The organism is Parasutterella muris, assembly GCF_009767915.1.
GTDB classification, from domain to species: Bacteria; Pseudomonadota; Gammaproteobacteria; order Burkholderiales; family Burkholderiaceae_F; genus Parasutterella; species Parasutterella muris.
On the sequence record NZ_WSRP01000008.1, the window covers coordinates 1 to 57,671 of the forward strand.

Consider the following 57,671-nt stretch of genomic DNA (forward strand, 5'->3'; position numbering starts at 1 on the left):
GAAAAAATTTCGAATTTATCGTTGAATATTCAGAAGGTTAAAGAAGCTTATTGATACATTTTTCTGGAAAAGTCGGGGGCGATGGTCATGGGCGGCACGATTGTCGCGACAGTTATGGGCGTACCGCTGGGTACCAGACTCGGACAAATTGTCGGGTGGCAGGGCGCGTTCTTTATCATCGGTCTGGCTGCGGCTGTGATCTGGCTTGTGATTTACTTTGTGCTGCCCGTTTGCGAAAGCAACCGGGCCGGTTCTCTCAAGAGCCTTCCGGATCTTCTCCGCAGGCCTGCTCTGGTACAGCTGTATCTGCTGACACTGGTGGTCATTCTCGGTCAGTTTACGGTTTACTCCTATATCAGCCCGATTCTCACGACGGTCACCGGTATGGCTGAATCTGAGACGGTTACGGTCCTTTTCGTATTCGGTATTTCGGGGATTATCGGGACGATTTTGAGCACCCGGTCGCTGGATAAGCATTACTCTATGGCGCTTCTTGTGCCGCTGATCCTCTTGACGCTGTGTCTGGGGTTCTTTGTCCTTTCGATGCGGCAGACATGGACGATGTATGTATTGGTTGTCGTTTGGGGCGCCTGTATCAGTGCGGTGGGCATGGCCTTTCAGACGCTGCTTCTGAACACCGCGCGAGACGCGGCTGACGTTGCTACATCCATGTTTTCAGGGATCTTCAATATTGGCATTGGCGGCGGCGCGTTTATCGGAAGCAAGGTTTCCGTGGCTTTGGGTTTTGCAGCGGTTCCTTATGTGGGTGCGGGTCTCGTCGGAGTCTGCGCACTTGCATGCAGCCTGATTTTCTGTTTTACCGGTTCAGCGGTATTGGGCGTAAAACATCGTTCATAAAAATAGAAAACCGCCCCAAAAGCGGCGGTTTTCTCAAAGTTAAGCAGGCGGGAGCAGAGCTCCCGCTTTTGTTTACTACTCGTGCTTGTGTTCGTTGCGCAAGCGGATGTGCAGTTCGCGCAGCTGTTTTTCGTCCACAGGAGACGGGGCCTGTGTCAGCAGGCACTGTGCTCTCTGAGTCTTCGGGAACGCGATTACGTCACGGATCGAGTCTGCTCCGGTCATCATCGTTACGATACGATCGAGACCGAATGCGATACCGCCGTGCGGAGGCGCACCAAACTGGAGGACGTCAAGCAGGAAGCCGAACTTCTGACGAGCTTCTTCTGGACCGATCTTGAGCGCGGAGAAGACCTTGCTCTGAACGTCGGCCTTGTGAATACGGATAGAGCCGCCGCCGATTTCCCAGCCGTTCAGCACCATGTCGTAGGCTTTGGCGTAGCAGTTTTCGGGATCGCTTTCGAGTTTGTCCTCGTCGCCGTCCTTCGGACTGGTGAAGGGGTGGTGGCAGGCGACCCAGCGTTCTTCCTCTTCGTCATATTCGAACATCGGGAATTCAACAACCCAGAGAGGCTTCCAGCCTTCTTCGAACAGGCCGTGTGACTTGCCGAATTCGCTGTGGCCGACTTTCAGGCGAAGTGCGCCGAGAGAGTCGAAAACAATCTTCTTGCGGTCAGCGCCGAAGAAGATAACGTCGCCGTCCTGAGCGCTGGTTCTTTCGATGATGGCCTGGAGGATTTCGTCGGAAATATTCTTGACGATCGGGCTCTGAAGACCTTCACGTCCGGCTTTAACGTCATTGACTTTGATATAGGCGAGGCCTTTGGCACCGTAGATCTTGACAAACTCGGTGTAGCTGTCGATTTCGCTGCGGGGCATGGAAGCGCCGTGCGGAACGCGAAGGGCTATGACACGGCCGTCACGAAGTTCTGTAGCGGACTTAAAGACCTTGAAGTCAACATTGGTCATCAGGTCGGTCAGTTCGGTCAGCTTCATCTTGACGCGAAGGTCGGGCTTGTCCGAACCGTAGTTGTTCATTGCGTCGTTATAAAGCATGACGGGGAACGGATTGACCAGGTCAACATTAATCGTTTCCTTGAACACGTGACGGATCAGGTTTTCCATGATGTCACGGATTTCGAGTTCGTTAAGGAAGCTGGTTTCGATATCGACCTGTGTGAATTCAGGCTGACGGTCTGCTCTGAGGTCTTCGTCGCGGAAGCATTTAACGATCTGATAGTAGCGATCGAAGCCGGCGCACATCAGCATCTGTTTAAAGAGCTGAGGAGACTGCGGAAGAGCATAGAACTGGCCGTCATGAACACGGGAAGGGACGAGGTAGTCTCGAGCGCCTTCCGGAGTGCTCTTTGTCAGCATCGGAGTTTCGATATCGATGAAGCCGAGTTCGTCAAGGTGACGACGGAAGGCCATAGCGGCCTTGTAGCGAAGCTTCATGTTGCGCTGCATCGGCAGGCGGCGAAGGTCGAGAACTCGGTATGTGAGACGAGTGGTTTCCGAAAGATTTTCATCGTCAAGCAGGAAGGGCGGAGGAGCGGAAGGATTGAGAATCTTCAGATCCTGAGCCAGAACTTCAACGGCGCCGGAAATGAGGTTTTCATTTCTGGTTCCTTCGGGGCGTGCGCGGACCAAACCGGTCACTTCAAGAACAAATTCGTTGCGGACTTTGTCGGCTGTTTCAAAAACTTCGGGTCGATCAGGGTCGCAAACGATCTGAACGAGACCTTCGCGGTCACGGAGGTCGATAAAGATAACTCCGCCGTGATCGCGGCGTCGGTGCGCCCAGCCGTAGAGGGTAACAGTCTGACCGATATATTTGTCGTCAATCAGACCGGAATATTGTGTACGCATTCAAAAACTCCGATAACTCAGGCATCACAGAGATGCCTAAAATGGTGATTGGTTAATTTTAAACAATGTGATTAGGAATATACGAAACCGGTGCAGGAAGATTCTTAAAGTGCCGAAGGCGGGGCCTTAGGAAGATTTCTTTCCGCTGCTGTCGTCGCGTGCGTGCGAGGCTGGAAGTGCGGCAGAGGAGCCCCCTTTAAAGTCGGTTGCATACCAGCCTTTGCCTCTGAGCTCAAAGCCCGGAGCGGAGAGCTGTTTGACCAGGGTTTCTTTTCCGCAGTTAGGGCAGTGGGTCAGAGGAGCGTCAGAGTATTTCTGAAGAGCGTCCTTTGTGTAACCGCAATTAGAACATTTATATGAATAAATAGGCATTTTTTGCTCGAACTGTCTCGTTACTAATTCGAATCGATCATTATGGCACATTCCGAGTAAAAGACGGTTTTGTATGACATAAAAACGGCCGGAACTCCTGTTCCGGCCGTTGCTGTCAGATTAGAAGCAGAAGCCGAGGTTATTCATCGTCATCTTTACGCTGATAGTTCGCGGCGAGCTCCATTTGGCGCTGCATCGGAACAGGAGCGTAGCCCGCGAGTTCCATAGAGTAGCTTCCCGCGCCCTGAGTAATGGCGTTCAGACGCGCAGCGTAGCCGTCGAGCTCGGAGAGAGGAGCGGTACCGGAGATAAGCATCATGCCGCCCGCTAGGTTGGCTGTGCCGGTCACCTGACCGCGTCTGCTGGAGAGGTCGCCGGTGATATCGCCCATGCAGGTGTCGGGCGCGACGATTTCGATTTCAACGATCGGTTCAAGCACAGTCGGTTTTGCCTTGGAGAGCGCATCGAGCATGGCTTTTCTGCCTGCTGAAACGAACGCGACTTCCTTAGAGTCAACCGGATGGCTCTTACCGTCATAAACAACGACGCGAACGTCATGGATCGGGTAGCCTGCGACGAAGCCGGTTGAAAGCGCATCTCTGACGCCCTTTTCCACAGCCGGGATAAAGTTGTAGGGGATAGCGCCGCCTTTAACTTCGTCGACAAACTCGAATCCTGTGCCTCTTTCTTTCGGTTCGATGCGCAGATAAACTTCACCGAACTGGCCGGCACCGCCGGTCTGTTTCTTATGTCTGGCGTGACCTTCCGCATTGGCAGAAATCGTTTCGCGATACGGAATTCTCGGAGTGCGTGTGTTGACTTCGAGTTTGAACTGAGCAGCCACTCTTTCAAGAACGCTGCGCAGATGCTGAGCGCTTAAACCGCGAAGCACGGTTTCGTTCAGCGTCGTATCGTGTTCAAGTTCAAGTGTCGGATCTTCGGACAGGAGCTTATTCAGGATGTCGGACAAGCGGCCTTCGTCTCCGCGGCGTGCCGGAGAGATCGCCAGACCGAACATGGGTTTCGGGAAGCTCAGCGGCTTCATGCGAATGTTGTCGTGTTCATGAGAGGCGTGCAGAACGCTGTCAAACACCAGTTCTTCAATCTTTGAAACGACGCCGATATCACCCGGTACCAATTCACGGACTTCGGTTGTTTCTTTGCCCTGAAGAATCATAGGATGACTGATCTTGATCGCTTTTTTGTTGTCGTTGACAAACAGCTGGTCATCGCGGTGCAGGGTACCCTGATGAATGCGGAAGACGCCGACCTTGCCGATGTACGGGTCATTAACGACTTTGAAGATATGAGCGACAAGCGGCAGTTCCGGATCAGCGGTAATGTTGACGTCGTTGCCTTCTTCGTCGGTAAAGAGCGGAGCGTTGGATTCAGAGGGGTTCGGCAGATGGCGGACCATCACATTGATCAGATCGTCGACGCCGGCGCCGGTTTTGCCGGAAACGAAGCAGATCGGGATGATGTGGCCTTCACGCAGGGCCTGAGTGAGCGGACCGTGCAGCGTGGAAGGATCGGCAGAGCCCTCTTCGAGGTAGCGCTCCATCGCTTCGTCGTCCACTTCAACGACCTGTTCTACGAAAGCGCGGTGAACTTCTTCGACGCTCAGAAAATCGGCTTCACCGTGATCTTTAGCAAAGCAGTCGATGACTCGGGAGCCGTTGTTTGCGGGAAGGTTAATCGGCATTACTTCATTACCGAAAGCCTCTTTGAGCTCTTCGATCAGTTTTGGCAGGTCCAGATGTTCGGCGTCGATCTTGTTGACAATGATCATGCGGTTTAACTTGCGTTCTTTAGCCCAGTCCATCATTCGGCGTGTCATCAGCTGAATTCCGGCGGTCGCGTCGACAACGACAGCCGCGGTCTTAACCGCGTCAAGTGCGCCGAGAGCCTGTCCGACAAAGTCCGGGTATCCCGGGGTATCGATCATGTGCACGCGAACTTCGGTGCCGTCAACATTGTCCCATTCAAAATGCGTACAGGCAGCGCGCAGAGAGTGCTGCACAGCCTTTTCAAGCGGATCAGAGTCGCAGACGGTGGTGCCGCGTTCGACAGAACCGCAGGTGATGATCATGCCAGCTTTAGCAAGAATCCCTTCAGCGAGAGTGGTCTTGCCGCACCCTCCATGTCCAACTAACGCAACGGTTCGGAGATTTTCTGTTTTAAAAATAGGCATGATGCTCTAATCCTTTCCTCGTGATTGATAAAGTATTTCTGATTGTGAAACATTCATCCCGCTTTGTCGAGATGCTTTTATGGTAAAAAAACAAATTATTTAATTGTTTCTGCCTGACGGACGCCGGGCGTATACCCTGTGAGGAATGGACATGGAATTTCAGTCATATTGTTCCGAGTGCACCAAAGAAGAATTTGAACTCTTTGAACCGGCGATCGAGCACTTAATTTCGCTCGCAAACTCAGAGATCCTTCCGAGATTTCTCTCCGGAACGCGAGTCTTTGACAAAAAAGACCATACGCCGGTGACCGAAGCGGATAAAGGGGCAGAGCGCATCATGCGCGAGTGGATTGAAAAAGAGTTCCCCGAGCACGGCATTTTCGGAGAGGAATACGGCATTAGAGAGGCGAGAGCTCTGCAGTATCCCAAATACCGCTGGATTCTTGATCCGATTGACGGAACGCGCGCGTTTATCACCAACGCATTTCATTTCGGTACCTTGATCGCCGTCGAGAAGGACAGCGGCGAAGGGTTCCGCCCGATGATCGGAGTGATTTCGCACCCGCACGTCGGCGTTTGGCTGATGGGAGACGGAAAGAAGACAGAGCTTCATCTTCGCGACGGATCCGTGCGTGAGGAGCACGTTCGCGACACAGAGCGGTTCGAAGACGCGACGCTTCTTGTGACTTCTCACTGGACAACTCCGGAACAGAAAGGCGGCCATCAGCTTCAGGAACTGGTTGATAAAGCCAAGCTTTACCGCACCTGGGGCGACTGCTTCGGATATTTCTCTGTAGCGACGGGAGGAGCCGACATCATGATCGACCCGGATCTCAACTATTGGGATGTGGCAGCGCTTGTACCGGTTATTGAAGGTGCGGGCGGAGCGCTGGTCAGCACAAATGGCGGAAACCCGCTGAAAGAGTTATCCGCGGTCGCTTCTAATAAACATCTGCTGCCTAAGGTTCTGCAGGTCCTGGAAAAAGATCGCTAGCTACTTAATTTATTGAAAGTTGTTTCGAGATTAGAGCGCAGGAAACACTCGTTTTCAAATATAAATATTTTGTAATTTGCAAATAATTCTTTTCTGAGAAACTAACTTACAGGACATCTCTGAAAAGAAAAATATGAAATCCACCGCCTCTATTCTCGCAACAGCCGTGGTCCTGACGACGCTGACGGGCTGCGTCACGACACCGGACTTTCAGATGACGGAAGAGCAGAAAAATGTGATTCCGCAGCGCTGGCTGGGACCTAGTGTTCAATGTCAGGAATCAATCAACAACTTAGCCGAGTGGTGGGCCACCTGGTCCGATCCCGAGATCGCTCTTTTAGTGGAGAAATCCCAGAGCGCCAATACGGATATTCGAGTCGCCCGGGAGAATCTCAGACAGGCCGATGCCGCGATGACGATCGCTAACGCCGGGATGTTTCCTCAGGCCGACGGTGAATTTCGCGGCGGAAGAAGCCATTTTGGCGGAACCGGCTCGAACTCTTTTCAGATAGGGCTGAATCTCAGCTTAACGCTTGACGCCGGCGGCCGCTATGCCGCTGCGCAGGCCGCTTTCTCCGATTATCTCTACAGTAAGGCTTCCTTAGGTCAGGTGCAGACTGCGATTGCCGCCCGTGTGGCTCAGGCTTATATCAGCCTGCGTCTGGCTCAAAGAAGAGTATCCGTTGCCGAGCAGAACCTGAAAACCCAGCAGGAAGCATACGATTTGGCAAATTGGCGCTACAAAGCGGGACTGGTTTCCTCCACGGACGTCGATCAGGCGATCACTTCGCTTGAGCAGACAAAAGCGTCGATTCCCGTATACGCGGCTCAGGTTCATCAATACCGCAATCTTCTTGCGGTGCTCACCAGCAGCCGTCCCGATGAAGTCGGGCTGCATCAGGTAAAAGAGATTCCTCAGCCGCCGAAAAATCTTGCGCTGTCGATTCCCGGAGAAGTGCTTCGCAATCGTCCGGATGTGAGGGCGTCGGAAGCTCAGGTGATGTCGGCGATGGCGCGCGTGACACAGGCTCGCTCGGCACTTTTCCCGAGCCTTACGATCAGCGGTTCATTCGGCTTTTCCGCTTCGACCTTTGGCGCCTTGGGGGACGCCGGAACACAGTCCTCTTCAGGTTTCGGCACGCTGAACATTCCGATCTTCCATGCCGGCTCACTTCTCGCTCAGCTCGAGCAGCGCAATTCTCAGCTTGAATCGGCTCGTATTAACTACGAGGCGAGCCTTTTAAAGGGCGTTCAGGAAGTGGAAGACGCGCTCAATACCATTTGGGCGCAGCAGCTCAGAGAGAAATCACTTCGGGAAGCGGAACGCTCGGCAAGAAGCGCGGCGATTTCCGCTCAGCAGGATTACAACGCCGGGCTGCAGGACTTCACAGTGGTTCTAACGACTCAGCGCACCCTGCTGACGGTTCAGGAAGCGCTTGCGAGCGTGGAAGCAGAAATTTCAAACGGTTATGTCGCTCTATACAAAGCAGTTGGCGGCGGTTGGCCTGTTCCTCAGGAGTTCAAAGAAAATGACAAATAAAACTGACAGCAAAAAGACGTTGGACGCGGATACACAGGCTCTTCTCGGAGAGAAACAGCCTCGTCCTTTCTATAAACGGGCATCTTTTTGGACCGCGGCGGCTGTGATAGGCATCTGCTGCTATGGCGGCTACTATCTTTACGGCTCGCGTTCCGATTCGAAGGTCTCTTTTGTGACCGCGCCGATGGGAAAGGGCGGTCTGCGTGTGGACGTCACGGCAAATGGAACACTGAATCCGATCAGAACGGTTTCCCTTGGCAGCGAACTCTCCGGCATCGTCCGTAAAGTTAACGTGGATGTGAATGATCCGGTCAAAAAAGGGCAGATTCTTATTGAGCTTGACGACACTAAGCTGTCTGCTTCTGTCGAGCGCGCCAAGGCGACGCTGCAGCTCTCTAAAGCGAGCTTGGCTGAAGCCGAGGCGACTTTGAAGGAAGCAAAGGCGAAACTTGCCAGACTTCAGGAAGTGCGTCGTCTGTCGGGAGGCAAGAGCCCGAGTAAGACGGAACTTGACGCTCAGGAGGCTTTAGTGGCAAAGAGCGCGGCCTCAGTGGACAGCGCTAAAGCGAAAATCACGGACAGCGAAGAGGCACTCAAATCCGCTGAGTCCGACTTATCGAAAACGAAGATCGTTTCTCCGATCGACGGAGTCGTGCTCGCGCGTTCCGTGGAACCCGGTTATGCCGTTGCGGCGACTTTGCAGGCGGTTGAACTGCTGAAATTGGCCACAGACCTAAAGAGTTTGGAGCTGCGCATTAACGTGGACGAAGCGGATGTCGGTGCGGTCAAACCCGGACAGAAATCCAGTTTCACGGTGAGCGCGTATCCGGATCGAAAGTTTCCGGCTGAACTGAAGAAGGTTGCGTACGGTTCGACGCAAACGGACAACGTCATCACATATGTCACGTATTTGGAAGTGAACAATCCCGACATGCTTCTGCTGCCGGGAATGACAGCGACAGCGAGCATTCGGACTGTGTCTTTGAAAGACGCTACATTAGTGCCCAATACCGCGCTTCGCTTCCAGCCCTCCGAAGCGACTGAAAAGAAAGAAAGCGCAATGGGGATGTTCGGCCCTCCGATGCGCCGCTCGTCAGCACAGAAGAGTTCCGGAACCGTGCTGAGTCCGAGCGCAGGTCAGAAAAAAGCGACGGTATACGTACTGCGTGAGGGCAAAGCCGCGCCTGTGGAGATTACGGTTGGTTATTCAGACGGCAAGAGAACACAGGTGGTTGACGGCCCTCTGAAAGCCGGAGACGAGGTCATAGTAGATCAAAGACGCGGAGCCAAATAATGTCTGAAGAACGCCCCTTAGTTGAGCTGATCGGTATCGGTAAGCGCTACGGAAGCGGGGAAACAGCTTTTGACGCGCTGCATGATATTAATCTCAAGATTTCTCACGGCGAGTTTCTCGCCATTATGGGTCCGAGCGGGAGCGGGAAATCGACCTGCATGAATCTGATCGGCGCATTGGATACCCCGACGCGCGGCCAGTATCTCTTTGAAGGACATCACGTCGAACATTTCACAAGGGATCAGCGGGCGCTGCTTCGCAGAAAGTATCTCGGGTTTGTCTTCCAAGGATTCAATCTTTTGGCAAGAACGAGCGCGCTTGAAAATGTGGAACTTCCCCTGCTGTACCGCGGAGAGAATAAAAAAGTCCGACGCGATTTGGCGCTCGCAGCGCTCGATAAGGTCGGGCTCTGCAAATGGAAGGATCACACGCCCGCAGAACTTTCCGGCGGTCAGCAACAGCGTGTGGCCATCGCGCGAGCGATTGTGACGCATCCGAAGCTGCTTCTTGCGGACGAACCGACCGGAAGCTTGGATTCGCATCGCTCTGTGGAGATCATGGAACTGCTCCAGAAACTCAATGAAGACGAAGGCATTACGGTCGCATTAGTGACGCACGAACCGGATATGGCGGCATACGCGCGCAGAACGGTCCGTTTCGTGGATGGGAATGTAGAGTCTGACTCGCAGGAGGTGAAAGTATGATCGGCAACGCTTTGCTTTTGGCGCTCCGCCAGATTTTCAGAAATCCGATGCGTTCCATTCTTACGGTTCTCGGTATTGTTATCGGCGTGGCCGCGGTGATCACGATGGTGACGATCGGCAACGGCGCGACGCAGCAGGTTAGAGATCAGATTGCGTCCTTGGGTTCTGACAGTCTTATGATTCGTCCGGGTCAGAGGCTCGGGCCCGGTCAGTCAGTCGGCGCCCCTTCCTTTAAAGAGTCGGATGCGGAAGCGCTTGCGACGCAGATCGCCGGTATTAAAGCAGTGGCCCCTTCCCGCACATCAACTCAGGTGGTCGTTGCCAACGGTAAGAACTGGTCTACGTCGGTAATCGGCTCAACCAATGAATACTTTCCCATCAGCAGTCTAACGGTTCAGGAAGGACGAGAGTTTGAGCCTTCCGAACTTCGCGCGGGCAGCGCTGTCTGCGTGATCGGTCAAACGGTACGCAAAGAGCTGTTTGGCGACGTGGATCCTCTCGGTCAGCTTTTGCGTATTAAAGGTTTTTCCTGTCAGATCATCGGCCTGCTTGAACCGAAAGGACAGTCGGGCATGGGGATGGACAAGGACGACGTTGTGATTATTCCGCTCAACACGTTTCAGCGCAGGCTGAGCGGCAATGTCCGAGTTCCTCTGATTACGGTCGCGGTGGAAGCGGGCAGTGATATCGAACGTGTCAAGGAGAGCGCAAGGCTGCTTCTGCGCGAAAGACGGTCTCTTTCCAAAGGAGAAATGGACAATTTCAATATTTTGGATACGTCTGAGCTGATTGAGACGATTTCCAAGACCAGTCAGGTTATGACTATGCTCTTGGGTGCCGTGGCGGCGGTCAGTCTGCTTGTCGGCGGCATCGGCATTATGAACATCATGCTCGTGAGCGTCACGGAGCGTACCCGCGAGATCGGCGTTCGCCTGGCAATCGGGGCGCTTGAGCGTGAAGTGCTGCTGCAGTTTTTGATCGAATCGGTCATGCTGGCCTGTTTCGGCGGTCTGCTTGGGGTCGCGTTGGCGCTTGGCGCCTCGCTTCTTCTGACACACATCATGAACGTGCCCTTTATTTTCAGTCCGTCCATCAACATTCTTGCCTTCGGGTTTGCCGCGTGCATTGGTATTGTTTTCGGCTACTTCCCGGCCAGACGGGCGGCCAAGCTTGATCCGATTGAGGCGGTACGCCACGAATAACAAAACGTCGGGCATTGAGCCCGACGCCTGAGAAAAAATCTGAACCGCCTTGGAAAATAAGCGACGCTTATTCGAGGCGGTTTTATTCTTATTAGAACGGAACGTCGTCGTCCAGATCGTCCATTTCCGCCGGTCTGCCGATAGGTGCGGCGGGCGCGGAGGGGGCAGAAGGAGCAGAGGGTGCGCTCTGACGGGGCGTGCGCGGGCTTTCGAATTCATCAGCGGAAGAGGGACGGCCTCTCGAGTAAGAAGAATCGGAACTGGCAGGGGCGCCTTTGTAGGCGGAGACGCTTTCGAATTCTCCGGAAGGTTCACTCTGAGCATTTCTGGAGCCAAGAAGCTGAAGAGAATCAGCAATGATTTCCGTCGAATAATGCGTCTGACCTTCTTTCTCCCAGCGGCGGGTACGCAGTCTTCCTTCGATGTAGGCCTGAGAGCCTTTGCGCAGGTACTGCTGTGCGATTTCAGCCTGACGGCCGAATAAAACAACGCGGTGCCATTCAACTTCTTCGTTTCTTCCGCCGTCCTGAGAACGTCTGTAGGTCGTCGTTGCCAACGCAAGCGTTGTAATTTGGAGCGAGTTGTCTGTGGTGTAGCGGGTTTCCGGATCTCTTCCGAGGTTCCCGATCAATATGACTTTGTTGACTGATGCCATTTCGTTTCCTTAGCGCATTAATTTTTTCATTCTACCGAAGTACAAACCGATACGCTGAAATTGCTTTGTGCTCGCTTCCGTACTGTTTCTGAAGGATTTTCAAAAGATATGTAATATGTCGGTACAAATATTGGGGTCGCGTATGTCTGATATTCGAATTCGCGGTGCAAGGACTCATAATCTGAAAAATATCGATCTTGATCTGCCCCGCGGGAAACTGATTGTGCTGACCGGAGTGTCCGGCTCCGGAAAGAGTTCCCTTGCGTTTGACACTTTATACGCAGAGGGTCAGAGAAGCTATGTTCAGAGTTTGTCGTCCTACGCGCGTCAGTTCCTTGAACTGATGGAAAAACCCGATGTTGATCTGATTGAAGGTCTTTCTCCGGCGATCGCTATTGAGCAAAAAGGGACGAACAGCAACCCGCGCTCTACCGTCGGCACCAACACGGAAATCTATGACTATCTGCGGCTGCTCTTTGCTCGGATCGGCACTCCGTACTGTCCTCATCATCATATCGCGCTCAAGGCACTGACCGTCTCCGAAATCGCGGACAAAATTCTGCTTCGAGGTCAGGATAAGCGCATGATGATCATTGCACCGATCGATCGGAGCACCAAACGGCCCTCGGTCGAAATTCTGGAAGATCTGCAGGCTCGGGGTTTTACGCGTTTTCGTATCGGCGGAGAAATTTATACGATTGATGAGCTTCCGGAGCTCTCGGAAAATCATTCGGATATTGACGTTGTGATGGATCGTCTCAGAGTGCGTTCTGACTCGAGGCAGCGAATTGCCGAAGCGGCGGAAAGCGCGCTGAAGCTTTCCGGCGGGAAAGTTATTGCGCTTGATATGGAAGAGGCGAGCGAAGAGATCTACTCGGATCGGTTCGCCTGCCCCTACTGCGGCTACTCTGTTCCGGTGATGGAGCCCAAGCTCTTCTCGTTCAACAGCCCGAACGGAAGCTGTCCGACCTGCTCCGGTCTCGGAGAGATCGAAGACTGGGACCCAGCGAAAGTTGTTTCCTCGGATGATCTTTCTCTTGCGGCCGGAGCGATTGAAGATTGGGACCCGGTTCATCGCTATAACTACGAAATGCTGGAAGATGTTTCCCGCGCGCTCGGTTTTTCTTTGTCGACGCCTTGGAAGGATCTTGATCAATTGATACAGCGTCAGATTCTTTGGGGTACGCATGCCCCGGTGAAACTCAGATTCATCAGCGGGAAAGGGGAAGTTTTTGAAAGCAGTGATCGTCCCTTTGAAGGCATTATTCCGCTGACCGCCCGCCGCTACGAGCAGACGGATGTCCCTGCGGTTAAGAGTGAGCTCGGAAAATGGCGTTCCATGTGTGTATGTCCCGCCTGTAAGGGTGCGCGCCTCTGCGAAGCCGCAAGAAACACCTATATCGGAGAAGACGGGCAGAAGAAGACGGTGCAGGACGTCTCGTCAATGCCCTTGAACAAAGCGAAAGAGTATTTTGAGCATTTGAGTCTGAGCGGAGCGAAACAGGAAATCGGTACAAAGCTCATTGAAGAAATCGTGCTGAGGCTTAAGTTTCTCGAAGATGTCGGTCTCTCATACCTTACGCTCGGTCGCAGAGCCGATACGCTCTCCGGCGGAGAGGCGCAGAGGATTCGACTGGCGGGCCAGATCGGATCGAGACTGACCGGCGTGATGTATGTTCTCGATGAGCCCTCGATCGGCCTTCATCAGTGTGATAACGAGAAGCTGATACGAACGCTGCATGCGCTCAGAGATCTCGGAAATACAGTTATTGTCGTCGAGCATGACGAAGATACGATTCGCCAAGCCGATTATGTTGTCGATATGGGACCGGGTGCGGGCGTTGGCGGAGGCCGAGTTATTTCTCAGGGGACTCCTGAGGAGATTACGGCCGATCCGGCTTCTCTGACGGGGCAGTATCTAAGCGGTCGGCTTAAGGTTGGGATTCCGGAAAAACGGCTGGAGCCGGACGGTCGTTTCCTAAAGTTCTGCGGCTGCAGCGGACACAATCTGAAGAATATTGATGTGTCGATTCCGGTCGGGCTGATGACGGTCGTGACAGGCGTCTCCGGTTCGGGCAAATCCACCTTGGTGAATGAAACGATATATGCGGCGGCCGCAAAAAAACTGAATCGGGCTAACACGACGCCTGAGCCGTATCAGTCAGTGCAGGGGCTGGAATTTTTTGACAAGGTCATCGCGGTGGACCAAAGCCCGATAGGGAAAACTCCGCGTTCGAACTCTGCGACCTATGCCGGACTTTTCACTGCGATTCGTGAATTATTCGCGGAAACGCCTCTGGCCAAGGAACGGGGATACGGTCCCGGGCGCTTCTCTTTCAATGTGAAGGGCGGCCGCTGTGAGGCCTGCGAGGGGGACGGACTGGTTCGCGTGGAGATGAATTTCCTCCCGGATATGTATGTTCCATGTGACGTTTGCGGCGGCAGCCGCTACAATCGAGAAACATTAGAAATTGAATACAAAGGTCTGAGCATCTCCGACGTGCTGGAACTGACGGTGGATGAGGCTTTGAATGTGTTTGAAAATATTCCTGCGGTCGCTAAGAAGCTTCAGGTGCTTTCCGATGTGGGGCTGGGATACATCAAACTCGGTCAGAGTGCCGTTACTCTTTCGGGAGGCGAAGCGCAGCGGGTCAAGCTTGCGCATGAGCTTTCGAAGAAGGGGACGGGGCGAACTTTGTACGTTTTAGATGAACCGACGACGGGGCTTCATTTTCATGATGTCTCGATGCTTTTATCGGTTCTTGAGCGAATTAAAGACGCAGGGAACACGCTTCTGATTATTGAACATAATCTTGACGTGATTCGTGCGGCTGATTGGATTATAGATATCGGCCCGGAAGGCGGAGATGCCGGAGGGATGATTGTTGCGGAGGGCACGCCGGAGCATATAAGAGGAATCCCCTCTAGTAAAACCGGTACATATTTAGGAAACTTAAAGAAAAATTAGAGGTTCCCTTGAAACGAGAAAAAGACAAGTTTGAGCAGCTCCTCATGGAGTCCTTCTACGCGGCGATAGACGCGGCAGATCCTCATAAGGTGGTTGCGCCTCATATTCCAACAACGTTCGCCGGCGATGTCATTGTGGTCGGGGCGGGAAAAGCGGCTGCCAGCATGGCTGCGGCTGTAGAGGAGGCGTGGCCGGAAAAAGAACTGTCCGGCGTTGTCATTACCCGTCACGGACATTCGGAAAAAACCAAGAAGATCACAGTGCTTGAGGCATCTCATCCGATTCCGGATCAATCCAATCTGGATGCGACAAAGCGCATGATGGATCAGCTTGATCGGCTGAAAGAAGGCAGCATGTTGCTGGCGCTTCTTTCCGGAGGAGGCTCCAGCCTTCTTTCGCTTCCGGTGGAGGGTGTCACGATTGAAGACATTCGCAAAGTGACGGAAGATTTGCTGAAGTCCGGAACAAGCATCGATCATATTAATGCGGTACGCAAGCATGTGTCCCAAGTTAAAGGCGGACAGCTTGCGCTGGCGGCTCGAGCCAAGGGTGCCGAGGTTCTCTCACTGATCATTTCCGATACCGTCGGAGATAATCCGTCAGATATTGCTTCCGGCCCGTGTGCGGAAGATTTTTCCACTTATGCGGATGCGCTTTGGTATCTCAGTCAGGCTAAAGTTGAGGCGCCGGAATCCATTCTCAAGCACTTGCGCAACGGTGCCCGCGGCGCCATCCCCGAGACGCCGAAGATTGGCGACGTCCGTATGCGCGGCGTGAAAAACAAGATTATCGCCAATTCCTTTAAGGGACTGCAGGCAGCTGCGGCGTTCTTTAAGGAAAAAGGAATGCGTCCGGTTATTGTCGGAGACGGAATCTCGGGAGAAGCGAAAAAAGTCGCTCAGCAGGTTTCCCGCAAAATCCGTCTTGAACTCTCCAAGCCGAGACGCAAGCCGGTGGTTCTGCTTTCCGGCGGTGAGTGCACTGTGACGCTGACGGGACGACGCATTGGCAAGGGAGGTCCCTGCTCGGAATTTCTGCTTGCGCTCGCGCTCGAGCTTGAAGGCAATCCGATATACGCCATTGCGGCTGATACGGACGGCGTTGACGGCAACGGAGAGGCCGCAGGCGCAATTCTCAGACCGGACACGATGGAAAAAGCCAAGGAACTCGGACTTGATCCGCAGAAGTATCTTGAAGAGCATAACGCTCAGGAGTTTTTTGAAAAACTGGGCGATCTCTTTGATACCGGTCCTACGAGAACCAACATTAATGATTATCGTGTGGTTCTTATCCCGTAGAGGAAAAATTTTCAGGCACCCGAGAGCGCAGTCTCCCGGGTGTTTTGCTTATTGCGGAAGGTTCGATGCCTGAGCACGCAAGAGTTCGGGAAATTCGCGCACTTCAATTTAGAATAGACGAAATTACTTTAACCTCAACTAACCTAACTTCGGAGGAAGCTGCATTGCAGCCCTGATGACTGCGGCAGCATAAAAAAATGAGTCAGACGTCCATGTTTCGCTTAGACGCATCCAGAGCCCTGTCGGATTTTCGTACTGAAAGACTTCTTGAGAAAATTCGCCGTATCGCGCCTGACGCGGTCACACTGAACACTCGGTTCATCCATTTTGTAAAAACGGACGGCACCCTGTCGGCTTCTCAGTTCGAAACCATGCAGTCCATTCTCACTTACGGGGAAGAGGCGATTCTTACTTCCGCAAAAGAGAAATTCATGGTGATTCCCCGTCTCGGAACAATCTCTCCCTGGGCATCCAAAGCGACCGATATTGTCCGCAACTGCGGCCTGACAAATGTGCTTCGCGTGGAAAGAGGCACCTGCTTTGAGCTGATCATGAAGGACGATAAGCGCCTGAGCGAAGAGCAGAGAGAAAAAATCGCAGCCGTGATTCACGACCGCATGACTGAAAGCGTGGTGGCTCCGGACGTGGCTCCGGAAGTGGTTTTTGCTGAGGCTGAAGGACAGCCAATGCGCAGCGTTGACATTCTTACGGAAGGCAGAACTGCGCTGCAGAAGGCCAATGTTGAGCTGGGTCTTGCGCTCAATGATGACGAAATTGATTACCTCATCGACGCATTTACGAAATTGAAACGCAACCCGACGGACGTCGAGCTGATGATGTTCGCTCAGGCGAACTCCGAACACTGCCGACACAAGATTTTCAATGCGAAGTGGACGATTGACGGCAAAGACGAAGACAAGAGTCTTTTCGGCATGATTCGCGAGACGCACAAGAATCATCCGCAGGGCACGATTGTCGCTTACTCTGACAATGCCGCGGTTTTCGAAGGCGAAGAAGTTCCCCGCATGTATCCCCGCGGAAACGAAAACTCCGAGGGCGGCCGCGAGTACATTACGCAAAACGAGCGCACTCATTCCGTTTTCAAGGTTGAAACGCACAATCACCCGACGGCGATCTCTCCCTTCCCGGGCGCCTCTACAGGTTCGGGCGGAGAGATTAGAGATGAAGGCGCGACCGGCCGAGGCGCTCGTCCGAAAGCGGGTCTGACAGGATTTACCGTCTCTTCTCTGAGAATTCCCGGCGCGGTGCAGGGTTGGGAAAATGACAAAGACGTCAGCGGCCCCTCGAAGGACGCACCCTATTACGGCGCTCCCAAACGCATGGCTTCGGCTCTGGATATCATGGTCGAAGCGCCTCTCGGCGGAGCTTCCTTTAACAACGAATTCGGCCGTCCGAATATTCTCGGTTACTTCCGCGCATTTGAAGCCAATGTCGGCGGACGCCGTTACGGCTATCACAAACCGATCATGCTTGCGGGCGGTATCGGCAACATTCGAGACGATCAGACACACAAGCTGGCGCTTCCTCCGGGAACGCTTCTTGTGGTTCTGGGCGGCCCGGGAATGCGTATCGGCATCGGCGGCGGAGCAGCCTCTTCGATGGGCGCCGGGGCCAACAGTGAATCTCTGGATTTTGCCAGTGTGCAGCGCGGCAACCCCGAAATGGAGCGAAGAGCTCAGGAAGTGATCGATCGCTGCTGGGAAGCGGGTCTTGAGAATCCGATTCTTGCGATTCATGATATTGGCGCAGGCGGCTTATCCAATGCGATGCCTGAGCTTGCCGATCTTTCCGGTAAGGGCGCGAAGCTGGATCTGAATAAGGTGCCGATCGAAGAAAGCGGCATGAGCCCGCTGGAGATTTGGTGCAACGAGTCGCAGGAGCGTTATGCGCTTGCGATTGATCCGAGCCGTCTGAAAGCTTTTGAAGAGTACTGCAGGCGTGAGCGCTGCCCCTATGCGATTCTCGGCGAGATCTCCGAAGATGATGAACTTGTTGTGACGCGCTCGGAAGGAGAGGAGCCCGCGGTCGATATGCCGATGAGCGTGCTTTTAGGCAAGACACCCAAGATGCACCGAGTCGCAGAGCATGAAAAAGTTCAGTCGATGAAGGCGTTGAAAGACGCGGATACGAAAAAAGCCCTTTACGAAGTGCTGGAGCACCCGACCGTAGCCAGTAAGAAATTCCTGATTACTATCGGCGACAGAACCGTCGGCGGTCTTGTTGTCAGAGACCAGATGGTCGGGCCTTGGCAGGTTCCTGTATCCGACGCCGCAGTGACCGCAGTTTCCTATGAAAGCTTACGCGGTGAAGCGATGGCCATGGGCGAGAAAACGCCTCTGGCGGTATCCAACGCGGCAGCGGCGAGCCGTATGGCAATCGGCGAAGCGATGACCAATATCGTCAGCGCGGATGTGGATCTTGACCGTATTATTCTTTCTGCCAACTGGATGGGCGCCTGCGGCGTTCCCGGTCAGGACGCGGCATTGTTTGACGCGGTTAAGGCGGCAAGCGAATTCAGCCAGAAACTTGGAGTCAGTATTCCCGTCGGTAAGGATTCTCTCTCGATGAAGACTGCCTGGAAGGACGAAAGCGGAGAAAATAAGAATGTGATCTCTCCGGTTTCCCTGGTGGTTTCGGCAGCGGCTCCGGTGTATGACGTGCGTGACAATCTGCTTCCGATGTTTGCCGAGAATGTTCTTGACAGCTCGCTTCTGCTGATTGACCTCGGACGCGGTCAGGATCGACTTGGCGGTTCGGTTTACTCGCAGGTGACACAGAGATTTGATTCCGTTACGCCGGATCTGGACGATGCGGAAGACTTAAAGAAATTTATGCGTGTCATTCGCTCTCTTGCGGAAAAAGGCGCGATTCTTGCCTATCACGACCGCAGCGACGGCGGCTTAGCGGCGACGCTGTGCGAAATGATGTTCGCAAGCCATGTCGGTGTCGAAGTGGTTGCCGACGGTCTTGTGAAAGACGGCAAGACGCTCAATGAAGCGCTCTTTAATGAAGAGCTCGGCGCGGTGATTCAGGTGACCCGCGGGCGTTCTTCCGAAGTCGTGAAAGCGTTTGAAGCTGAAGGCCTTCAGGATACTCTGATGTATCTTGGCAACCTGATTCCGGAAGAAAATCTCAATATTTACCTGGAAGGCAAGTATGTTCTCTCCGAAGAGAGAGCCAATCTGCAGAAGGCCTGGTCCAAGGTTAGCTGGCAGATTGCCCGTATGCGGGACAATCCGGAATGCGCTGACAGTGAAAATGATCTGATTTCCGACCCGCATCACGGCGGTCTTACACTTGCGATGGGTTTTGATCCTGAAGAGAACATTGCAGCCCCGTATATCAATACGGGCGTCCGTCCGAAGGTTGCCATTCTGAGAGAGCAGGGCGTAAACAGCCAGAATGAAATGGCGAGCGCGTTTATGCAGGCCGGATTTAATCCGGTTGACGTCCATATGACTGATCTGCTTTCCGGCAGAGCGAACCTTGCCGAATTTGTCGGCCTTGCCGCATGCGGCGGATTCTCCTACGGCGACGTTCTCGGAGCAGGCGGCGGATGGTCTAAGACCATTCTGCACAATGCCGGACTTCAGAACATGTTCCGCAGATTCTTTGAAAACCCGAACACATTTACGCTCGGTGTCTGCAACGGCTGCCAGATGGTTTCTCAGCTCAAGAACTTAATCCCGGGCGCCGCTCATTGGCCGACTTTTGAACGCAACTATTCAGAGCAGTTTGAAGCGCGTCTGGTCAATGTGAAGGTTATGGATTCTCCGTCGATTTTCTTTGCCGGAATGGCCGGAGCGATGCTCCCGATTGTCAACTCTCACGGTGAGGGGCGCGCGTATTGGAAAAATCAGGAAGACGAGGCTGAGGCGATTGCAGCGGCTTGTTATGCGGATTCCAAACAGATGCCGACAGAAGTTTATCCTCTGAATCCCAATGGTTCGCCCATGGGTAAGACGGCATTTACGACACCGGACGGCCGCGCGACGATCATGATGCCGCATCCGGAGCGCAGCTGGCGTGCGGTGCAGCTCTCATGGCGCTCTCCTCTGCTGAAGGATGTATCGCCGTGGGCGCGCATCTTCCAGAACGCACGAGTTTGGGTCGGTTAAGTCAAAACTATTCGTAAGTCCCGTTTTTACGGGTCATTACGCACAAGGTGTTTCAGAGCGGGCGGTCAAATAGGCCGCCCTCTTTCTTTGCGTGTAAACTTTCGGAAAGCATTATCAATAACGCAGGCCTGCACAGAGCTTTGGAGCTTTTAAGGAGCAGGCTTGTTTAGGAATTTAAATGGACGAAACAAAAACTGAGCAGGACAACATTCTGAATGATCCTAATCTTGGCGAGATTTTCCAGCTCGCAGTGATCAACAGCAAACCGCCGAAACGCGAAAAATTCGATTGGGCAAATTTCAAACCGCAGGCAGTGAAGTCTGCAGAGGATCTTCCTTCCTATCTGGTTTTCGGACCTCTCAATCACGGCACTCTGATTATCAATGCGGACGGTTTCAATGCGGAATGGTCCGATCCTGAGCAGAAGGCGAAGATTGTGCTGAATTGGAACTCGAAGACGCACAAGTACACCGCCTCTCAGGTTTGGGACGGTGAAGAGGGAAGCGCCACACAGCAGGATGACACAACGCCTCTGATTCAGGTTTTTGCTATGCTTTACGAAGACGGTTTTCCGAAGAACTGGGACGCGAAAGCAAAAGAGCAGTTCGAAGGGAAGTACTATCTGACCTGGCTTGAAGGGAACGAGCGTCTTCCGACTTATTTCGCGGCTCCCGACGGAGTGTTCCGTGTCATCAGTTTCCCGGTGATGATCAAGAACCTGAGACACGCCCGTACCATCCTTGAACACATTTCTGCGGAAACGCCGAATTACGGATTCTTTGCGACTGCGACCCTCATGCAGCAGGATGTGTACTACAAACTCGGAACAGCTCCTGACTGGACAAGAGACATTGCCATGTGCATGACGCAGTCGATCGGTGAAACCGGTCTGATTCCTCAGGATATTCCGAGAACGGAAGAGATCGAAGGCGCTCAGTGGAATCATCTGGTACGCGACGCGATGATGCTTCACGTCTTTGTGCCGTTTGCCGGAATGAGAGACATGCTTCAGAAGCTCTCTGAGAGTCCGATGCCGATCATTGAGCGTACGGACGCGCCGATCCGCCGCGACCTGCTCCCCGTTGTGTCGCCGCAGGGCCTTCCTGAAAAGCTCAATTCCTTCACGCTTGACGATACGATTCAGGGAATTCGTGTGACGTATACCTTCCTTGCTCCGGAGATCGCGCTTGACGATCTGCTGACACTGGATTCGAACAGTCAGATTGATCGCCTGGAAAAGTTCTCAGACGCCATTCTTGATCAGCTGTCAGCCGACGTGGAAGAAGCTAAGCGCAAGGCCGAAGAAAAGCCAAGAATCGTCACGGAGTAGTAGCGGATGATTTAGCGGCCGACCGCAGAGCGGCCGGTAGAGAATGCAGCAGACGCTCACTGCAAAGAAAGCAGTGGGCGTTTGTTTTTACGGTGATTAATACAAAAAACCGGCGCTGAGACAACGCCGGTTAATTCAGTCAGAAGCGCAAAGTGCGGCTCAGCTTTTTACGATTCAGACTGGTTGCCGATGGATTTAACTTCCAGACCGAACATAACGCCTGTCCAGCCGTCGAAGATCAGTTCGATTGCGACGAAGATACCGAAGATCCAAACGGAGCTCTGAGGCCATCCCCACCACAGGCAGACGCCAAGCAGCAAAGAGACAATTGCCGAGAAGAGCATCAGTCCCCAGCCTTTCGCATCGGTATTTCTGAACGCGACCCAGCACTTAATCAAGCCCACGGCAATGAAGTAAGAAGCGAGGAACAGCGTGAGTGTTTCAGTACCGGCGACCGGATAGAACATCAAGAGCAAACCGGTTAACGCGGTCAGCAGTGCAAGAATGATCGCTGCCGTTCTTGCGCCCCATCCTTCAGCCTTCCAGAAAAGGGCGAGTCCTGTGCCGCCGCTCACCAGAAGCATGGCGCCGATGAAGATCGTGACACCGATGGAAAAGGCGATCGGAGCAAACAGACCGATAGTTCCCAGGACGATGCTGAAGATACCCCAGCCTATGATCCCGTTCGCATGCTGCTTAAGAGGAAGAACCAAATCTTTTTTGACGCGACCGTTGATATTGTTGTTGTCAGACATTTATAGCCTCCTAATGTTTGATGAGGTAATGATGGTTCAAACAAGAGGGAGGCTGTTGGATTATCGGACCACTATGGGCGCCTAATCTGATCGATGGAAGTCTTGAGTGTCCGCAGAGAAATTTGAACTTCTAGGACGAAAAACACCGTGGAAACCACGATAAATACGACGGCTGTCAGAAGGATCGTTGACTTCCAAACTTCAAAATTCAGATTCCAGAGATGTTCCAAAATGGTGACAAGAACCAGAATTCCGGCAAATGCGGCTGAGGTGGTCACTGCGAGAATGGCGTTCTTCAGCAAATGGCTTCTTTCATAAGTAAGTCGAATCGCCTGCTCAAGAATCGGATCGGTTTTAGGCGCTAGTTTGCGGCGTTCTTTTAAAAGCGCTCTGACTCTGTCCGTGGTGTAGTTGTAGCGGGTAGTCATGGCGAGCAGCAGTAAACCGACGCCTGAGATCAGCGTGATCGGTGTTAAAGCATCGGAGAGCGTAACGGCATACGAAATCATTGTGCACTCCTACTGCGGATGGTCATGGTGGTGAACGGACAGCCCGATCGCTCTGACGGAAATTTGAACCTCGCCAACGTAAATGCAGCTCGAAAGTACAATGAAAATAACGGAGGCTAAAAGCATCAAAGATTTGGTCAGAGACAGATCAAAATCAAAGAGACGTTCTATGACGATTGCCAGAATCTGCAGACTGCTGAACGCAGCGGAAATCATCAGCGTCAGAATTCCGTTTTTCAGAAGACTTGCGCGCTTGAAAATCAGGTCTATGGATTGATCGATTTCTTCATGAAGATCTTCGGGTTCGGCCGCTCTTTCCGCAAGGAGCTGTCGGATCCGTGAGGCGGCATGGCAGTAGCGCGCCGACATTGAGACCAGGAGGAGTCCTACTCCGGAAATCAAAGTAACGGGCGCCAGAGCATCCGAAAGTGTTGCACTGAATTCGAGCATTATCCTCTCCAAAGAATCTGCTGAAATTGTAAGCCCGCCTCCTATGACCGTCACTATTTTGATGACGAACTTTGAGCGGTGAGGCGCCCGAACTCTAAAATATCGAGTTATTTAATTTGTATCCGACTCAATTTACATGACTCAATCAGCTTTGGAGAGGCTCTCTCAGGACGCCATTATTATTTGTTTTGACTACGGTCTGGCACGGATCGGTGTTGCTATCGGCAATATGCTGACAAAAACAGCTCGGCCCCTGAGGATCATTTCCTGGAAAACAAATGAGCAGAAGTGGAAAGAAATCACAAGTCTGCTTTCAGAATGGACACCTGCGGCGATCGTGGTTGGCGTGCCTCGGCATGCGGATGGAGAACCGAACTCGATGACAGCAACCTGTCAAAAGTTTGCCAATCAGCTGGAAGGCAGATTCCATCTTCCTGTCGTGCGCGAAGATGAAAGATTCAGCTCAGTTGAGGCAGAAAGAGAAAACTCCGGGGCGGACTATATTGATGATGAGGCCGCGGCTGTTATTCTGGAACAGTGGCTGAGAAGAAAGGAACAGTAATGAAAAAAATTAAAGGCAGCGCTCGCTTCCTGAATGTGGTGATGTATACGCTCGTTTGTTTATTTCAGGCCTATACCGCGTTTCAAAAAGCGGATCAAAAGAGCAAAGGAAGGATGCTCGCTTTCTACACAAGGCGTGTTTTAGAGAAGGCCGGCGTCAAGTGCCGCTACGAAGGCAGCGTGCCCGAGTCACTGCACGAGTGCGGTGTATCCGATGAAGCGCCCGCATGCATTGTGGTGTCCAATCATGTCTCATGGCTGGATATCTTCACGCTGGACTCTCAGATTCCGTCTCGGTTTATTGCGAAAGCCGAAATCGCAAAATGGCCGATATTCGGGCTGATTGCGCGCGCGATCGGAACACTTTTTATCAATCGTTCGAGCAAGCGGGCGATTCTCAAGATTAACGACGACATCAGAGGAGCGCTCTGCAATCGCGAAACGGTGGCAATTTTTGCTGAGGGTACGACGACTTTCGGCAATGAGCTGCTGCCGATTAAATCCAACTTTTTAGCTCCTGCGGCCGAAATAGGCGCGGTGGTTCGTCCGGTCGTGCTGGTTTATATGGATAAAGGCAAGCCTGCAAAACAAGCGGCTTTTGCCGGCGACGTCACCTTGTTCGGTTCACTGTGGAATGTGGTCACTATGGAGGATGCGTATGCGGTTGTGCATTTTCTGGAACCGATCGTTCCGACACCGGAAATGACGCGCCATGACATCGGCAGGCTCTGCCAGGAACGAATGCGGGCCAAACTCAAGGAAATTTGGGGCAACGAATACAAGGACGGCGACGCAGACGGTGCGTCCGTGCTTGCCAAGGCGATTGCGAACGGCTGAACCAGAGAAAATCTTTGGAACAGAAGCCGAATGATATTAGAATTCGATTAGCTCAACTGAGTAAACCTAATACCGATATGAAACCTGTAAGAAAAGCCGTATTCCCTGTCGCGGGCCTTGGCACCCGTTTCCTTCCTGCTACTAAGGCGATGCCTAAAGAAATGCTCCCCATAGTAGATAAGCCTCTTATTCAGTATGCGGTTGAGGAAGCCGCTGCTGCGGGCATCACAGATATGATTTTCATCACGGGTCGTCATAAGAGAGCGATCGAAGATCATTTTGACAGCGCTCCCGAGCTTGAACGCGATCTGAAGAGCAAAGGAAAGAACGCGCTGCTTGCGACCCTGAAAGCGGTGGTTCCGCCGGGAATCAATTTCATCTTTATTCGTCAGCCCGAGCCGCTCGGGCTTGGTCACGCGGTTCTGTGCGCAAAACCCGTGGTCGGTGACGAACCTTTTGCCGTTATTTTGGCCGACGACCTGATTGACGCGAAGAAACCGGCGATTTCTCAGCTCATCGCTGCAAGAGCGGAAAACAACGGCGGCAATGTTCTGGCTGTTCAGACAGTTCCCCGCGAGATGACGAAGCAGTACGGTATTGTTGAAGTCGACGATGAACACGAAGTTTGTCCGAAGATCTCTTCAATTGTTGAGAAACCTGATCCGCAGACGGCACCGTCCACTCTTGCGGTGATCGGACGCTATGTTCTTGAACCTGAAATTTTCGACAGCCTTCAGCACATTGACCGTGGCGCCGGCGGTGAAATTCAGCTGACGGACGCGATCGGAAGAGAAATCCCGAAGGGAAACACTCTGGCCTGCCGTTATGAGGGCGAGCGCTTTGACTGCGGCTCCAAGCAGGGGTTCCTGAACGCCACAGTCCATTACGCCAGAAAAGAAGGCTATCGAATTATCTAGCTTTCTCTTACTTTACGGAGCAGTTTCGTAGTGCTCCGATCAAATTCGAACGCTGCGGTGACAACCTTGCCGCTGTAGCTGTGAACGATCTTTGCTTCCGGCAGATCTTCAATTCTGTAATCTCCGCCTTTGACGTAAATGTCCGGGCGGAGTTTTCTTACGATTTCAAGCGGCACCTTATCCTTGAAAATGACGACGTTGGACACGCTTTCCAGGGCGGCGAGGACCGCAGCGCGGTCCGCTTCAGGGTTGATCGGACGATCCGGGCCCTTGCCGAGCTGACGAACCGATGCGTCGCTGTTGACTGCGACGACCAGGCTTGCGCCGAGCGCTCTGGCCTGCGCAAGGTAGGTGACATGTCCGCGGTGCAGGATGTCAAACACACCGTTTGTCATAACGATGGGGTGCGGAAGCTGTTCGTGAAGACTTTCGAGCTGATCCGTGGTTACGATCTTCTGTTCGAATGCGGGTGGCGGAAGATGTTGACTCATAATAATTTAGCGGCGGAAAGCAGATTATCTGCGGTCTCGTGTTCAGTACTGCAGTCGGGGAAGGGGTGCGTGCCGTCTTTTTTGACAAGAATGCGTCGGGGGACACCGGCTCTGGCTCCAGCCTCGATGTCCGAACATTTGTCTCCGATGATGACGCTCGCGGCAGGATCAATATTCAGGTCCTGCGCGGCGGCAAGAATCATTCCTGGTTCCGGTTTGCGGCAGGTACATGCTTTGAGGTAGGGAGCAAATGCGCCTGTCGGATGGTGCGGACAGAAATAGAGCGCACCGATTGCGGCGCCGGAAGCTTCCAGCACGCCAGCCATCCAAAACGTCAGTTCAGAAAATTCATGCAGGCTGTATTTTGCGCGCCCGATGCCGCTCTGATTGGTGACGATAACCGGGACAAAGCCTTTATCCCTAAGAAGCCGAATGCCTTCGATCGCGCCGGGAATGAATTCAAAGTTTGATCGGTTTCCGACATAGGCGTGATCAATGTTGATCACGCCGTCTCGGTCTAAAAAAGCGGCTTTTATTGGGTTTTCGGAACGCTTGGTGAAGATAAAACGATATTTCATTTCACTTTATCGAGCAGATGCAGCATGTAAGCGCGTGTGCCTTCCTGAACGGACTTAAACTGAACTTCGCACCCGGCTTCACGAAGGTTTGTCAGATCTGCCTGTGTGTAGGCCTGATACTTGCCGACCAGAGCTTGCGGGAAGGGAATGTATTCGATTTCTCCCTTCATCACGGCTTCTTCAAGTGTGAGTGCGGGTTTGCCGTCGGCTTCGCGCAGTGTGTTCACCACAGTGAGCGCGACATCGTTGAAGGGCTGAGCGAGACCCGTACCGCAGTTGTAGATTCCGGTGATTTCTTTATCGAGGCAGAAGAAGTTCACTTCCACCACATCGTCCACGTACACGAAATCGCGCATCTGAGCACCGTTCGCGTAGCCGAGGCAGCCCTCAAAGAGTTTTACCTTGCCTTCGGCGCGGTACTGGAAGAACTGATGGTATGCGACGGAAGCCATACGGCCTTTGTGCTGTTCGTGCGGACCGTAGACATTGAAGTATCTGAGTCCTGCGACTGGGGCTCTCAGACCGTACTGCATTTCACGACGAAGCACCTGATCAAAGAGATATTTAGAGTAGCCGTAAACATTCAGAGGTTTTTCGTAGCGGACGTCTTCTTTGAAGATGCTGGAGGCGCCGTACGTTGCCGCCGAGGATGCGTAAATAAACGGGATTCGTTCGCGCTGGCACCAGCGGAATAAGTCCACGGTGTAGCGGTAATTGTTCTCCATCATGTAGCGACCGTCGAGTTCCATTGTGTCCGAGCATGCGCCTTCATGGAAAACGGCTTCCGGTTTGGCGATCTTTCCGGCTCTGACGAGTTCAATGAATTCGGTCTTATCGAAGTAGTCGGAAATCCGATTGTCAGCAAGATTAGTGAACTTGTCTGATTTTTTCAGATGATCGACTGCGACAACATCGGTGAAGCCTCTTTTGTTCAGTCCGGCAACGATATTTGCTCCGATAAAGCCGGCGGCGCCGGTGACAATAAAACTCATGTTTAGCCTCTTCGTTTAGAGATTTGGAAATAGTTCTTCGGGTGTAACCGTGGCCGTACCGACTTTGCCGACCACGATGCCGCCCGCCTTATTGGCGATCTTGACGGCGGTGTGCCAATCGTATCCGGCGGCAAGCATGACGCCGAGTACGGAAATGACGGTATCGCCGGCTCCGGAAACATCGAATACTTCCCGAGCACGTGCGGGAACAGACCAAGCGCCGTTGTCATCAAAAAGCGTCATGCCTTCTTCACTGCGTGTCAGAAGGATTTTCTCAATATTGAGCTCTTGGCGCAGATTCTGCGCGCGGTTCATCAGATCTTCTTCGGAATTCCATTGACCGACGACCTGCGCCAGCTCGTTGCGATTTGGTGTGATCGCGGTGGTATTGGCGTAGCGGGAGTAGTCCGAGCCTTTCGGGTCGACCAGTATGGTTCTGCCGAACGCGCGGCCTTCAGCGATCATGTGTTTAATGCGGTCAAGTCCGCCCTTGCCATAGTCGGAAAGGATGACAACATCATGGTCGGGGAGAAGGCTTGAAAATCGGTTGGAGTGCTGTTCAAGTGCGGAAGGAGCGATTTCTGACTCAAAGTCGGTACGCAGCATCTGCTGATGGCGCGCGAGAATGCGCAGCTTCAGCGTAGTGGTAAAGCCCGCAACCCGATACAGGCAGGGACGAACGCTGCATTCTTCAAGCAGGTCCATGATCTTATTGCCCGCTTCGTCTTCCCCGATGATTGCCAGAAGGGACGTCCGCGCCTTCAGACTTGCGGCGTTTCGTGCCACATTGGCGGCTCCTCCGAGACGATCTTCGGAACGAGTGACTTTGACAACGGGGACCGGTGCTTCAGGAGAGATTCTGGACGCGTCTCCGAACCAGTATCGATCCAGCATCGCGTCGCCTACGACAAGCACGGAAGAATTTTTAATGGCGTCTAGGTTAATGTCCCGAAGTTCCATGATTTATCTGTCTTGATACACTTTAATTTGCTGATTTTAGCGCCTTCACTGCGGCCTGAGCTCTCATCAGACCGATTCCGAGATTAGAATCCTTGTATCACCGTTAGGGAACATACAAATGACTGAAAAAATTTCACGCTCTATATTCAAGGCATATGACATCCGAGGCATTGTTGACAAGACACTTACCGAGGAGGCCTGCGAGCAGATCGGTCAGGCGCTTGGAACGCTTGCCCATGAGAAAAAAGTTGAAAAAATTTGTGTCGGCAGAGACGGCAGACTCAGCGGCCCAAGGCTTCAGAAGGCTTTGATTAAAGGAATTCGCAAGGCCGGAGTCGGTGTTTATGACATCGGAGCGGTTCCAACACCGGTACTCTACTTCAGCACGGTTTACCTGAATACAGGAAGCGGCGTGGCGATTACCGGCAGTCACAATCCTCCCGAGTACAACGGTCTGAAAATGATGCTTGCAGGCGAGACGCTCTTTGGAGACGGTATCGCTGCTTTATATGACCGCATCGTCAGCGGCGACCTCTACACGGCTTTGAACGAAGGCTCTTACAAAGAAGTGGATGTTGTTCCCGCCTATATTGAAAAGATTCTTTCCGATGTAAAACTTTCCCGTCCGATCAAAGTCGCGGTGGATGCGGGCAACGGTATTGCCGGTCCTCTTGCGGTGAAACTCTTAACCAAGCTTGGCGCGGAAGTCACCGAAATGTTTACTAATGTAGACGGGAACTTCCCGAACCACCATCCGGATCCGTCCAAGCCCGAAAATCTGGTGGATCTTCAGGCTCAGCTTAAATCCGGAGACGAAGAGATCGGTGTTGCGTTTGACGGAGACGGTGATCGTCTCGGTGTTGTAGCCAAAGACGGAGAAATCATTTTCCCGGATCGCCAGGCGATGCTCTTTGCGGGTGATATTCTTGCGCATAAGAAAGGCTCGGTTATTGTTCACGACGTTAAGTGCACACGAAACATCCGTCCGTTCGTGGAGTCAAGAGGCGGCGTCTGCGTGATGTCCAAGACCGGTCACTCGCTGATTAAAGCGAAGATGAAAGAAGTGAATGCGGATTTCGCCGGTGAAATGAGCGGCCATATCTTCTTCCATGACCGCTGGCCCGGATTTGACGACGGTGTTTACGCCGCGACAAGACTGCTTGAAATCGTGACGCGTTTTGATGACGCGAATAAGCCGCTCAAAGATCTCCCGAACGCGGTTTCTACTCCGGAACTTCAGATTCCGACCGAAGAAGGCGAGAATTTCACGCTGGTTGAGAAACTCAGCAAGAACGCGAAGTTTGATGATGCGAAGGACATTATTCGTATCGACGGTATTCGCGTTGAGTGGGATGACGGCTTCGCTTTAGCAAGACCGTCCAACACGACTCCGGTTGTTGTACTTCGTTTTGAGGCCGACACTAAGGAAGCGCTTGAACGCATCATGAAGCGCTTTAAAGAAGAGATTCTGAAAGTCGCTCCCACAGCGAAAATTCCTTTCTGATTTTCACGGCCGGTCATGAAAATTCTGATTGTTAAGACAACCTCCATGGGAGATGTTGTTCATGCGGTACCCGTCATAGCGGATATCAGGAAGCATTTCCCGGAGGCGAAAATCGATTGGCTGGCCGAAGATGTTTTTGCGGACATTCCCCGTTTGACGAAAGGAGTAGATGAGGTGCTCGTCTGCTCTGTTCGCAAATGGAAAAAAAGTTTGCTGAACTCAGAAACTCGAAAACAGATTTCCGCCTTAAAGTCCGCTTTAAGGCAAAAAAAATATGACTTAGTCATTGATCTGCAGGGCCTGATCAAAAGTGCTGTTCTGGCCTCCTGGACTCATGCTCCGGTTGCCGGTTATGACCGATCATCGATTAAGGAGCCGCTGGCGAGCTTCTTTTATCACTCTAAATTCTCTGTCAGCCGACAGCTCTCCGCGGTAGAGCGGTGCCGCAGTCTGGCTGCCCTTGCGCTCGGTTACGAAATCCCGTCTGACGCTCCTCAGTTCCTGTTTCAGTTCACAGAACAGAAGAGTGAAGCGCCCTTTGTCGTTTTTTACTGCAACACAAGCCGAGAGACTAAGCTTTGGCCGGAAGATTACTGGATAGAGCTTGGCCGAATCATTTCCGAGCGCGGTTATCGAATTCTTCTGCCTTGGGGTTCCGAAGCGGAAAAGTCGCGCGTTGAAAGAATCAGTCAGGGAATCGGCAGTACATCCTGCGTGCTTCCTAGGATGTCCATCGGTGAGCTCATGAATAAAACTTCAGGTGCAAAAGCGGTTGTCGGATTGGATACCGGGATGACGCATCTGTCGTCCGCGATGGGTATTCCGACGGTAGGCATCTTTCGTGATTATCCGATAGAGCTCGTGCCGCTTATGGGAGAAGCGAAGAAGAAAGCGCTTGGCGGCGTTGGAAGCTGCCCGAGCATTGAGAAGGTGGCTGAAGCTTTTGAAGAGGTGCTGTCATGATGATTCCGCGTCCTGTTTACAGTGCGCTTTTGTATATAGCGGCGCCTTTTGCGATGTTTTATCTTTCCAAGCGCGCAAAGAAGCAGCCGGAGTATTCCGAGCATTGGGATGAGCGCTTTGGAACGGCCCATTATCCCCCGGTCACGCCGGGCCGCACGCGCATCTGGATTCACGCGGTATCCGTGGGCGAGACAAGAGCGACATTTTCCCTTGTGGAAAGTATTCTCCGAAAGTGGCCTCAGGTTGACGTTTTATATACTCATATGACGCCGACCGGCAGAGAGGTTAGTAAACAATTCGGCAAGAAATTCGGCTCCCGCATTAGTCAGGTCTATCTGCCTTATGACACGCCGGCCGCGATGAGAAAATTTATTCGTCAGACTCAGCCCTCGCTTTGTCTGCTGATGGAAACAGAGGTTTGGCCAAACCTGACATATACGGCAAAGCAGGCAGGGCTGCCTGTTGTGCTGGCAAACGCGCGCCTGTCTCAGCAGTCTTTAGATAAAGGTAAAAAGGTCGGCAGTCTGATTCGTGACGCGATGTCGCGTCTGACACTGACGCTTGCTCAATCGGAAGAAGATGCGGCCAGACTGAAGGAAGCCGGATGCCGAGAGGTTAGAGTACTCGGCAATCTGAAATTTGATTACGAGCCCAATCCTGTACATGTGCGCACCGGACGAGAGATTAGAAAGCTCTCCGAGCGCAAAATTCTGACCTTTGCGAGTTCTCGCGATGGCGAGGAAGCAAGCATGCTTTCCGCGCTTAAGGAAGCGAAAGCGAACGGTCGGCTCAAAGACACGGTTTTCCTTTTGATTCCCCGTCATCCCCAGCGCTTTGGAGAGGTGCTGGAACTCATTCGAAAATCGGGCTTCACAGTAGAAAAACGGTCGGATATCCGTGACTGGAAAAAAGTTCTTTCACTGAGCGAAGGCCCGGACGTGGTGCTCGGTGACAGTATGGGAGAAATGGCCTTTTACTATGCGCTCTCAGACGTTGTCCTTATGGGCGGAAGCTTTGGAGACTACGGATCGCAAAGTGTGATTGAGCCCTGCGCCATTGGAGAGGCGGTGATTGTCGGTCCGAGCATTTATAACTTTAAGTACATTATCGAAAAGGCCCGTGAAGAGGGTGCGATTCTGAGCGTTCAGGATCTGGGTCAGGCTTTGCAGCGCGCTGACGAGCTTCTCTCGGACAGCGGTAAAGCGGCTTCGGTTGGCGCTGCGGCGGCCAAATTCGCGCAGGTCCAAAGAGGTGCGGCTGAGCGGACGATCGCGGTGATCGATGAGCTTATGGCGCAGAAGAAAGATACGAATCTTAATAAATTCAATGCAGAAACAATGGAGAAGAAATGATGCAGACTCAGCATCCTACCGTTCTGACTATCGCAGGTGTTGACCCTTCAGGCGGCGCCGGTATTCTTGCTGATATTAAAACGATGAGCTCTCTTGGTGCCTATGCGACGGGTGTTGTCACAGCGGTGACTGCGCAGAACACCGTCGGAGTTCAAGGGGCGCTTCCGATCCCTACCGATTTTGTAGTGCGTCAAATTGATACGCTTTTTGAAGATGTCCACATTGACTCTGTAAAAATCGGGATGCTTTTTGATTCGAATCTGATTCGAGCGATTGCGGAACGTCTTCGTTACTGGAAGCCGCGCTTTATCGTCCTTGATCCGGTGATGGTGGCTAAGAGCGGCGATGCGCTGCTGACAAGAGAAGCGATTTCCACACTGAGAGAGGAACTTCTTCCGATTTCCACAATCATTACGCCGAATCTTCCGGAGGCGGCAGAGCTTCTTCAGGCGGTTGATATTACGGATGATGATCAGATGGAAGAGGCTGCCAATGATCTTTGGAAGATGAAGGGCTGCACCGGCTGGGTCTATCTCAAAGGCGGTCATCAGGAGAATGTGGATCATTCGATGGATTTGCTTTATGACGGTCGCCACATGATTCGCTACAGCGCTGAGAGAACGAATACGAAGAACACACACGGGACCGGCTGTGCGCTGTCTTCGGCATTAGCGGCGCTCCTTCCGGTTTCTTCCGATATTCCAATGGCGGCAAGAGAAGCCAAGCGTTACATTACTCAGGCGATCATTCATGCGGACGAACTGCACATCGGTCACGGTCACGGACCGGTGCATCATTTCTACGCTCAGTGGAGATAGTTTTACAAATAATTACATAGAAAAAGACTCTCGACTTGCCGAAGTTGAATTTCGTGTGTAATATTCAACCTCCTAACGAAACAGCGTTAGCACGGCGAATTAGCTCAGTTGGTTAGAGCAGAGGAATCATAATCCTTGTGTCCGGGGTTCAAGTCCCTGATTCGCCACCAGATACCCATCCGAGAGCCAAAAAGCTCTCGGATATTTTTTTGTCCGAACCAATAAATACGGGGCTTTTGCGGTTTTTCCCTGCTGTATCTCTACGACGCTTAACGGCCCCCAATGGGGTTTTATTGACGTATAGATATACGTACAGCAAAACCAAGGGAAGTTTTATAGACGTACAGAAGACCGATATTTTGTTTTTAGGGCGCTAGGCAAAACCGGATCAGACCGGGTATGAGCGCGCCGACACTTATCGGAGAATGGATTGAAAACTTTTGCAATCGGAGATGTTCACGGCTGTTTTGATACGCTGAACCTGCTGCTCGAGAAGCTGCCTGTTCAGCGTCGTCTTATTTTCATCGGCGATATCATCAATCGCGGTCCGAAGTCTTTGGAGACGATCCGGGCCGTGATGCGCATGAAGAACGCCGAATGCCTGCTCGGTAATCACGAACTGCATTTCCTTGCGGTCTGCGCAGGTCAAAGAAAACTTTCTCCAAGCGATACGCTTGACCCGATTCTTCAGGCCCCGGATTTGGATGAAATCATCGATTGGCTTCGTCACCGCCCGATGGCGCTCTACGACAAGGGTTTCCTCTGCGTTCATGCCGCAGTGCATCATTCATGGAGCGTGAAGGACTGTCTGAAGCAGGCTTCCAGAGTTGAGGAGTTCCTTCGCTCCGATAAGTGGGAAGCTGAAATCGGTCAAATTTTCGGTAAACAGCAGTGGGAGAAGGGTCTGAAGGGACTTGATCGGCTCAGAGCGATCGTGAATGTGCTGACGCGTACGCGTTATCTGAATGAAGACGGTACGATGGATTTCAGTCAGAAACTTTCACCGGGAGACACGCCGGCGCAGTTCATTCCCTGGTTTAACTACCCCGGCCGCAAAACCGAAAAAGATCCAATCGTCTTCGGGCACTGGTCGACTTTGGGGGAGACCGACTGCCCCAATATTTATCCGCTGGATACCGGATGCCTCTGGGGCGGGAGCCTTAGCGCGATGAAACTTTCAAAGCATCCCATATACATCCGGGAGAAGGCGCCGCTCTACCGCTCTCCTAAGTCGGAAGTGTAATAATTTCTTTAAGAATCTTTGCGTTAGAATAGCCGTCCTCATAGAATTTCATTTCTATGAGTGCGTCTTTTTGTACGCATAACTTATTTTTATTTCTACCGCCACCGGACATAAACCGTGAACGCGAAAAAAATTTATTTAAAGACTTTTGGCTGCCAGATGAATGAATATGATTCCGGCAAAATCGCTGACATCGCCAAAGCAGCACAGGGCTATCAGGTTACAGACAACATCGAAGAAGCGGACCTGATTGTTTTCAACACATGCTCCATTCGAGAAAAAGCTCAGGAGAAAGTTTTCTCAGATCTTGGACGCGCCCGTGAAATCAAAAAATTAAAACCCGGGCTGAAAATTGCCGTCGGAGGGTGTGTTGCAAGCCAGGAAGGCGGGAACATCATTCGTCGCGCGCCTTATGTGGACGTCGTTTTCGGACCTCAGACCCTGCACCGCCTGCCGGAACTTCTGAAAAAGAATGAACAGGAGCATCGTCCTCAGGTAGACATCAGTTTCCCGGAAATCGAAAAATTTGACCATCTGCCCGCACCGACTTCGGAAGCGGCCACTGCGTTTGTCTCCATCATGGAAGGCTGCAGCAAATACTGTTCCTACTGCGTCGTGCCTTATACCCGCGGTGAAGAGTTCTCACGTCCTCTCGAAGACGTTCTGCTTGAAGTCGCGCAGCTGGCAGAGCAAGGCGTCAAAGAAGTGACGCTTCTCGGACAGAATGTGAACGCCTACCGCGGAGAAGGTCCCGACGGAGAGATCGTCGACTTTGCCCTGCTTCTTGAGTACGTCTCGGAAATTGAGGGTATTGAACGAATCCGCTATACCACTTCTCATCCGAAAGAATTCACGAATCGCCTTGTCGAGGCTTACGCAAAGCTTCCTAAATTGGCCAATCACGTGCATCTGCCGGTGCAGGCAGGCAGCGACCGTGTGCTTGCCGGTATGAAACGCGGCTATACCATCCTTGAATACAAGTCGATTGTGCGCAAGCTCCGCGCGGTGCGCCCCGACATTAGTATCGCGACAGACTTCATTGTCGGCTTCCCCAATGAGACAGAGGAAGATTTTGAGAAAACAATGAAGCTCATTCAGGACGTCAAATTCGACGCAAGCTTCTCGTTTGTTTACTCCAAGCGCCCGGGAACACCTGCGGCCGACATGCCGGATGACACGCCGCAGTCCGTTAAATTGGAACGCCTGCAGCGCCTTCAGGCTCTGAATACTGAACATGCTCAGGAAATTTCTCAGAAAATGGTTGGTACGGTCCAAAGATGTCTGGTGGTGGGCGCGGCAAAAAGAGGTGAAGGAAAACTGTCTGCACGCACCGACAATAATCGTATCGTTACTTTTAATGGGCAGCCAAACCTCATCGGGCAAATGATTAATCTGAAAATTACAGATGTATATCCCCACACGCTTGGAGGCGAGATTATTTGATGCCGGATAAAGCACAAAAGGATGTTGGAACGTCCTTAAACCTGTCCCTTCAGATTACGAACAGCGATTTGGCGAGCTTAGTCGGTCCGCTGGATTCAAACCTAACGCAGCTGGAAACTTTCCTAAATGTGGAAATTTCGCGCAGAGGCGCGCATTTTCAGATTCGGGGAGAAACCGCAGCTGCGCGCAAAGCGCTTAAAGCGCTTTCGGACCTGGCCGCTTTTGCCGAAAAAAAGAATTCAGATCTGACAACCGAAGATATTCAGCTGTACTTAGTCGGTCAGAAGGATGCGCCTGAAGAAGTTCAGGCCGAAGAGCCGGTGCCCGAGCTTAGGACAAACCGTAAGGGCCTGCAGGGTAGAACACCGATGCAGCGCAACTATATCCGCAGTATTATCGGACACGACATCTCTTTTGGCGTCGGGCCGGCCGGCACAGGCAAGACCTACTTAGCGGTTGCCGCCGCGGTCAGCGCTTTTGAGAAGGGAGAGGTCGAGCGTATTGTTCTGACTCGTCCCGCGGTCGAAGCCGGCGAAAAACTCGGATTTCTCCCGGGCGATTTAAGTCAGAAGGTTGACCCGTACCTGCGTCCGCTCTATGACGCGCTTTTCGATTTGCTCGGAACCGAAAAAACTCAGCGGCTTCTCGAAAAGCAAAAGATCGAGATTGCGCCTCTCGCATATATGCGAGGCAGAACGTTAAACTCTTCTTTTGTGATCCTTGATGAGGCTCAGAACACAACGCCGGAACAAATGAAGATGTTCCTCACGCGTATCGGTTTCGGCTCTAAGGCCGTTATCACAGGAGATGCGTCGCAGATTGACCTTCCGCGCGGACAGCGCAGCGGATTGGTTGAGGCAGCCAATATCCTTAACGGAGTTCGGGGCATATCGATCACATACTTTACGGCTGCTGACGTCGTGCGCCATCCGTTGGTTGCCCGTATTGTCGAAGCATATGAAAAAGCAGAGAAACGGGAGTATCAGAATGGAAAAAACAACTGATCAGGTTCTGAACAGAGAAGCTGAAGAAGATCCAGAATTGGCGGAGGCGCTTGCGGAAATCGAATCCGAAGGCCCTCAGGACGGAGAACTTTTAATCCATTTGCAGGAAGAGGAAGACGAAGCGCTCGAAATTCCCGCCAAAGAGAATATTGAGCACTGGATTCGCACAGCCGCGCAGGGCCTGCCCGGGGAGCTGACGATCCGCTTTGTCGATGCGGAAGAGGGACTTGAGCTGAACAAGAGTTTCCGCGGCAAAGAAAAACCCACAAACGTTCTGACTTTCGTCTACTGCACAAATCCGATCATGGCAGATATCGCGATCTGTCTTCCGGTTCTGGTGCGTGAGGCGGCCGAACAGAACAAGTCGCTTGAAGAGCATTTGGCGCATTTAGTGGTGCACGGAGTCCTCCACGCCCGAGGTTACGATCATATCGAACAGGACGAGGCCGAGGAGATGGAACAGCTCGAGACTGATATTCTGAACAATCTCGGTTATGATCTTCCTTACCCCGATCGGAATTATGTGCCGCGAGAGCTGCGTTAGATCGCTGAAACTTTTTAAGAAACCGTTTTATGTCAGACAATCCGGAAGAAAGTAAAAAGAATTTTTTTGAGAAACTTTCTGAGAAATTTTTCCATGAAGATGCGCCTGAAAATACTCAGGAGCTCCTTGACGACCTTCATCAGGCCCATGACAAGAAAATCCTGACCGATGACGCCATGCTTATGATCGAGGGCGTTATCCGAGTTCATGAGCTTCGCGCCGAGGATTTGATGATCCCGAGAGCGCAGATGACGGTGATCAATATTTCGGAAGACTCGCAGAGTTGGATTAAAGACGTAGTCAAAGCCGGACATTCGCGCTTTCCTGTGGTCGACGGAGATAAAGACAACGTGCTCGGTATTCTTTTGGCTAAGGATCTGCTTCGCTTGTTTGTGAATCCGCAGTATCAGATTCGAGAGCATCTCAGACAGCCGGTTTATGTGCCGGAATCAAAGCCCGCAGACGTGCTTTTGAAAGAATTCCGCCTGAAAAGAAACCATATGGCGCTCGTGGTCGATGAGTTCGGTTCCATCTCCGGCTTGATTACGATTGAAGATGTGCTTGAGGAGATTGTCGGCGAGATTGATGACGAGTACGACACGGACAAGTCCGCAAGCGACATTGTCTCTGTCGGAGGAAATCACTGGAGAGTTAAAGCCGCAACGCGGATTGATGACTTTAACCGCGTCTTTGGTACGCATTTCTCTGATGATAAGTACGACAGTGTCGGCGGTCTGATCAGCGATGAACTTGAGCATGTTCCGCACGCAGGTGAATTTGTGGATCTCGACGGCTATCGGTTCAAAGTCACGAAAGCAGTCGCGCGGCAGGTTCAGATGCTGAATGTTGAAAAACTTGCGGAACCGGCACCGGTGGAACCAAACTAATTTTGATAACAGCGGGATGAGGAATCGTCCCGTTTTTTATTTGTCAACGTGAAAACAAAAGCACTCTTATATTTTCTTCCCTTGACAGCCGGGGTACTTCAGGGTTTTTCATTTGCGCCGGCCAGAGCCATTCTGCAGCTGATTGCCTTATCCGTTCTATTTATCTGTCTATCAAAGTCTCATGGCGTAAAGCAGGCGTTTGCGCAAGGCTTTCTTTTTGGCTTGGGCTGGTTCTGTTATGCCATTTCGTGGGTGTATGTTTCGATTCATGCCTACGGATATCAGCCCGCTTTTTTTGCGGCAGCGGCAGCGTTTTTATTCGCGGCTTTTCTCTCGATTTTTCCGGCCGCGGCCGCGGCGTTTTCCGCTCTTTCCACTCCGGCATTAAAGAAAGGATTCCCTCTTGCCTTCGTATTAGGGACATCCGCCTCGTGGGGTATATTCGAGTGGCTGAGAAGCTGGGTACTGAGCGGTTTTCCGTGGGCGGCTTCCGCTTACGCGCATGTTGAAGGATCGCTCTCGGGTTATGCGCCGATTGTCGGAGCGACAGGCATTAATTTTCTGTCCGCATTGATTGCAGTGCTTATTGCCGTCTTCGTTCTTTCATTCAGAGATTCGACAAGAAGACTGGTTTGTTTGGCGGCGATGTTTGCGGTAATCACAGGCGGGATCTTTTTTGGACGAATTCAATGGTATGAGCCGGCTGCGCAGGTTCATTTTCAGCTGATTCAGGGCGGAGTCCTACAGGATGAGAAATTTTCTCCGATGGGGACGTTAACGAGTTTTGAACGCTATCTCACTTTGATGAAAGAGGGCGGAGCCGCTGCGGAAACGGTGACGGTGCTGCCTGAGACCATTTTCCCTATTCCTTTGGATCGTCTTCCGAAGGACATTTGGAAGCGTTTTACAGAGGGCACGGATAACGGAAGCCGCATGATTTTCGGCGGATTCACACGAATGAAAGACGGATATGCGAATTCGGTGGTTGAGGTGTCCAAGGGCAGGATCATCGAGAGCTACAGCAAGAGGCATCTCGTTCCGTTCGGAGAATACGTCCCGTTCGGTTTCCGCTGGTTTATCGACATGCTCGGCATTCCGATGGGAGACCTGGTTCGAGGTTCGTCCTCTCAGGCTGCGTTTAATCTCGGAAATGCCCAGGCTGCGCTTTTGCTTTGTTATGAGGATCTCTTTGCTGAAGAAGTGCGGGATTGGTGGACAGACGCTTCGAGTCCGAATGTTCTGATTAACCTGTCCAATCTCGGCTGGTTCGGAGACTCGCTTGCGCTGCCGCAGCATCTGAACATATCCAGGATGCGGGCGATTGAATTTGCTCGTCCGGTGGTGCGTGCTTCCAACACGGGAGCGACAGCGTATGTGGAGCCGGACGGCACTGTGGCGGCGGAATTGCCGTTCATGGCGCCGGGCAAACTCGATGTGACGGTCACAACCGCAAAAGGAGCACCGACCCCGTACGCGCGGAACGGAGATCTTCCTTCCGTGATCTTCATGTTCCTGCTTTTCTTTGCCGCAATTGCGCTTGCGATTACGCGAAAGACTAAACTTAACCGTTTACAATAGAAAAATTGTTTTCAGTTCTCTCATACTGATAAAAATTACCATGCTTACATTTCAAGAAGTGATCCTGCGCCTGCAGGAATATTGGAACGGCCAGGGCTGCGCGCTGCTTCAGCCGATCGACATTGAAGTCGGCGCCGGTACCTCTCATACGGCCACGTTTTTAAGAGCTCTCGGTCCTGAACCGTGGAGAGCCGCCTATGTTCAGCCGTCCCGCAGACCGAAAGACGCGCGTTACGGCGAGAATCCGAACCGTCTGCATCAGCACCACCAGTTTCAGGTTGTCTTAAAGCCGGCTCCCACCGATATCGTGGACCGCTACCTGGGTTCTCTGAGAGCGCTTGGTATTGATACTGAAGTCAATGACATTCGCTTTGTGGAAGATAACTGGGAAAATCCGACGCTGGGTGCCTGGGGTCTGGGCTGGGAAGTCTGGATGAACGGCATGGAAGTCACTCAGTTTACTTATTTTCAGCAGGTCGGCGGCCTCACATGCAAACCGATTACCGGTGAGATTACCTACGGTCTGGAACGTCTGACGATGTACCTGCAGAACTGCGACAACGTTTTCGATTTGGTCTACACCAAATGGCAGGACGCCTCCGGAGATCATGTTCTGACCTACGGCGATGTTTTCCATCAGAATGAGGTCGAACAGAGTCACTACAACTTCGAAGCAAGTGATCCCGAGAAACTGCTTAAGCAGTTTGACTACTTCGAAAGCGAAGCCAAGAGACTAATGGATCTGAATCTTGCGCTTCCCGCCTATGAAATGGTTCTGAAAGCGGGACATACATTTAACCTTCTGGACGCCAGAGGCGCGATCAGTGTGACTGAACGTGCCGCCTACATCGGCCGTATCCGTCAGATTTCCAGGGCAGTCGCGCAGAGCTACTACGACTCGAGAGAGCGTCTGGGCTTCCCGATGTGTCAGCCCAAAGCATAACGAGAAGAGGTTGGAAAATGGCTACATTATTGATTGAAATTCAGACAGAAGAACTGCCGCCGAAAGCTTTGGAAAATCTTTCTTCCGCTTTTGCCGCTTCTCTTTTCGACAGCTTGAAAGAGCAGGGTTTTACCGCCGAGGATTCGAAAGTGACCGCCTTTGGTGCGCCTCGCAGAATCGCGGCGGAAGTGACCGCGATTTCCGAGCGCTCTCCTGATAAACCTTTCCGTCAGAAACTGGTTCCCGCCAAGATCGGTCTGGACGCCGACGGAAACGCAACAGCTGCGCTCAAAAAGAAAATGGCTGCGCTCGGTATCGAATGCGAACCGTCTCAGCTTGCGGTTGTCAATGACGGCAAGCAGGATCAGCTTTACTACGATGGTATCAAGCCGGGCGTTCTTCTTGCCGAAGGTCTGCAGGCAGCTTTGGATAAGGCGGTGAAACAGCTTCCGATTCCTAAGGTCATGTCTTATCAGCTTGAAGACGGAAGAACCGTTGAATTCGTTCGTCCGGTTAAGCATTTAGTCGCGCTTCTTGACGATAAGGTTGTCGATGTTGAACTCTTCGGTCTCAAGGCCGGCAGAGACACGCGCGGACATCGCTTCCACTGCAAGGCGCCGGTCGAAATCACGAGCGCCGAGAGCTACGCCAAAGAAATGGAAGCTGCCAAGGTTATTCCTTCTTTTGACGAAAGAAGAAACAAGATGGTTCAGGAACTCAAAGACGCCGCTAAGCGTCTTGATGCTGAAATCATCATGCCGCAGGATTTGGTGAACGAAGTGGCTGCGCTCACTGAGTGGCCCGTGGTATACGACTCCAGCTTTGACGAAGAATTCCTTTCCGTGCCGGAAGAATGTCTGATTCTTACCATGCAGCAGAATCAGAAGTATTTTGCGCTGCGTGATCAGAACGGCAAACTCAAGAACCGCTTCCTTTTGGTCTCACAGATTGAGGCAACGGACGGCGGAGACGCTATCCGCTCCGGCAACGCCCGCGTGGTGCGCGCAAGACTGGCGGACGCCAAATTCTTCTACGACCAGGACAAGCTTCAGCCGCTTGAGTCGAGAGTTTCCGGACTTTCCAATGTGGTTTACCACAACAAGCTTGGCACACAGCTCGAAAGAAGCGAACGTGTTCGCAAAATCGCCCAACAGGTCGCCAAGAAGATTGATGCGGATCCGAAACTTGCCGACCGCGCTGCGATGCTTGCCAAGGCTGACCTGCGTACGCTCATGGTCGGAGAATTTCCCGAGCTTCAGGGCATTATGGGCGAGTACTACGCCGAGCATGATAAAGAAGACGCAAAAGTCGCTTTGGCGATTCGCGAGCATTATCAGCCGAGATACGCCGGCGACGAGCTGCCTTCCACCAGAGAAAGTCTTGCGGTTGCGCTTGCAGACAAGATGGAAACTCTGGCCGGACTCTTTGGTATCGGTCAGCTTCCGACCGGAGAGAAGGATCCCTTCGCTCTGCGCCGTCACGCTCTGGGCGTTCTGAGAATGCTGATGGAAAAAGAGCTTCCGCTTTCTTTGGATGATCTGATTCAGATTGCGATGCAGGTCGAGATGACCGCTCCCGGAGTGAAAGATACCTCTGACGAGCTTCGTCAGTTCTTCACCGACCGTCTGCGCGTCATGCTCAAGGATAAAGGCTACTCCGCACACGAAGTGGAATCCGTTATCGAAGTCCGCCCCGAACTTCTCAGCGATATTCCCAAACGACTTAAAGCGGTACACGACTTCATGGGCATGCCTGAAGCCGAATCTTTGGCCGCCGCGAATAAGCGAATTGAGAACATTCTCAAGAAGTCTTCCGGAGAAACCGGCAGCGAAGTGGATGCGGCTCTCTTAGTCGAACCCGAAGAAAAAGCGCTTTATGAGGCGATTTCCAAGGTCGAACCGAAACTCGGCGCAGATTACAGCGCCGGTCACTACGACGCCGTTCTGAAGGAACTTGCGCCGCTTAAAGCGCCGGTTGACGCCTTCTTCAATAAAGTTATGGTCAATGCTGAGGATCCGAAACTCAAGAGGAATCGTCTGACGCTTCTGAATGAGCTTCACAAAGCGATGAATAAGGTAGCGAAGCTTTCGTGCCTGGCTTCCTAATTCGCTGAATCAGGGCCGCGTATGCGGCCCTTCGTGTCTCTGAGACATTCAAATTTATATTGAATCAGAATGAAAGTAATTTACGGTTTGCGTTCTGCAGTCTTCTGGCTGTTTTTTGTAGTGCTCCTTTTCATTTACGGTTTTGCGCTCTTAGTGTGTATTCCGTTCTGCCGGCAAAGCGGACGCTATGCCATTATCCGATCCTGGTGCCGCGTCATCGTAGTGCTGATGAAGGCTATATGTGGCGTGGACTATCGCTTTATCGGGATGGAAAATATTCCGAAGAAAGGTCCTTTTATTCTTCTTTCAAAGCATCAGTCCGGATGGGAGACATTGGCGCTCACCGCCTTTGTGCCGCGCCGCCTGAGCTATATCTATAAAAAAGAGCTTCACAAGATTCCGATTTTCGGCTGGGGTTTGGCTTCATTGGGCATGTTCAGCATCGACCGAGCTCAGGGGCGCAATGCTTTTGCTCTGATGAAGCAGGAAGTTCCTAAATTCTTTGAAAAGGGCTGGGGCATTATCCTGTTCCCTGAGGGCACACGCACGGCTCCGGGACAAGTGGTGAAATATAAAAGCGGCGGGGCGCGCTTGGCAGAATGCACCGGCGCTCCGGTGATCCCTGTTGCGCTTAACTCCGGTGAATGCTGGCCGAAACACTCTTTTGTGATTCGTCCGGGACTGGTTAATGTTGTCTTTAACTCTCCGATTAACCCGGAAGGTATGAGTGCGCACAAACTCAACGAGAAGGTGTTTGAGATTATCGAAAACGAAATGGCCAAAATCTCGCCGAAGTTTTACCGAAAAAAATCCGGCGAACAGCAGTGAGACTTGCCTGTGTAAGCTGCTCGCATAATAAAAAGTTAATACAAAAAGGCTGACGACGTGAATGATCCGTTTGATTTCGACAGACTCATAGACAGGGTTTCCAAAAAGATCAATGACTCACTTTCTTCGCTGTTCTCGTCCTATAAGCTGGGTGAAGTCCTGGAAGTTATCCATGGCAGCAGGAAGATTCACGTGAGAGTGATTTACGGGAAAAAATGCAGAAAGTCGGTTCTTTCTCCGTGTGACGATCAGGATATGGATTATGCGCTTTTGGTGCCTTTTAATATGCGCTCCGATCAAGTGCTTGCGGCGCTCTACAGAGAGATTGAGCGGGAGCTGAGTCCCAAGCTGCAGCATATCCGCAGCAGGAGAGGGGGCGCTGAAGTTGATCTGAATGGAGAAACGGTGCAGATTCAGGTCATTCGATCTAAACGCGCCAAGTCATACCGCGCCTCTTTCAAAGACGGTGAAGTGCGTCTTACGGTTCCTACAGGCGGAACAAAGGAGCGCGGACTGCTTTGGCTGGACGAAAATCTGCGAGCCCTGGAGAAATGGCATACGGAGTATCTGCGGCAGCTTCAGAAGCAGAAGGAAGCTTCAAGTCAGCTTTCAGTGAACAGAAAAGTCACTATCTACGGCGAAGAGCACCGACTCGTTTTTGTCAATAATCGAAGAGATGAGGGCGTCGGTGCGGGAGAGATTCGCGTCTGTCCTCCTAAAGACACGAATGACGACAAACTATGGGAGACGGCGATTACCAGAGTGCTGAAAGAAGAGATTAGACAGTACGCTCTGGAGCAGATTCTTTTGAAGACATCATCGATTGATGATTTAGGCATTCCGTTTTCCAAGCTCATCATTTCTTCGGCACAGACACGCTGGGGAAGCTGCTCAGTGAGAGGCATTGTTCGACTGAACTGGAGGGCGGTATTTCTGCCTAAGGACGTGATCGATTATCTTATCTGTCACGAGCTCGCGCATCTCAAGCACATGAACCACTCAAAGAACTTTTGGGCCAGGGTGGAAATGTACTGTCCGAACTATCGCGAGTTCGAGAGAAAGCTTAAAGGCTACTCAATCAGTCACAGCGTCCTTTAATCGACCACGGTTCCCGGGATTGTGATCGAAACATTGTTTTCGCTTACCAAGCGCGCCAAGCGTATGAAATTCTCAACCGGAATGGTTTCCGCGCGCTGCTCGGGCTGAATCCCGGCTTCTCGGATCATATCGTCGGAAATCCATTTAGAGAGGTTGTTGCGCAGGGTCTTTCTTCGCATAGCGAATGAGGCCGCGACAACGTCATGGAAAGCTTTTTCATCCACTTCCGCAGGATTTTCCAGCGGAATCATTCGCACAACGGAAGAGACGACTTTCGGTGCAGGCGTAAAGGCTTCAGGCGGCACGTCAAAGAGCTTGGCCATGCGGTACTTGTGCTGAAGCATCACGGAGAGTCTGCCGTAGGTTTTGCTCCCCGGCGCGGCTGTCATTCGATCGACGACTTCTTTTTGAAGCATGAAATGCTGATCGACTACACGGTCGGAGATTTCCGCAAGCTTAAACAGCAGCGGAGAAGAAATGTTGTAGGGCAGATTTCCGACAACACGAAGTTTTTCTCCTTCGGAAAACGTTCTCCAGTCAAACTTCAGCGCGTCGGCTTCTATGATCGTCAGCGCGCCTGAAGAAAACTGCGTACGCAGCCATGCGGCCAGGTCACGGTCAATTTCAACGCAGAAAATGTGAGAGGCGCCGGCAATAAGCTGTCGGGTGAGGGCGGCCTGGCCCGGTCCGATTTCAATAATTTTCTGACCTTGCTGCGGATCAACCGCATCGGCGATTTTCTGAATCCAGTAGTCGTCGTTGAGAAAGTTCTGCCCGAATCTTTTACGGGCTTTGTGATGTTTTAAGACTTCTGCCATAGGAAAAAAGACGCTTAGGTTCTCTAAGCGTCTTAGTATGAAACATTATTCAGCGGGTTTATTGACGCGCTTCTCAATATAAGCTTCGCTCATCAGTTTGCGTTCCCAGTCAAGCATCGCATCATCGAGCTTCTGCTCTCTGAGGATGTCTCTCGCCTGCTGTTTCAGGCGTTCGTTGACACCGCTTTGGTTTCTGCGTTCCAGTACCTGGAAGATGTGCCAGCCGTAGGGAGTTTTTACCGGAGCGCTAACTTCGCCCGGGCTGAGTTTCGACAGCATCTGCTCAATTTCCGGAGGAAGATCTCCCGGGTAAAGCCAGCCGAGATCGCCGCCTCTGGTACCTGAGGGATCAGCAGAATGCAGACGGGCAAGAGAGGCAAAATCGCCGTCACCTTTATCAAGGCGGTCCTTAAGCTGATTTAGACGCGTGACGACGACATTCTCAGGCGTGACATTGGTCGGACGCATCAGGATCTGACGCAGGTGCGTCTGAGTGACGGTCTGAGAGGCGGTGTCGCCGGGATCGCGTACGCCGAGGATTTTATAAATCAGGAATGAGTTGGGCGTACGAACCGGAATAATGTCGCCGGTCTTGTGTTTTTTTACCGCGTCAAGAACAAAACTCGGCAGTCTGCCTGCGGGAATCCAGCCCATTACACCGCCTTCCATCGCTTCGGGCGCTCTGGAGTAGCGAGCTGCGAGCTGACCGAAGTCCGCACCTTTGGACGCCTGCGTCAGTGCGATGTTTGCCTGTCGAGTGGCTTCATCCACGTCTTTCTGTGTCGGATTGGCGGGCAATCCGATGACGATGCGGGCGAGACGGTACTGAATACGTTTTTCAGGTCCGAGCTGATCCTTAATAAACTGATCAACTTCGCTTTCCGGGATCTGAATTTTGTCGTCAACTTCTCGCTCTCGAAGTCTCTGGGTAATCAGTTCGCTACGAATTCCGGACTTAAAGGTTCTGAAAGAAACACCGTCCTGCGCGAGTTTCTTTTCAAGCTGAGGAACTGTAAGACCGTTGTTCTGAGCAATTTGCTCAATGGCGCCGTTCATCATATTGTCGTCGATGCGGATGCCGGAGGCCTGAGCTTTCTGCTCAATGATTCGTTCAAGAATCATACGGTCAAGAACCTGATTTCTCAGATTGTTCATCGGCGGAAGCGTAATTTTCTGCTGACGAAGAGACATAGCGGCCTGGTGCACCCGCTGCTGAAGCTCGATTTCCGTAATGACGTCGTGATTGACAACCGCGGCGATGCGGTCGACAGGAATAATCTGCTGAGCGGCCGCTTTGGTTTCCGTGCTTTTAGCTTTAGGCGCGGCCTGTGCGGCTGAAACACAAGCAGCGACGGAAAAAGCCAAGCTGACAGAAAGAGTGAGAACAGAAAGTTTTTTCATATATCTTTATTCGTAATAATCGTAACGACCTACCTCAACGGGCCTTGGTCCCAGAGGCTGATAGCCTGAAATTCCTTCACTTAGGGCCTCAATCGGGCTGGAACCGACGGTGCCGAGTCCTACAAGCTGAAGCTCAAAGAAGAAGTTTGTTGTTGTTCTGCCTTCGCTTCGGATATATCGCTGAATTGCTCCGCGCAGAATCCAGCAGCCGGCTCGGTATTCCAATCCGGCCAAAGAGTCAACAACTCGATGGTCACGCAAGGAGTAATTGTACCTGCCTAAAGCGTAAAGGTCCTTAACAATGGGCCACTGGAAAGAGAAGTCCACTTGTCTGATGTTGGTGTTGTAGTAAGCGTCTCGCTTATCGTTGGGGTTGTAGTTGTAAAGGTAATAAAGAGAAACAGTGGAGAATTTTCTCGGGTTATAGCGAACGCCTGCCGTTGTCTTGGAAACTTTAGACCATTCCGAGGAATACTGCACCATACCTTCGATACGCCAATCCTGATAGAAAGAGAACTGCGCAGAGGCGAGCAGGTCGCTTCGGTTCTTCGTTTTCGCAGGATCCGACCAATACAGCCCGACTTGATTGTTTTCAAAGTAATAGCGCTGACCGACGCTGGCGGTAAACCATTCTTTGCCTGTTCCGGCATCGAGCATGCGCGTGGTCAGGATTGCAGAAAGCTGGTTGGTGTTGGCAATTCGGTCGCTTCCGGTGTACTTATTCGGCGAGAAAAGTTCGGCGAAGTTCATGTCGGCTTCCGAGCTGTCGAAGTTAGGCAGATGGCTCTGATCGCGATAAGGGATATACGCGTAAAAGAGTCTCGGCTCCAGTGTCTGCTCAGTCTCTCGTCCGAAGAATGTAGTGTTTCGCTCGAACACCAGTCCGGAATCCAAGGAGTAAATCGGAACAAGACGCGAACCGGATCTGTCGACGTAAGAAGCAGCGTCGTGAATGTCACGGTACCAAGCCATGTTGTACTGGAACTTGGGTGTGATGAACCAGAACGGCCCCATCAGCGGATAAGAAATTGAGGAATCCAGAAGGGTTCGATATCCGTCGCCGCTCAAATGATGGCGCCCCACGGTGGAGCCCGCGCCTCGGTCAAATCGGGTCGCTGTCAGACGGGAGGTCAGTGTAAAGCCGTGGAAATCTGCGACGTTGCCGCTGAGATTAAACTCAGGAACTTTTTCATAGGGCTTTTCGGTCTGTCTGCGCCCGCCCGGAGCAAGCGTCTGATTTTTGTAGACGCCTAAAGATGTACTCCAGTATGTCTTTCCGTAACTTAACCAAACTTTCTGATTCAGAATGTTTTCACTGGACTCACGAATGGTCGTGGAAAAGTCCGAAATGTAGTCGTTGTCGGATACGCGCTGGTAATCTACGCCGAGCGTCGGACCGCCTCTGCCCAGACGCTGAAAGTGCTTCCACGACAGCGCGTAGCGTCTGTCCTTGGTTTCCTTGTCCTTGAAAATCACGTCATAGGTAAGTTCACCGCTGAAGGACGGCTGCAGATACCGGAATTCATTGCCCAGGAGCACGCCGCGCTTGGACATGGGTTTCGGCGTGAAGGTGTAATCGTAGTTAGGCGCGATATTCCAATAGAACGGAAGCTCAAGATTCACGCCGAGCGTCGAGTTGATTCCGAATCTGGGTGTTAAGAAACCGGTCTTGCGCTCGCTTCCGACAGGGAAGCTGAAATAGGGACTCGCAAAAATCGGAACTCCGCCCAGATAAAGCGTCGCGTTTCTGCCGACTGCGGACTCGTCAAGCTGGTCGTAGTCCACGGAATCCGCTGTAATCCACCAGGCTTCCTCTCCTTCACGGCAGGTTGTGATGACCGCGTTGCACATCTTGGCTCTGCCGCCTCCGAGCAGCTCGACTTTATCGGAGGTGCCTCTCATTTCATTCGGAAGGTAACGGAATGTCGCATCAGGCATTTCACCGGTTTCGGCGTCAAGCCGATAAGTCAGTTCCGGCCCTTTGAAAACAGTACCGTTTCTTGCAACGAGCGCGTTTCCCTTCGAATAAACTTCGTCGGTGGAAAAAGTGTATGTGATTGTATCTCCGCGAAGAACGGCGCCGCCGCGACGGACTTCCGCATCGTCGTAAAGTTCAATCTTCTCGTTGGTCCGCCCGACCATGCGGTAGGCGCTCAGATAGGTTGGAGCTTCATCTCTTTCGGTCGGCGCCTGCTCGTTCAAACCTCTGGATAGGCGCAGACGCAGGCCTTCATTGGAAAGAGCAGTCGCGTCGGAAGCATCCTTTGAGTCAGCGGCGGAAACACAAAGGGGGAGTGCCAGCGCTACAGCGGAGCACAAAGGGAGAACACGAATTCGAGACATACGTCTTTTTCTGCGAAATAAACAGCTAAACATTAAAATTGCTTGGATCTGAGAAGATTGATTATAAGGGCAAAGAAGAGACTCTCTTGAATCTCTCCCAATAAACAAGAGGTGCTTAAAGATGACTGAAAGACAAATGCGGCTGAAGGATTGGCTTAGCGGATTTTCGGATCGGTACGGATTAAAGCTTGACACTATGAGAACGGCATCTGCGGACGCCGGCTTCAGAAGCTACTTCCGAATCGACGGAAAAGAGACGACCTATATCGTTATGGACTCTCCCGGAGAAGCGGACAACATCGCGCCGTTTATCCACGCCGATGAAGTCTTCGCTCAGGCAGGCTTAAATGTCCCCAAGATCTATGAAGAAAACCGAGAACTCGGCCTCATGCTGATTTCGGATTTAGGCACCAAAACTTATCTTGATGTTCTGGACCATGACAACGCCGATCGGCTGATGGGGCAGGCGACAGATGCCTTGGTTAAACTTCAGGCCGCAAGCAAACCGGATGTTTTTCCTGCGTATTCGGCTGAACTGCTTCGCTCTGAGCTCGAACTCTTTCCGCAGTGGTTCGTAAAGCGTCATTTGGGGATGGAAATTACTCCTGAGCTTAGAAGCATGTTTGATCGTACCTTCGCGCTGATTATTGCGAAGAATCTGGATCAGGCCAATGTTTATGTTCATCGGGATTTCATGCCGCGCAATCTGATGCTCACAGAGAAAGGCAATCCGGGCGTGATTGATTTTCAGGACGCGGTTTACGGACCTGTGAGCTACGACATCGCATGTCTTTGCCGTGACGCGTTTATTTCCTGGGAAGAAACACAGACTCTGGATTGGACGATCCGCTATTGGGAAAAGGCCCGCAAAGCAGGTGTTCCGGTTCCCTCTGACTTCGGCCGTTTCTGGGAAGACGTTGAATGGATGGCGATTCAGAGACATTTAAAAGTTCTCGGAATATTTGCGCGTCTTAACTATCGCGACGGCAAGCCTAAATATTTAGGCGATACTCCTCGGTTCCTCAATTACGTTAAAGCGACCAGCCGTCGCTTCGACGCGCTGAGACCGCTCTCCCGCTTTATCGATACCATTATCGGAGAGCAGGAACAGGTCGGATATACCTTCTGATCATCGGAGTCTCGGAATTGAAGATCATGATCCTAGCCGCGGGCCGAGGCACACGCATGAGAGAGCTGACGGAGAGGACGGCAAAACCGCTGCTTTCTCTGTGGGGCCGACCGATGCTCGAGTGGCAGCTGCTCAAAGCTAAGGAAGCGGGTTTTAGCGGCGCAGTCATCAACACAGCGCACCATTCGGAATTATTTGACCGTTACGCCGGCTCAAAAGTTATGCCGGGACTCAATATTGAAATATCCAAGGAAGGCGAGGATTTTTCCGGCGCGCTTGAAACCAAAGGCGGAATCGTTAAGGCTCTTCCGCTGCTGAGTGACGGTAAAGAGCCCTTTGCGGTGGTGAGCGGAGATATTGTGACGGCCTACGATTACCGTCAGCTGCGAGCGGCTGCTGAAGCAGTTCGCTGCGGCCGATTTGACGCGCATCTGGTGCTGGTTCCGAATCCGTACTTTAAAGATACCGGTGACATGGATGTGCGCGAAGGACTCGTCTATCGGGAGCCTAAGCGATTGACCTATGGCAATATCGCGGTTTTTTCTCCTCGTATTTTTGAGAAGGAGTCAGCTGAAAAGGCGCCTCTTTTCCCTTGGCTCTATCAGTTTGTTGATGCGGGCAGAGTGAGCGGCGAGCTTTACTGCGGGCCGTGGGCAAATGTCGGAACGCCGGAGGATTTAGCGCACTTCGGACGGGAACGCAATTTTGCGGTGACAGAGGCCTGAGATGGAGAATTTTGATTCGCGCACGGTGCTGAATGTTGCAAATGTAGAAATACCCGGGCGTGTTTTTCTTGCGCCTATGGCCGGAATCACGGATCTTCCGTACCGCCGAATCTGCAGAGCGCACGGAGCGGCCTATGCGGTTGCGGAAATGGTCGCAAGTCAGGCGCAGCTGAGGACATCCCGAAAGTCGCAGGAGCGGTTTAATCTCAAGGGCGAGCAGGCGCCTCGGGGAATCCAGCTTCTCGGCTGTTTTTCGCAGGACTTGGCCGACAGCGCGCGTTACGCGGCTGAGTGCGGCGCTCAGATTATCGATCTCAACTGCGGCTGTCCCGCAAAAAAAGTCTGCAGTGTGGCGAGCGGCGCGGCGCTCCTCGCGAACGAAGATTTAGTGAAGGAGCTGCTTGAAGCCATGGTGTCCTCCGTTAGCGGCCCGGTCACGCTTAAATATCGGACCGGAACGGACGAAGCGCACATTAATGCGGTTAGGATTGCCAAAATGGCTGAAAGCGTCGGCGTGCAGATGCTGACACTTCACGGAAGAACCCGGGCGCAGGCGTTTCGGGGTGAAGCTGAATATGAAACGATTAGACAGGTAAAACAGGCGGTCGGCATTCCGGTCATTGCCAACGGCGATATAGGCAGCGGCGCCAAGGCGCTTCAGGTCTTGCAAGAGACGGGGGCGGACGGCGTACTGATCGGCAGAGCGGCAATGGGCAACCCATGGATTTTTGAAGAAATCAGCGCCGCGCTTGATGGGCGCCGCTATGTTCCGCCGTCCAAGAAAGCCGTTATAGACGTGATTGCCGAACACACGGAGGCGCACTTATCTTTTTACGGAAGCGAACGAGGTCTTAAGACAATTCGCAAACATATAAGTTGGTACTTTAAACGGTTAGACTTATGCACAGACTATTTAAAGCGGCTTTATGAAGAAAACACGCCCTCAGGGCTGCAGCAGGCACTTGTCCGAATACTTGAGGATGAGCTGCCGGACAGTGAATCAGCCATGGCAGGCGTTCTCTTTCCATTAGAGCCAAAACCACATCTCCCACACCATGAGGAAAGCAAAGATGAAAAAACAGGCGTTGATTAGCTGTTCTGACAAATCCGGCGTTGTTGAATTCGCCAGAGAACTTTCGGAACTCGGCTATCACATTTTGTCCACCGGCGGTACGGCCAAACTGATTAGCGAAGCCGGCATTCCTGTCCAGGAAGTCGCTGACTACACCGGTTTCCCGGAAATGCTTGACGGTAGAGTTAAGACACTCAACCCGAAGATTCATGCCGGAATTCTCGCCCGCAGACCCGTGGAGGAGCATATGGAGGCGCTCAAGGCTCACGATATCGATCCGATTGATATCGTTGCCGTGAACCTTTATCCGTTTGAACAGGCCATTGCGAACCCGAACTGCACGTTTGAAAACGCGATTGAAAATATCGATATCGGCGGTCCGACAATGATCCGCGCTGCGGCGAAAAACCATGAAAGCGTCACGGTGATCGTCTCTCCGGCCGACTATCGCAAAGTGATCGAAGAAATTAAGGGAAAAGGTGAAGTCTCCGCCGAGACTCGCCTTGCGCTTGCCAAAAAGGTATTCGTCCATACCGCGCACTACGACGCCATGATCTCGAACTACCTGACAAGCATCGAAGGCAATGACGTGACCACACGTTCGAAATTCCCGGACAGTCTGACTCGCCAGTGGGTTAAGGTTCAGGATATGCGTTACGGCGAAAATCCGCATCAGGAAGCCGCTTTCTATCGTGAACGTCAGGTTGCGCCGGGTCTTCTGGCCGGCTATGTTCAGCATCAGGGCAAAGAGCTTTCCTACAACAATATCGCTGACAGCGATGCGGCTTGGGAAGCAGTGAGAAGTTTTGATACACCTGCCTGCGTCATTATCAAACACGCGAATCCGTGCGGCGCCGCTATCGGACTTGACGCGGCCGAGGCTTACAGTAAAGCGTTTAAGTGCGATCCGACATCTGCATTCGGCGGCATTATCGCTTTTAACTGCCAGGTTGGCGCAGAAGCGGCTGAAAAGATTTCCAAGCAGTTCGCCGAAGTGATCATTGCTCCGGAATTTACAGAGGAAGCGCTTGCGGTATTCGGTCAGAAGAAGAATCTTCGTCTGCTGACGGTTGCCATGGGACATGCGCACAACGATTTGGATATGAAGCGCGTCGGCGGCGGTTTGCTTGTTCAGACACCGGACACTCAGACGGTTAAAGAAGATGCTCTGAAGTGCGTAACGAAACTGCAGCCCACGAGTGCTCAGATTTCCGACATGATGTTTGCATGGAAGATTGCGAAATTTGTGAAGTCCAACACCATCGTGTTTGTGCGCGATGGCATGACTCTTGGTGTCGGCGCCGGTCAGATGAGCCGCGTGGATTCTGCAAGGATCGCCTCGATCAAAGCGGAAGAAGCCGGTATTAGCCTGAAGGGCAGCGTTGCCGCTTCCGACGCCTTCTTCCCGTTCCGTGACGGTCTTGATGTGATTGTTGACGCGGGTGCCACTGCCGTTATTCAGCCGGGCGGATCGATTCGCGACGACGAAGTGATCGCCGCTGCTGATGAACGCGGAATTACAATGGTCTTCACGGGCGAGCGTCATTTCCGCCACTAAAAAGTGTGACCAAATTTGGGCCGAATTGCTGAGAATTCAGCAATTCGGTTTCGATTTGATAGAGAATTCAAATATATATTGGAAGTATTTTCCTTTTGTCCGCATGGTTCGGAACGGGCTGCTCGGGCAGGAGACAAGAAGTAAGGAGAGAGGGAATTCTATGAGTGCAAACGCGATTGAAATGAGGAGACGTTTGTTTCTTAAATCATTGGGCGCGGCAGCTGTTGCCAGTACTATGAGTTCCTCTTTTGCACAGCTGAAGGTGGATATTTTAGGCGTGGGAGCGAATCAGTTCCCAATTGCCATTCCCGCCTTCATTGGCAATGAAGGTGCTCCCGAGAACATCGCGGAGATTGTCGGCAATGACTTGGTGAGAAGCGGAGCGTTCCGTCTTGTGGACGGACCGGTTCCGACCTCGTATGACATGACGCCCGAGTGGAGCAAAATTTCCGCTGTTGGAGCCGGAGCATACGTCATTGGAGAGGTAAAAAAGACACCTGACGGACGCTATGATCTGCAGTTCAGACTCTTTGATCCGGTCAAACGGCAGGAAACCGACGAGGCGAACTTTGTCTGTGCCAAAGACGATTTGAGACTATATGCTCATAAAATTGCAGACCGTATTTTTGAACGACTGACCGGAGAAAAGGGAGACTTTGCCAGCCGCATCGCTTATGTGGCACAGCAGGGACGCAAGAGTTTCGCGATTATGGTCGCCGACAGTGACGGGCATAATCCTCAGGCGGCACTGCGCAGCAAGGAACCCATCATTTCGATCGCCTGGTCTCCTAACGGCCGGCAGATTGCCTACACCACTTTTGAAACGGGCAAGCCGACGGTTTGGATTCACGATTTGAGCACCGGCAAAAGACGTCAGGTCGCGGGCTTCCGCGGCAACAACAGCGCTCCGGCGTTCAGCCCCGACGGAAACACGCTTGCGGTGGCACTCTCCAAGGGCGGCATTACGAAGATATATCTGATGAACGTCAACGGTCAGAATGTTCGTCCGTTTACCGAAGGCAGCAGCATTGATACCGAGCCCGCGTTTAGCCCGGACGGACAGTACATTTACTTCACGAGCGACAGAGGCGGAAATCCGCAAATCTATCGCAAGCCGGTGGGCGGCGGAAGCGCCGAGCGCGTGAGCTTCGGCAACGCTTATGCGGTCAGCCCGGCAGTCAGCCCGAAGAATGACCAGCTTGCTTACATCGTACGCAGCGGCGGAACCTTCCAGCTGGTCCAGCAGGACTTGGCAACCGGCAATGTGATTCCGCTGTCGCAGGTCGGTAAAAACGAATCTCCAAGTTATTCTCCTAATGGGAATATGATTATTTACGCCGCAGAAGTCGGCGGGAAAGGTGTTTTGTCTACAGTCTCTACAGACGGCAGCGCAAAATCCCGGCTTTCTGGTTTGAGTGGGGATATCAGAGAACCAGCTTGGGGCCCCACGATTAGTTAAAAGGAATTTGAAATGCAGTTTTCAAAATTAGCGTTATGCGCATCCGCAGCCGCGGTTCTGTTTTCACTGACTGCCTGCTCGACAGTCGATCTTGATAAAGATAAGGACGGCAGCAATGTCGCCGACGGGACTTCTGTTGAAGAAATGCTGAACAGCAAGGACGGTCCTCTTGCCAACCGCTCGGTTCACTTCGATTTCGACAGTTACTCTGTCAGCGCCGACCAGATGCCGGTCGTGACAAATCACGCACAGTTCCTCGCTGCGCACAAGGACCTTAACGTTCGCCTCGAAGGCAACACTGACGAGCGCGGCGGCCGTGAATACAACCTCGCTTTAGGGCAGAAACGTGCAGAAGCGGTCAAACAGCGTATGACTCTGATGGGTGTTTCTCCCGAACAGATCGAAACCATCAGCTTTGGTAAGGAAAAACCGAAAGCGCTCGGCCATGACGAATCTTCATACTATGAAAATCGTCGTGTTGACATTAACTACCAGATCAAATAATCCGTAATGAAAAAAGTCGTTCTCGCGGTTCTCGGCACCGTTTTACTCACTGTTAATACTTCAGCGTATGCCCTTTTCGGAGACGATGAGGCACGCAAAGCGATTATTGAACTTCGCAGTCAGCTCAAGGCGCAGCAGGATATTCAGATGAATCTCTACGACCGTCTTGAGAGCCTGACCAAAGAAGTGCAGACCCTTCGCGGTCAAGTGGATGTGCTGAACAACTCCTTAGGCAAGGAACGCGAGAACGCTCAAAGTATTTACGGCAGTCTGCAGAGCCGTCTTGACGAAATGGACCCGAAAGCCAAGGCGGCTCAGGCGGTGTCCGATAAGGAAATCGCTGCCGAACAGGAGCTCAATAAATGTCTGGAAGTCTTTAAGAAGGGAGATGCCAATAAGGCAATCGCCTGCTTCAGCACGATCACAACTAAGTACCGTGCGACCAAAACCTATCCGACAGCACTGTATTGGCTCGGAAGCAGCTATTACATGAAAGGCGATTTCGCTAAGACTATTGGGACTGAAAACAAGTTCATCGCAAGCTATCCGGAACATAAGCAGGTTTCCGAAGCCTATCTTCTGGTCGGTATGGCTCAGATGGACTCAAAGAAAACGGATGAAGCCAATAAAACCTTCCGTAAGCTGATTCAGTTATTCCCAAAGAGCGGCGCCGCCGCAATTGCGAAAAAGCAGTTAGGTTCCTAACGAATACAAGCCGCGGATTCCGCGGTTTTCTTTTGACCGACTCTGAAGACGGGGAAAGGGTATTCTCATTTTGTGACGCTTCAGGCGGCTGACCTCCTAAAGCTTATTAAGCTACAGAAAAAGAGACAGCGAGCGCGGGGATCCTGCGCTCAGAAAAAAAATTTTAGGAGGTCACCGTGAGTTTGCTGCGCACGTGCTGGTTCTATTTCGTATGTTTAATTGCCGGTGTTCTGACCGGTTTTGTGGGCGGCTATTTTCAGGTCTTTCTTCATCGAGCGGACCATCTTAGGCTGTATTTATCCGCATGGGCGCATCAAATCGGATTTTTTGAAGGGTTCTGTCTCATTCTCCTGATCTGTGTCGGAGCAGCTGTGATTGGCAGGGCTCTGGTACGATTTGCCCCGACCGCAGGCGGCAGCGGTATTCAATATGTTGAAGCGGCATGGCGTCAGGAAGTGGAGCCGGCAAGACTTCGTGTCGTGTTTGTGAAGTTTATCGGCGGCCTGCTGACACTTGGCAGCGGTATGGCTCTCGGACGTGAAGGTCCGACCGTTCAGATGGGAGCTGCTCTTGGAGCGACCCTTGGCCGATGGCTGAAATTTACGCCTGAAGAGCTGCGTTTTCTCACGATCGCTTCGGCCGGCACCGGCCTGGGTGTGGCGTTTTCTTCTCCGCTTGGCGGATCTATGTTTACCTTTGAGGAAGTGACCAAGGACATTCGTATGAATTTGGTCATTCCAACGCTGATCTGTGCGTTTGCGGGTTGTACGGTTTCCATGACCATTCTCGGCATGCAGCCGGATTATCATGTGATCTCTCGAGCATTCGCGCTTCCTAATTTTAAGGAGGCTGCCGCCTATATCTGCTTTGGTGTATTTATGGGCGCGATGGGCCCGCTCTATAACAAGCTGGTTCTTTGGCTTCTGGACGCCAATAAGTATTTTTCTTCGCTTCTTCCGGAGGTTAAAGCGGCTTTAGTCGGAGTAGTGGTTGCGGCTTTGGTTTATTTTGCTCCGGGTCTTTCCGGCGGCGGAGACCTGCTTGCTCAGCAGATGCTCAATTACTCTTTCCCGATCATGACCATCCTCGCCATTGGCCTGATTCGTTGGTTCTTCGCTCCGCTTTGTTATTCAACCGGAGTACCGGGCGGACTTTTCTCGCCCTTGCTCCTGATGGGCGGCAT

Annotated in this window: 49 protein-coding genes and 1 tRNA gene (1 of these 50 running past the window's edge); 36 read left to right on the top strand and 14 right to left on the bottom strand. The window is 52.2% G+C overall.

The genetic code is table 11. From position 1 onward, the window contains the following. The first annotated feature begins 87 nt into the window (after positions 1-87). Entirely contained in the window at positions 88-858 is a 771-nt protein-coding gene (locus E5987_RS03490; protein ID WP_237178714.1) for an MFS transporter, read from the top strand. 75 nt (positions 859-933) lie between these two features. Here the strand turns inward: E5987_RS03490 and aspS are convergent, their stop codons facing one another. The 3 genes from aspS to fusA form a co-directional block, all read right to left on the bottom strand. Next, complete coding sequence (gene aspS / locus E5987_RS03495; protein ID WP_160334705.1) at positions 934-2,727, bottom strand: aspartate--tRNA ligase; 1,794 nt, start codon at positions 2,725-2,727, stop codon at positions 934-936. Positions 2,728-2,853: 126 nt separating this feature from the next. Beyond that, positions 2,854-3,099, bottom strand: a complete 246-nt coding sequence (locus E5987_RS03500) for an FmdB family zinc ribbon protein (RefSeq protein ID WP_160334706.1) — start codon at positions 3,097-3,099, stop codon at positions 2,854-2,856. Between the two features lie 139 nt (positions 3,100-3,238). Further along, a complete protein-coding gene (gene fusA, locus E5987_RS03505) occupies positions 3,239-5,290 on the bottom strand; it encodes an elongation factor G (protein ID WP_160334707.1) in 2,052 nt (683 codons plus the stop codon). Positions 5,291-5,441: 151 nt separating this feature from the next. Here fusA and E5987_RS03510 point away from each other — a divergent pair, with 151 nt between their 5' ends. From E5987_RS03510 to E5987_RS03530, 5 genes are all read left to right on the top strand, one after another. Further along, positions 5,442-6,284, top strand: a complete 843-nt coding sequence (locus E5987_RS03510; RefSeq protein ID WP_237178715.1) for an inositol monophosphatase family protein — start codon at positions 5,442-5,444, stop codon at positions 6,282-6,284. Positions 6,285-6,417: 133 nt separating this feature from the next. Beyond that, positions 6,418-7,824: an efflux transporter outer membrane subunit gene (locus E5987_RS03515; RefSeq protein WP_160334709.1), complete on the top strand. Its 1,407-nt coding sequence runs from the start codon at positions 6,418-6,420 to the stop codon at positions 7,822-7,824. Continuing rightward, entirely contained in the window at positions 7,814-9,118 is a 1,305-nt protein-coding gene (locus E5987_RS03520; protein WP_160334710.1) for an efflux RND transporter periplasmic adaptor subunit, read from the top strand. Before E5987_RS03515 ends, E5987_RS03520 begins: the two co-directional genes overlap by 11 nt. Beyond that, positions 9,118-9,822 (top strand): ABC transporter ATP-binding protein, encoded by a 705-nt coding sequence (locus tag E5987_RS03525; RefSeq protein ID WP_160334711.1) that lies wholly within the window; start codon positions 9,118-9,120, stop codon positions 9,820-9,822. Before E5987_RS03520 ends, E5987_RS03525 begins: the two co-directional genes overlap by 1 nt. Next, entirely contained in the window at positions 9,819-11,024 is a 1,206-nt protein-coding gene (locus tag E5987_RS03530) for an ABC transporter permease (RefSeq protein ID WP_160334712.1), read from the top strand. Before E5987_RS03525 ends, E5987_RS03530 begins: the two co-directional genes overlap by 4 nt. A 91-nt stretch (positions 11,025-11,115) precedes the next feature. Here E5987_RS03530 and E5987_RS03535 read toward each other — a convergent pair whose 3' ends face one another. Beyond that, on the bottom strand, positions 11,116-11,679 hold the full coding sequence (locus tag E5987_RS03535; RefSeq protein ID WP_160334713.1) for a single-stranded DNA-binding protein: 564 nt from the start codon (positions 11,677-11,679) through the stop codon (positions 11,116-11,118). Positions 11,680-11,821: 142 nt separating this feature from the next. Between E5987_RS03535 and uvrA the strand changes: the two genes are divergently transcribed. The 4 genes from uvrA (at position 11,822) to E5987_RS03555 (ending at position 21,414) form a co-directional block, all read left to right on the top strand. Then, positions 11,822-14,647 (top strand): excinuclease ABC subunit UvrA, encoded by a 2,826-nt coding sequence (gene uvrA, locus E5987_RS03540; protein ID WP_160334714.1) that lies wholly within the window; start codon positions 11,822-11,824, stop codon positions 14,645-14,647. A gap of 8 nt (positions 14,648-14,655) precedes the next feature. Then, the gene (locus E5987_RS03545; RefSeq protein ID WP_160334715.1) at positions 14,656-15,945 is read left to right on the top strand and encodes a glycerate kinase type-2 family protein; all 1,290 of its coding nucleotides are present in this window, start codon (positions 14,656-14,658) and stop codon (positions 15,943-15,945) included. A 197-nt stretch (positions 15,946-16,142) separates the two neighbouring features. Then, positions 16,143-20,084 (top strand): phosphoribosylformylglycinamidine synthase, encoded by a 3,942-nt coding sequence (gene purL, locus E5987_RS03550; protein WP_160334716.1) that lies wholly within the window; start codon positions 16,143-16,145, stop codon positions 20,082-20,084. A gap of 178 nt (positions 20,085-20,262) precedes the next feature. Beyond that, positions 20,263-21,414: a hypothetical protein gene (locus tag E5987_RS03555; RefSeq protein WP_160334717.1), complete on the top strand. Its 1,152-nt coding sequence runs from the start codon at positions 20,263-20,265 to the stop codon at positions 21,412-21,414. Between the two features lie 167 nt (positions 21,415-21,581). Here the strand turns inward: E5987_RS03555 and E5987_RS03560 are convergent, their stop codons facing one another. The 3 genes from E5987_RS03560 to E5987_RS03570 all read right to left on the bottom strand — a co-directional run bounded on the left by E5987_RS03560 (position 21,582) and on the right by E5987_RS03570 (position 23,128). Then, positions 21,582-22,169: an HdeD family acid-resistance protein gene (locus E5987_RS03560; protein WP_160334718.1), complete on the bottom strand. Its 588-nt coding sequence runs from the start codon at positions 22,167-22,169 to the stop codon at positions 21,582-21,584. 71 nt (positions 22,170-22,240) lie between these two features. Then, a complete protein-coding gene (locus E5987_RS03565) occupies positions 22,241-22,678 on the bottom strand; it encodes a DUF2721 domain-containing protein (protein ID WP_160334719.1) in 438 nt (145 codons plus the stop codon). 9 nt (positions 22,679-22,687) lie between these two features. Next, a complete protein-coding gene (locus E5987_RS03570) occupies positions 22,688-23,128 on the bottom strand; it encodes a DUF2721 domain-containing protein (RefSeq protein ID WP_160334720.1) in 441 nt (146 codons plus the stop codon). 136 nt (positions 23,129-23,264) lie between these two features. On the opposite strand from E5987_RS03570, the gene ruvX reads away from it, so the two are divergent. The 3 genes from ruvX to galU all read left to right on the top strand — a co-directional run bounded on the left by ruvX (position 23,265) and on the right by galU (position 25,443). Beyond that, positions 23,265-23,690 carry a Holliday junction resolvase RuvX gene (gene ruvX / locus E5987_RS03575; RefSeq protein WP_160334721.1) on the top strand — a complete coding sequence of 142 codons (426 nt, stop codon included), beginning with the start codon at positions 23,265-23,267 and terminating at the stop codon, positions 23,688-23,690. After that, positions 23,690-24,526: a lysophospholipid acyltransferase family protein gene (locus E5987_RS03580; protein WP_160334722.1), complete on the top strand. Its 837-nt coding sequence runs from the start codon at positions 23,690-23,692 to the stop codon at positions 24,524-24,526. The genes ruvX and E5987_RS03580 overlap by 1 nt, the downstream gene beginning before the upstream one ends. Before the next feature lie 77 nt (positions 24,527-24,603). Next, positions 24,604-25,443 carry a UTP--glucose-1-phosphate uridylyltransferase GalU gene (galU, locus tag E5987_RS03585; RefSeq protein WP_160334723.1) on the top strand — a complete coding sequence of 280 codons (840 nt, stop codon included), beginning with the start codon at positions 24,604-24,606 and terminating at the stop codon, positions 25,441-25,443. On the opposite strand, the gene rfaE2 is transcribed toward galU, so the two are convergent. Genes rfaE2 through rfaE1 form a run of 4 tightly spaced genes read right to left on the bottom strand, consistent with a single transcriptional unit; the run spans position 25,440 to position 28,464 of the window. Then, the gene (gene rfaE2, locus E5987_RS03590) at positions 25,440-25,934 is read right to left on the bottom strand and encodes a D-glycero-beta-D-manno-heptose 1-phosphate adenylyltransferase (protein WP_160334724.1); all 495 of its coding nucleotides are present in this window, start codon (positions 25,932-25,934) and stop codon (positions 25,440-25,442) included. The two genes, galU and rfaE2, sit on opposite strands and share 4 nt — an antisense overlap. Next, the gene (gene gmhB / locus E5987_RS03595; protein ID WP_160334725.1) at positions 25,931-26,512 is read right to left on the bottom strand and encodes a D-glycero-beta-D-manno-heptose 1,7-bisphosphate 7-phosphatase; all 582 of its coding nucleotides are present in this window, start codon (positions 26,510-26,512) and stop codon (positions 25,931-25,933) included. The genes rfaE2 and gmhB overlap by 4 nt, the downstream gene beginning before the upstream one ends. Then, positions 26,509-27,504, bottom strand: coding sequence for an ADP-glyceromanno-heptose 6-epimerase (gene rfaD, locus E5987_RS03600; RefSeq protein ID WP_160334726.1), 996 nt, complete (start codon positions 27,502-27,504; stop codon positions 26,509-26,511). The genes gmhB and rfaD overlap by 4 nt, the downstream gene beginning before the upstream one ends. A 15-nt stretch (positions 27,505-27,519) precedes the next feature. Further along, positions 27,520-28,464: a D-glycero-beta-D-manno-heptose-7-phosphate kinase gene (rfaE1, locus tag E5987_RS03605; RefSeq protein ID WP_160334727.1), complete on the bottom strand. Its 945-nt coding sequence runs from the start codon at positions 28,462-28,464 to the stop codon at positions 27,520-27,522. Positions 28,465-28,582: 118 nt separating this feature from the next. On the opposite strand from rfaE1, the gene E5987_RS03610 reads away from it, so the two are divergent. The 15 genes from E5987_RS03610 to E5987_RS03680 all read left to right on the top strand — a co-directional run bounded on the left by E5987_RS03610 (position 28,583) and on the right by E5987_RS03680 (position 44,774). Next, positions 28,583-29,968: a phosphomannomutase/phosphoglucomutase gene (locus E5987_RS03610; RefSeq protein ID WP_160334728.1), complete on the top strand. Its 1,386-nt coding sequence runs from the start codon at positions 28,583-28,585 to the stop codon at positions 29,966-29,968. Positions 29,969-29,983: 15 nt separating this feature from the next. Then, a complete protein-coding gene (waaC, locus tag E5987_RS03615; RefSeq protein WP_160334729.1) occupies positions 29,984-30,931 on the top strand; it encodes a lipopolysaccharide heptosyltransferase I in 948 nt (315 codons plus the stop codon). Continuing rightward, positions 30,928-32,283, top strand: coding sequence for a 3-deoxy-D-manno-octulosonic acid transferase (locus tag E5987_RS03620; protein ID WP_160334730.1), 1,356 nt, complete (start codon positions 30,928-30,930; stop codon positions 32,281-32,283). The genes waaC and E5987_RS03620 overlap by 4 nt, the downstream gene beginning before the upstream one ends. Beyond that, positions 32,283-33,101: a bifunctional hydroxymethylpyrimidine kinase/phosphomethylpyrimidine kinase gene (gene thiD, locus E5987_RS03625; protein ID WP_160334767.1), complete on the top strand. Its 819-nt coding sequence runs from the start codon at positions 32,283-32,285 to the stop codon at positions 33,099-33,101. The genes E5987_RS03620 and thiD overlap by 1 nt, the downstream gene beginning before the upstream one ends. A gap of 93 nt (positions 33,102-33,194) precedes the next feature. Next, a tRNA-Met gene (locus E5987_RS03630) sits at positions 33,195-33,271 on the top strand. 260 nt (positions 33,272-33,531) lie between these two features. Next, positions 33,532-34,344: a symmetrical bis(5'-nucleosyl)-tetraphosphatase gene (locus tag E5987_RS03635; protein ID WP_160334731.1), complete on the top strand. Its 813-nt coding sequence runs from the start codon at positions 33,532-33,534 to the stop codon at positions 34,342-34,344. 117 nt (positions 34,345-34,461) lie between these two features. Next, positions 34,462-35,787: a tRNA (N6-isopentenyl adenosine(37)-C2)-methylthiotransferase MiaB gene (gene miaB / locus E5987_RS03640; RefSeq protein WP_160334732.1), complete on the top strand. Its 1,326-nt coding sequence runs from the start codon at positions 34,462-34,464 to the stop codon at positions 35,785-35,787. Next, entirely contained in the window at positions 35,787-36,791 is a 1,005-nt protein-coding gene (locus E5987_RS03645) for a PhoH family protein (RefSeq protein WP_160334733.1), read from the top strand. The genes miaB and E5987_RS03645 overlap by 1 nt, the downstream gene beginning before the upstream one ends. After that, the gene (gene ybeY, locus E5987_RS03650; RefSeq protein WP_160334734.1) at positions 36,775-37,335 is read left to right on the top strand and encodes an rRNA maturation RNase YbeY; all 561 of its coding nucleotides are present in this window, start codon (positions 36,775-36,777) and stop codon (positions 37,333-37,335) included. The genes E5987_RS03645 and ybeY overlap by 17 nt, the downstream gene beginning before the upstream one ends. A 29-nt stretch (positions 37,336-37,364) precedes the next feature. After that, positions 37,365-38,222, top strand: a complete 858-nt coding sequence (locus E5987_RS03655; RefSeq protein WP_160334735.1) for an HlyC/CorC family transporter — start codon at positions 37,365-37,367, stop codon at positions 38,220-38,222. 48 nt (positions 38,223-38,270) lie between these two features. After that, on the top strand, positions 38,271-39,800 hold the full coding sequence (gene lnt / locus E5987_RS03660) for an apolipoprotein N-acyltransferase (RefSeq protein WP_160334736.1): 1,530 nt from the start codon (positions 38,271-38,273) through the stop codon (positions 39,798-39,800). A gap of 40 nt (positions 39,801-39,840) precedes the next feature. Then, the gene (gene glyQ / locus E5987_RS03665) at positions 39,841-40,743 is read left to right on the top strand and encodes a glycine--tRNA ligase subunit alpha (protein ID WP_160334737.1); all 903 of its coding nucleotides are present in this window, start codon (positions 39,841-39,843) and stop codon (positions 40,741-40,743) included. 17 nt (positions 40,744-40,760) lie between these two features. Next, positions 40,761-42,848 carry a glycine--tRNA ligase subunit beta gene (gene glyS / locus E5987_RS03670; RefSeq protein ID WP_160334738.1) on the top strand — a complete coding sequence of 696 codons (2,088 nt, stop codon included), beginning with the start codon at positions 40,761-40,763 and terminating at the stop codon, positions 42,846-42,848. Between the two features lie 69 nt (positions 42,849-42,917). Continuing rightward, a complete protein-coding gene (locus E5987_RS03675; protein ID WP_160334739.1) occupies positions 42,918-43,676 on the top strand; it encodes a lysophospholipid acyltransferase family protein in 759 nt (252 codons plus the stop codon). 57 nt (positions 43,677-43,733) lie between these two features. Further along, the gene (locus tag E5987_RS03680) at positions 43,734-44,774 is read left to right on the top strand and encodes a M48 family metallopeptidase (protein ID WP_160334740.1); all 1,041 of its coding nucleotides are present in this window, start codon (positions 43,734-43,736) and stop codon (positions 44,772-44,774) included. On the opposite strand, the gene rsmA is transcribed toward E5987_RS03680, so the two are convergent. Genes rsmA through E5987_RS03695 form a run of 3 tightly spaced genes read right to left on the bottom strand, consistent with a single transcriptional unit; the run spans position 44,771 to position 49,336 of the window. Beyond that, positions 44,771-45,592, bottom strand: coding sequence for a 16S rRNA (adenine(1518)-N(6)/adenine(1519)-N(6))-dimethyltransferase RsmA (gene rsmA / locus E5987_RS03685; protein ID WP_160334741.1), 822 nt, complete (start codon positions 45,590-45,592; stop codon positions 44,771-44,773). The two genes, E5987_RS03680 and rsmA, sit on opposite strands and share 4 nt — an antisense overlap. Before the next feature lie 45 nt (positions 45,593-45,637). Then, complete coding sequence (locus E5987_RS03690) at positions 45,638-46,993, bottom strand: peptidylprolyl isomerase (protein ID WP_160334742.1); 1,356 nt, start codon at positions 46,991-46,993, stop codon at positions 45,638-45,640. 6 nt (positions 46,994-46,999) lie between these two features. After that, the gene (locus E5987_RS03695) at positions 47,000-49,336 is read right to left on the bottom strand and encodes an LPS-assembly protein LptD (RefSeq protein WP_160334743.1); all 2,337 of its coding nucleotides are present in this window, start codon (positions 49,334-49,336) and stop codon (positions 47,000-47,002) included. 121 nt (positions 49,337-49,457) lie between these two features. On the opposite strand from E5987_RS03695, the gene E5987_RS03700 reads away from it, so the two are divergent. The 8 genes from E5987_RS03700 to E5987_RS03735 form a co-directional block, all read left to right on the top strand. Next, positions 49,458-50,465: an aminoglycoside phosphotransferase family protein gene (locus tag E5987_RS03700; RefSeq protein ID WP_160334744.1), complete on the top strand. Its 1,008-nt coding sequence runs from the start codon at positions 49,458-49,460 to the stop codon at positions 50,463-50,465. A gap of 26 nt (positions 50,466-50,491) precedes the next feature. Continuing rightward, entirely contained in the window at positions 50,492-51,190 is a 699-nt protein-coding gene (locus tag E5987_RS03705; protein ID WP_237178722.1) for a nucleotidyltransferase family protein, read from the top strand. A 1-nt stretch (position 51,191) separates the two neighbouring features. Continuing rightward, on the top strand, positions 51,192-52,283 hold the full coding sequence (dusB, locus tag E5987_RS03710; protein WP_160334746.1) for a tRNA dihydrouridine synthase DusB: 1,092 nt from the start codon (positions 51,192-51,194) through the stop codon (positions 52,281-52,283). Further along, the gene (purH, locus tag E5987_RS03715; RefSeq protein WP_160334747.1) at positions 52,261-53,820 is read left to right on the top strand and encodes a bifunctional phosphoribosylaminoimidazolecarboxamide formyltransferase/IMP cyclohydrolase; all 1,560 of its coding nucleotides are present in this window, start codon (positions 52,261-52,263) and stop codon (positions 53,818-53,820) included. Before dusB ends, purH begins: the two co-directional genes overlap by 23 nt. Positions 53,821-54,013: 193 nt before the next feature. Beyond that, positions 54,014-55,279, top strand: coding sequence for a Tol-Pal system beta propeller repeat protein TolB (gene tolB / locus E5987_RS03720; protein ID WP_237178716.1), 1,266 nt, complete (start codon positions 54,014-54,016; stop codon positions 55,277-55,279). Between the two features lie 12 nt (positions 55,280-55,291). Further along, complete coding sequence (gene pal, locus E5987_RS03725; RefSeq protein WP_160334749.1) at positions 55,292-55,783, top strand: peptidoglycan-associated lipoprotein Pal; 492 nt, start codon at positions 55,292-55,294, stop codon at positions 55,781-55,783. A 6-nt stretch (positions 55,784-55,789) separates the two neighbouring features. Continuing rightward, positions 55,790-56,488, top strand: coding sequence for a tetratricopeptide repeat protein (locus tag E5987_RS03730; protein ID WP_160334750.1), 699 nt, complete (start codon positions 55,790-55,792; stop codon positions 56,486-56,488). 176 nt (positions 56,489-56,664) lie between these two features. Next, a protein-coding gene (locus E5987_RS03735) for a ClC family H(+)/Cl(-) exchange transporter (protein WP_160334751.1) crosses the window boundary here: on the top strand, positions 56,665-57,671 show its 5' portion. The gene runs 328 nt beyond the window's last position; only the first 1,007 of its 1,335 coding nucleotides appear in the window; the start codon lies at positions 56,665-56,667; its stop codon lies beyond the right edge, outside the window.

What these genes read in the sequence shown, in the direction of transcription:
- E5987_RS03620 (WP_160334730.1), top strand. Translation starts at nt 30,928, where the DNA reads ATGATGATTCCGCGTCCTGTTTACAGTGCGCTTTTGTATATAGCGGCG.
- thiD (WP_160334767.1), top strand. Translation starts at nt 32,283, where the DNA reads ATGCAGACTCAGCATCCTACCGTTCTGACTATCGCAGGTGTTGACCCT.
- galU (WP_160334723.1), top strand. Translation starts at nt 24,604, where the DNA reads ATGAAACCTGTAAGAAAAGCCGTATTCCCTGTCGCGGGCCTTGGCACC.
- E5987_RS03675 (WP_160334739.1), top strand. Translation starts at nt 42,918, where the DNA reads ATGAAAGTAATTTACGGTTTGCGTTCTGCAGTCTTCTGGCTGTTTTTT.
- E5987_RS03690 (WP_160334742.1), bottom strand. Translation starts at nt 46,993, where the DNA reads ATGAAAAAACTTTCTGTTCTCACTCTTTCTGTCAGCTTGGCTTTTTCC.
- E5987_RS03645 (WP_160334733.1), top strand. Translation starts at nt 35,787, where the DNA reads ATGCCGGATAAAGCACAAAAGGATGTTGGAACGTCCTTAAACCTGTCC.
- E5987_RS03515 (WP_160334709.1), top strand. Translation starts at nt 6,418, where the DNA reads ATGAAATCCACCGCCTCTATTCTCGCAACAGCCGTGGTCCTGACGACG.
- rfaD (WP_160334726.1), bottom strand. Translation starts at nt 27,504, where the DNA reads ATGAGTTTTATTGTCACCGGCGCCGCCGGCTTTATCGGAGCAAATATC.
- E5987_RS03730 (WP_160334750.1), top strand. Translation starts at nt 55,790, where the DNA reads ATGAAAAAAGTCGTTCTCGCGGTTCTCGGCACCGTTTTACTCACTGTT.
- gmhB (WP_160334725.1), bottom strand. Translation starts at nt 26,512, where the DNA reads ATGAAATATCGTTTTATCTTCACCAAGCGTTCCGAAAACCCAATAAAA.
- E5987_RS03525 (WP_160334711.1), top strand. Translation starts at nt 9,118, where the DNA reads ATGTCTGAAGAACGCCCCTTAGTTGAGCTGATCGGTATCGGTAAGCGC.
- fusA (WP_160334707.1), bottom strand. Translation starts at nt 5,290, where the DNA reads ATGCCTATTTTTAAAACAGAAAATCTCCGAACCGTTGCGTTAGTTGGA.
- waaC (WP_160334729.1), top strand. Translation starts at nt 29,984, where the DNA reads ATGAAAATTCTGATTGTTAAGACAACCTCCATGGGAGATGTTGTTCAT.
- E5987_RS03560 (WP_160334718.1), bottom strand. Translation starts at nt 22,169, where the DNA reads ATGTCTGACAACAACAATATCAACGGTCGCGTCAAAAAAGATTTGGTT.
- purH (WP_160334747.1), top strand. Translation starts at nt 52,261, where the DNA reads ATGAAAAAACAGGCGTTGATTAGCTGTTCTGACAAATCCGGCGTTGTT.
- E5987_RS03520 (WP_160334710.1), top strand. Translation starts at nt 7,814, where the DNA reads ATGACAAATAAAACTGACAGCAAAAAGACGTTGGACGCGGATACACAG.
- rfaE2 (WP_160334724.1), bottom strand. Translation starts at nt 25,934, where the DNA reads ATGAGTCAACATCTTCCGCCACCCGCATTCGAACAGAAGATCGTAACC.
- E5987_RS03490 (WP_237178714.1), top strand. Translation starts at nt 88, where the DNA reads ATGGGCGGCACGATTGTCGCGACAGTTATGGGCGTACCGCTGGGTACC.
- E5987_RS03700 (WP_160334744.1), top strand. Translation starts at nt 49,458, where the DNA reads ATGACTGAAAGACAAATGCGGCTGAAGGATTGGCTTAGCGGATTTTCG.
- rfaE1 (WP_160334727.1), bottom strand. Translation starts at nt 28,464, where the DNA reads ATGGAACTTCGGGACATTAACCTAGACGCCATTAAAAATTCTTCCGTG.
- E5987_RS03555 (WP_160334717.1), top strand. Translation starts at nt 20,263, where the DNA reads ATGGACGAAACAAAAACTGAGCAGGACAACATTCTGAATGATCCTAAT.
- uvrA (WP_160334714.1), top strand. Translation starts at nt 11,822, where the DNA reads ATGTCTGATATTCGAATTCGCGGTGCAAGGACTCATAATCTGAAAAAT.
- E5987_RS03530 (WP_160334712.1), top strand. Translation starts at nt 9,819, where the DNA reads ATGATCGGCAACGCTTTGCTTTTGGCGCTCCGCCAGATTTTCAGAAAT.
- E5987_RS03705 (WP_237178722.1), top strand. Translation starts at nt 50,492, where the DNA reads ATGATCCTAGCCGCGGGCCGAGGCACACGCATGAGAGAGCTGACGGAG.
- glyS (WP_160334738.1), top strand. Translation starts at nt 40,761, where the DNA reads ATGGCTACATTATTGATTGAAATTCAGACAGAAGAACTGCCGCCGAAA.
- ruvX (WP_160334721.1), top strand. Translation starts at nt 23,265, where the DNA reads ATGACTCAATCAGCTTTGGAGAGGCTCTCTCAGGACGCCATTATTATT.
- aspS (WP_160334705.1), bottom strand. Translation starts at nt 2,727, where the DNA reads ATGCGTACACAATATTCCGGTCTGATTGACGACAAATATATCGGTCAG.
- ybeY (WP_160334734.1), top strand. Translation starts at nt 36,775, where the DNA reads ATGGAAAAAACAACTGATCAGGTTCTGAACAGAGAAGCTGAAGAAGAT.
- E5987_RS03580 (WP_160334722.1), top strand. Translation starts at nt 23,690, where the DNA reads ATGAAAAAAATTAAAGGCAGCGCTCGCTTCCTGAATGTGGTGATGTAT.
- E5987_RS03610 (WP_160334728.1), top strand. Translation starts at nt 28,583, where the DNA reads ATGACTGAAAAAATTTCACGCTCTATATTCAAGGCATATGACATCCGA.
- E5987_RS03565 (WP_160334719.1), bottom strand. Translation starts at nt 22,678, where the DNA reads ATGATTTCGTATGCCGTTACGCTCTCCGATGCTTTAACACCGATCACG.
- pal (WP_160334749.1), top strand. Translation starts at nt 55,292, where the DNA reads ATGCAGTTTTCAAAATTAGCGTTATGCGCATCCGCAGCCGCGGTTCTG.
- rsmA (WP_160334741.1), bottom strand. Translation starts at nt 45,592, where the DNA reads ATGGCAGAAGTCTTAAAACATCACAAAGCCCGTAAAAGATTCGGGCAG.
- glyQ (WP_160334737.1), top strand. Translation starts at nt 39,841, where the DNA reads ATGCTTACATTTCAAGAAGTGATCCTGCGCCTGCAGGAATATTGGAAC.
- E5987_RS03695 (WP_160334743.1), bottom strand. Translation starts at nt 49,336, where the DNA reads ATGTCTCGAATTCGTGTTCTCCCTTTGTGCTCCGCTGTAGCGCTGGCA.
- E5987_RS03500 (WP_160334706.1), bottom strand. Translation starts at nt 3,099, where the DNA reads ATGCCTATTTATTCATATAAATGTTCTAATTGCGGTTACACAAAGGAC.
- E5987_RS03535 (WP_160334713.1), bottom strand. Translation starts at nt 11,679, where the DNA reads ATGGCATCAGTCAACAAAGTCATATTGATCGGGAACCTCGGAAGAGAT.
- dusB (WP_160334746.1), top strand. Translation starts at nt 51,192, where the DNA reads ATGGAGAATTTTGATTCGCGCACGGTGCTGAATGTTGCAAATGTAGAA.
- purL (WP_160334716.1), top strand. Translation starts at nt 16,143, where the DNA reads ATGAGTCAGACGTCCATGTTTCGCTTAGACGCATCCAGAGCCCTGTCG.
- E5987_RS03570 (WP_160334720.1), bottom strand. Translation starts at nt 23,128, where the DNA reads ATGCTCGAATTCAGTGCAACACTTTCGGATGCTCTGGCGCCCGTTACT.
- E5987_RS03510 (WP_237178715.1), top strand. Translation starts at nt 5,442, where the DNA reads ATGGAATTTCAGTCATATTGTTCCGAGTGCACCAAAGAAGAATTTGAA.
- E5987_RS03655 (WP_160334735.1), top strand. Translation starts at nt 37,365, where the DNA reads ATGTCAGACAATCCGGAAGAAAGTAAAAAGAATTTTTTTGAGAAACTT.